At 69.5% G+C, this 54,717-nt stretch carries 54 protein-coding genes (1 of these 54 only partly in view); 23 read left to right on the top strand and 31 right to left on the bottom strand.

Annotation, left to right across the window (positions count from 1 at the left end; all coding sequences use genetic code 11):
- Positions 1-490: 490 nt before the first annotated feature.
- Both V6S85_RS23095 and V6S85_RS23100 read right to left on the bottom strand, forming a co-directional pair.
- A complete protein-coding gene (locus tag V6S85_RS23095; RefSeq protein WP_442885732.1) occupies positions 491-1,180 on the bottom strand; it encodes a DUF998 domain-containing protein in 690 nt (229 codons plus the stop codon).
- A gap of 7 nt (positions 1,181-1,187) precedes the next feature.
- A complete protein-coding gene (locus V6S85_RS23100) occupies positions 1,188-2,846 on the bottom strand; it encodes a M28 family peptidase (protein WP_334350402.1) in 1,659 nt (552 codons plus the stop codon).
- 242 nt (positions 2,847-3,088) lie between these two features.
- Here V6S85_RS23100 and V6S85_RS23105 point away from each other — a divergent pair, with 242 nt between their 5' ends.
- Positions 3,089-3,310 carry a flagellar hook protein FlgE gene (locus V6S85_RS23105; protein ID WP_334350403.1) on the top strand — a complete coding sequence of 74 codons (222 nt, stop codon included), beginning with the start codon at positions 3,089-3,091 and terminating at the stop codon, positions 3,308-3,310.
- Between the two features lie 121 nt (positions 3,311-3,431).
- Here V6S85_RS23105 and V6S85_RS23110 read toward each other — a convergent pair whose 3' ends face one another.
- Positions 3,432-4,202, bottom strand: a complete 771-nt coding sequence (locus tag V6S85_RS23110) for an anti-sigma factor (protein ID WP_334350404.1) — start codon at positions 4,200-4,202, stop codon at positions 3,432-3,434.
- Positions 4,199-4,699 (bottom strand): sigma-70 family RNA polymerase sigma factor, encoded by a 501-nt coding sequence (locus tag V6S85_RS23115; protein WP_334350405.1) that lies wholly within the window; start codon positions 4,697-4,699, stop codon positions 4,199-4,201. Before V6S85_RS23115 ends, V6S85_RS23110 begins: the two co-directional genes overlap by 4 nt.
- A gap of 126 nt (positions 4,700-4,825) precedes the next feature.
- On the opposite strand from V6S85_RS23115, the gene V6S85_RS23120 reads away from it, so the two are divergent.
- Positions 4,826-6,094 carry a S8 family serine peptidase gene (locus V6S85_RS23120; protein ID WP_334350406.1) on the top strand — a complete coding sequence of 423 codons (1,269 nt, stop codon included), beginning with the start codon at positions 4,826-4,828 and terminating at the stop codon, positions 6,092-6,094.
- A gap of 102 nt (positions 6,095-6,196) precedes the next feature.
- Complete coding sequence (locus tag V6S85_RS23125) at positions 6,197-7,048, top strand: hypothetical protein (protein ID WP_334350407.1); 852 nt, start codon at positions 6,197-6,199, stop codon at positions 7,046-7,048.
- Between the two features lie 76 nt (positions 7,049-7,124).
- On the opposite strand, the gene rpoD is transcribed toward V6S85_RS23125, so the two are convergent.
- The 4 genes from rpoD to V6S85_RS23145 form a co-directional block, all read right to left on the bottom strand.
- On the bottom strand, positions 7,125-9,080 hold the full coding sequence (rpoD, locus tag V6S85_RS23130; protein WP_116566456.1) for an RNA polymerase sigma factor RpoD: 1,956 nt from the start codon (positions 9,078-9,080) through the stop codon (positions 7,125-7,127).
- A gap of 700 nt (positions 9,081-9,780) precedes the next feature.
- Positions 9,781-13,074, bottom strand: a complete 3,294-nt coding sequence (gene carB / locus V6S85_RS23135; RefSeq protein WP_334350408.1) for a carbamoyl-phosphate synthase large subunit — start codon at positions 13,072-13,074, stop codon at positions 9,781-9,783.
- A 146-nt stretch (positions 13,075-13,220) separates the two neighbouring features.
- Positions 13,221-14,405: a patatin-like phospholipase family protein gene (locus V6S85_RS23140; RefSeq protein WP_334350409.1), complete on the bottom strand. Its 1,185-nt coding sequence runs from the start codon at positions 14,403-14,405 to the stop codon at positions 13,221-13,223.
- Positions 14,406-14,556: 151 nt separating this feature from the next.
- The gene (locus V6S85_RS23145) at positions 14,557-14,766 is read right to left on the bottom strand and encodes a cold-shock protein (RefSeq protein ID WP_116566450.1); all 210 of its coding nucleotides are present in this window, start codon (positions 14,764-14,766) and stop codon (positions 14,557-14,559) included.
- Positions 14,767-15,047: 281 nt separating this feature from the next.
- Here V6S85_RS23145 and V6S85_RS23150 point away from each other — a divergent pair, with 281 nt between their 5' ends.
- Together V6S85_RS23150 and V6S85_RS23155 are read left to right on the top strand one after the other, a co-directional pair.
- Positions 15,048-15,248: a hypothetical protein gene (locus V6S85_RS23150; RefSeq protein WP_208866798.1), complete on the top strand. Its 201-nt coding sequence runs from the start codon at positions 15,048-15,050 to the stop codon at positions 15,246-15,248.
- Positions 15,249-15,335: 87 nt separating this feature from the next.
- Positions 15,336-15,485, top strand: a complete 150-nt coding sequence (locus tag V6S85_RS23155) for a hypothetical protein (RefSeq protein ID WP_165828783.1) — start codon at positions 15,336-15,338, stop codon at positions 15,483-15,485.
- Between the two features lie 152 nt (positions 15,486-15,637).
- Here V6S85_RS23155 and V6S85_RS23160 read toward each other — a convergent pair whose 3' ends face one another.
- The 5 genes from V6S85_RS23160 to V6S85_RS23180 all read right to left on the bottom strand — a co-directional run bounded on the left by V6S85_RS23160 (position 15,638) and on the right by V6S85_RS23180 (position 18,872).
- Positions 15,638-16,684: an alpha/beta hydrolase-fold protein gene (locus V6S85_RS23160; protein ID WP_334350410.1), complete on the bottom strand. Its 1,047-nt coding sequence runs from the start codon at positions 16,682-16,684 to the stop codon at positions 15,638-15,640.
- Between the two features lie 71 nt (positions 16,685-16,755).
- Positions 16,756-17,190, bottom strand: a complete 435-nt coding sequence (locus V6S85_RS23165) for a type II toxin-antitoxin system VapC family toxin (protein WP_334350411.1) — start codon at positions 17,188-17,190, stop codon at positions 16,756-16,758.
- On the bottom strand, positions 17,190-17,444 hold the full coding sequence (locus V6S85_RS23170; protein WP_116566444.1) for a type II toxin-antitoxin system Phd/YefM family antitoxin: 255 nt from the start codon (positions 17,442-17,444) through the stop codon (positions 17,190-17,192). The genes V6S85_RS23165 and V6S85_RS23170 overlap by 1 nt, the downstream gene beginning before the upstream one ends.
- A gap of 71 nt (positions 17,445-17,515) precedes the next feature.
- Positions 17,516-18,133 (bottom strand): CDP-diacylglycerol--glycerol-3-phosphate 3-phosphatidyltransferase, encoded by a 618-nt coding sequence (gene pgsA / locus V6S85_RS23175; protein ID WP_116566442.1) that lies wholly within the window; start codon positions 18,131-18,133, stop codon positions 17,516-17,518.
- A gap of 70 nt (positions 18,134-18,203) precedes the next feature.
- Positions 18,204-18,872 carry a phytanoyl-CoA dioxygenase family protein gene (locus V6S85_RS23180; protein WP_334350412.1) on the bottom strand — a complete coding sequence of 223 codons (669 nt, stop codon included), beginning with the start codon at positions 18,870-18,872 and terminating at the stop codon, positions 18,204-18,206.
- A 157-nt stretch (positions 18,873-19,029) separates the two neighbouring features.
- Here V6S85_RS23180 and V6S85_RS23185 point away from each other — a divergent pair, with 157 nt between their 5' ends.
- From V6S85_RS23185 to V6S85_RS23195, 3 genes are all read left to right on the top strand, one after another.
- Positions 19,030-19,773 (top strand): SDR family NAD(P)-dependent oxidoreductase, encoded by a 744-nt coding sequence (locus tag V6S85_RS23185; protein ID WP_334350413.1) that lies wholly within the window; start codon positions 19,030-19,032, stop codon positions 19,771-19,773.
- Positions 19,774-19,950: 177 nt separating this feature from the next.
- Positions 19,951-21,228 (top strand): MFS transporter, encoded by a 1,278-nt coding sequence (locus tag V6S85_RS23190; RefSeq protein ID WP_334350414.1) that lies wholly within the window; start codon positions 19,951-19,953, stop codon positions 21,226-21,228.
- 156 nt (positions 21,229-21,384) lie between these two features.
- On the top strand, positions 21,385-23,061 hold the full coding sequence (locus V6S85_RS23195; protein ID WP_334350415.1) for a sensor histidine kinase: 1,677 nt from the start codon (positions 21,385-21,387) through the stop codon (positions 23,059-23,061).
- Here V6S85_RS23195 and V6S85_RS23200 read toward each other — a convergent pair.
- The 5 genes from V6S85_RS23200 to V6S85_RS23220 form a co-directional block, all read right to left on the bottom strand.
- Positions 23,058-24,161 carry a hypothetical protein gene (locus tag V6S85_RS23200; protein ID WP_334350416.1) on the bottom strand — a complete coding sequence of 368 codons (1,104 nt, stop codon included), beginning with the start codon at positions 24,159-24,161 and terminating at the stop codon, positions 23,058-23,060. The two genes, V6S85_RS23195 and V6S85_RS23200, sit on opposite strands and share 4 nt — an antisense overlap.
- 46 nt (positions 24,162-24,207) lie before the next feature.
- Positions 24,208-25,560, bottom strand: coding sequence for a lipocalin-like domain-containing protein (locus V6S85_RS23205; RefSeq protein ID WP_334350417.1), 1,353 nt, complete (start codon positions 25,558-25,560; stop codon positions 24,208-24,210).
- A 138-nt stretch (positions 25,561-25,698) separates the two neighbouring features.
- On the bottom strand, positions 25,699-27,618 hold the full coding sequence (gene uvrC / locus V6S85_RS23210) for an excinuclease ABC subunit UvrC (RefSeq protein WP_431830633.1): 1,920 nt from the start codon (positions 27,616-27,618) through the stop codon (positions 25,699-25,701).
- A 19-nt stretch (positions 27,619-27,637) separates the two neighbouring features.
- Positions 27,638-27,916 (bottom strand): type II toxin-antitoxin system RelE/ParE family toxin, encoded by a 279-nt coding sequence (locus V6S85_RS23215; RefSeq protein WP_116566426.1) that lies wholly within the window; start codon positions 27,914-27,916, stop codon positions 27,638-27,640.
- On the bottom strand, positions 27,913-28,209 hold the full coding sequence (locus V6S85_RS23220; protein ID WP_243410514.1) for an antitoxin: 297 nt from the start codon (positions 28,207-28,209) through the stop codon (positions 27,913-27,915). Before V6S85_RS23220 ends, V6S85_RS23215 begins: the two co-directional genes overlap by 4 nt.
- A 61-nt stretch (positions 28,210-28,270) precedes the next feature.
- On the opposite strand from V6S85_RS23220, the gene V6S85_RS23225 reads away from it, so the two are divergent.
- The 7 genes from V6S85_RS23225 (at position 28,271) to V6S85_RS23255 (ending at position 35,695) form a co-directional block, all read left to right on the top strand.
- Entirely contained in the window at positions 28,271-28,891 is a 621-nt protein-coding gene (locus V6S85_RS23225; protein ID WP_116566424.1) for a TIGR02466 family protein, read from the top strand.
- Between the two features lie 139 nt (positions 28,892-29,030).
- Positions 29,031-31,091, top strand: a complete 2,061-nt coding sequence (locus tag V6S85_RS23230; RefSeq protein WP_334350461.1) for a multicopper oxidase family protein — start codon at positions 29,031-29,033, stop codon at positions 31,089-31,091.
- Between the two features lie 103 nt (positions 31,092-31,194).
- Positions 31,195-32,907: a tyrosinase family protein gene (locus tag V6S85_RS23235; protein ID WP_334350418.1), complete on the top strand. Its 1,713-nt coding sequence runs from the start codon at positions 31,195-31,197 to the stop codon at positions 32,905-32,907.
- A 46-nt stretch (positions 32,908-32,953) separates the two neighbouring features.
- Entirely contained in the window at positions 32,954-33,367 is a 414-nt protein-coding gene (locus V6S85_RS23240; RefSeq protein ID WP_101719046.1) for a hypothetical protein, read from the top strand.
- A complete protein-coding gene (locus tag V6S85_RS23245) occupies positions 33,364-34,155 on the top strand; it encodes a DJ-1/PfpI family protein (RefSeq protein WP_334350419.1) in 792 nt (263 codons plus the stop codon). Before V6S85_RS23240 ends, V6S85_RS23245 begins: the two co-directional genes overlap by 4 nt.
- A gap of 187 nt (positions 34,156-34,342) precedes the next feature.
- Complete coding sequence (locus tag V6S85_RS23250; RefSeq protein ID WP_334350420.1) at positions 34,343-35,101, top strand: phosphocholine cytidylyltransferase family protein; 759 nt, start codon at positions 34,343-34,345, stop codon at positions 35,099-35,101.
- A 147-nt stretch (positions 35,102-35,248) separates the two neighbouring features.
- Complete coding sequence (locus V6S85_RS23255; protein ID WP_116566413.1) at positions 35,249-35,695, top strand: hypothetical protein; 447 nt, start codon at positions 35,249-35,251, stop codon at positions 35,693-35,695.
- A 192-nt stretch (positions 35,696-35,887) separates the two neighbouring features.
- Here the strand turns inward: V6S85_RS23255 and V6S85_RS23260 are convergent, their stop codons facing one another.
- Both V6S85_RS23260 and V6S85_RS23265 read right to left on the bottom strand, forming a co-directional pair.
- Positions 35,888-36,808 (bottom strand): phosphodiester glycosidase family protein, encoded by a 921-nt coding sequence (locus tag V6S85_RS23260; RefSeq protein ID WP_334350421.1) that lies wholly within the window; start codon positions 36,806-36,808, stop codon positions 35,888-35,890.
- Positions 36,809-36,942: 134 nt separating this feature from the next.
- Positions 36,943-37,365 carry an RrF2 family transcriptional regulator gene (locus V6S85_RS23265; protein ID WP_334350422.1) on the bottom strand — a complete coding sequence of 141 codons (423 nt, stop codon included), beginning with the start codon at positions 37,363-37,365 and terminating at the stop codon, positions 36,943-36,945.
- A gap of 104 nt (positions 37,366-37,469) precedes the next feature.
- Here V6S85_RS23265 and V6S85_RS23270 point away from each other — a divergent pair, with 104 nt between their 5' ends.
- From V6S85_RS23270 to V6S85_RS23285, 4 genes are all read left to right on the top strand, one after another.
- A complete protein-coding gene (locus V6S85_RS23270) occupies positions 37,470-38,129 on the top strand; it encodes a DUF1971 domain-containing protein (protein ID WP_334350423.1) in 660 nt (219 codons plus the stop codon).
- A gap of 42 nt (positions 38,130-38,171) precedes the next feature.
- A complete protein-coding gene (gene hmpA, locus V6S85_RS23275; protein ID WP_334350424.1) occupies positions 38,172-39,383 on the top strand; it encodes an NO-inducible flavohemoprotein in 1,212 nt (403 codons plus the stop codon).
- Between the two features lie 55 nt (positions 39,384-39,438).
- Positions 39,439-39,921 carry a hypothetical protein gene (locus V6S85_RS23280; RefSeq protein ID WP_334350425.1) on the top strand — a complete coding sequence of 161 codons (483 nt, stop codon included), beginning with the start codon at positions 39,439-39,441 and terminating at the stop codon, positions 39,919-39,921.
- 100 nt (positions 39,922-40,021) lie between these two features.
- A complete protein-coding gene (locus tag V6S85_RS23285; protein WP_334350426.1) occupies positions 40,022-40,246 on the top strand; it encodes a hexameric tyrosine-coordinated heme protein in 225 nt (74 codons plus the stop codon).
- Here V6S85_RS23285 and V6S85_RS23290 read toward each other — a convergent pair.
- Genes V6S85_RS23290 through V6S85_RS23310 form a run of 5 tightly spaced genes read right to left on the bottom strand, consistent with a single transcriptional unit; the run spans position 40,243 to position 44,876 of the window.
- A complete protein-coding gene (locus tag V6S85_RS23290; protein WP_334350427.1) occupies positions 40,243-41,004 on the bottom strand; it encodes a nucleotidyltransferase family protein in 762 nt (253 codons plus the stop codon). The two genes, V6S85_RS23285 and V6S85_RS23290, sit on opposite strands and share 4 nt — an antisense overlap.
- Positions 41,001-42,155 (bottom strand): ceramide synthase, encoded by a 1,155-nt coding sequence (gene bcerS, locus V6S85_RS23295; RefSeq protein ID WP_334350428.1) that lies wholly within the window; start codon positions 42,153-42,155, stop codon positions 41,001-41,003. The genes V6S85_RS23290 and bcerS overlap by 4 nt, the downstream gene beginning before the upstream one ends.
- Complete coding sequence (locus V6S85_RS23300) at positions 42,155-43,216, bottom strand: LptF/LptG family permease (protein ID WP_334350429.1); 1,062 nt, start codon at positions 43,214-43,216, stop codon at positions 42,155-42,157. The genes bcerS and V6S85_RS23300 overlap by 1 nt, the downstream gene beginning before the upstream one ends.
- On the bottom strand, positions 43,213-44,397 hold the full coding sequence (locus tag V6S85_RS23305; RefSeq protein WP_334350462.1) for an LptF/LptG family permease: 1,185 nt from the start codon (positions 44,395-44,397) through the stop codon (positions 43,213-43,215). The genes V6S85_RS23300 and V6S85_RS23305 overlap by 4 nt, the downstream gene beginning before the upstream one ends.
- A gap of 41 nt (positions 44,398-44,438) precedes the next feature.
- Complete coding sequence (locus V6S85_RS23310; protein ID WP_334350430.1) at positions 44,439-44,876, bottom strand: HIT family protein; 438 nt, start codon at positions 44,874-44,876, stop codon at positions 44,439-44,441.
- A 74-nt stretch (positions 44,877-44,950) separates the two neighbouring features.
- Between V6S85_RS23310 and V6S85_RS23315 the strand changes: the two genes are divergently transcribed.
- Complete coding sequence (locus tag V6S85_RS23315) at positions 44,951-45,436, top strand: DUF2141 domain-containing protein (protein ID WP_334350431.1); 486 nt, start codon at positions 44,951-44,953, stop codon at positions 45,434-45,436.
- 140 nt (positions 45,437-45,576) lie between these two features.
- On the opposite strand, the gene V6S85_RS23320 is transcribed toward V6S85_RS23315, so the two are convergent.
- Complete coding sequence (locus V6S85_RS23320) at positions 45,577-46,464, bottom strand: metallophosphoesterase family protein (RefSeq protein WP_334350432.1); 888 nt, start codon at positions 46,462-46,464, stop codon at positions 45,577-45,579.
- Positions 46,465-46,614: 150 nt separating this feature from the next.
- On the opposite strand from V6S85_RS23320, the gene V6S85_RS23325 reads away from it, so the two are divergent.
- Genes V6S85_RS23325 through V6S85_RS23335 form a run of 3 tightly spaced genes read left to right on the top strand, consistent with a single transcriptional unit; the run spans position 46,615 to position 49,498 of the window.
- Positions 46,615-47,667: a CDP-alcohol phosphatidyltransferase family protein gene (locus V6S85_RS23325; protein WP_334350463.1), complete on the top strand. Its 1,053-nt coding sequence runs from the start codon at positions 46,615-46,617 to the stop codon at positions 47,665-47,667.
- On the top strand, positions 47,667-48,578 hold the full coding sequence (locus V6S85_RS23330) for a diacylglycerol/lipid kinase family protein (RefSeq protein WP_116566390.1): 912 nt from the start codon (positions 47,667-47,669) through the stop codon (positions 48,576-48,578). Before V6S85_RS23325 ends, V6S85_RS23330 begins: the two co-directional genes overlap by 1 nt.
- Positions 48,575-49,498, top strand: coding sequence for a hypothetical protein (locus V6S85_RS23335; RefSeq protein ID WP_334350433.1), 924 nt, complete (start codon positions 48,575-48,577; stop codon positions 49,496-49,498). The genes V6S85_RS23330 and V6S85_RS23335 overlap by 4 nt, the downstream gene beginning before the upstream one ends.
- A 61-nt stretch (positions 49,499-49,559) precedes the next feature.
- Here V6S85_RS23335 and spt read toward each other — a convergent pair whose 3' ends face one another.
- From spt to V6S85_RS23360, 5 genes are all read right to left on the bottom strand, one after another.
- Positions 49,560-50,774: a serine palmitoyltransferase gene (gene spt / locus V6S85_RS23340; protein WP_116566388.1), complete on the bottom strand. Its 1,215-nt coding sequence runs from the start codon at positions 50,772-50,774 to the stop codon at positions 49,560-49,562.
- A gap of 3 nt (positions 50,775-50,777) precedes the next feature.
- Positions 50,778-51,029 (bottom strand): acyl carrier protein, encoded by a 252-nt coding sequence (locus tag V6S85_RS23345; RefSeq protein ID WP_101711242.1) that lies wholly within the window; start codon positions 51,027-51,029, stop codon positions 50,778-50,780.
- Positions 51,030-51,108: 79 nt separating this feature from the next.
- Positions 51,109-52,080 carry an NAD-dependent epimerase/dehydratase family protein gene (locus tag V6S85_RS23350; protein WP_334350434.1) on the bottom strand — a complete coding sequence of 324 codons (972 nt, stop codon included), beginning with the start codon at positions 52,078-52,080 and terminating at the stop codon, positions 51,109-51,111.
- A gap of 1 nt (position 52,081) precedes the next feature.
- Complete coding sequence (locus V6S85_RS23355; protein WP_334350435.1) at positions 52,082-53,794, bottom strand: fatty acyl-AMP ligase; 1,713 nt, start codon at positions 53,792-53,794, stop codon at positions 52,082-52,084.
- A protein-coding gene (locus tag V6S85_RS23360) for a lipopolysaccharide biosynthesis protein (protein ID WP_334350436.1) crosses the window boundary here: on the bottom strand, positions 53,791-54,717 show its 3' portion. The gene runs 486 nt beyond the window's last position; only the last 927 of its 1,413 coding nucleotides appear in the window; its start codon lies beyond the right edge, outside the window; it ends in the stop codon at positions 53,791-53,793. The genes V6S85_RS23355 and V6S85_RS23360 overlap by 4 nt, the downstream gene beginning before the upstream one ends.

Below are 54,717 nucleotides of genomic sequence, written 5' to 3' on the forward strand. Positions count from 1 at the left end.
AAAGCGAAGGCCCCGGAGGGAAACCTCCGGGGCCTTTTCTTTTGGCTCCTCCCCCTCTGGGGGAGGCGGCCCGAAGGGCCGGAGGGGGGACGTTTTCAGCTTCCGGGGCGCTGGCCGGCCATCCCCCAGACCCTCTCCCTGAAGGGAGAGGGAGGGGCCCAGGCGACAGCCTGGGAGGGTGAGGGGTTACGCCGCTGGCCGGCGTGCCGGCACGCCGTCTCCGGTCCCTGACTCAAGCCCACCAACACACCCGCCTCCCTCGCCCTCGTGGCGCCGGCCGCCGCTCAAACTTCGACCGTGCTCGAAAGGTCTGAGCAGGCTGAACCCTGGATCCTGGGCACAGGGCCCAGGAAGGCGCCCATGAGGAACCTCCCCCCTCTGGGGGAGGTGGCCCGAAGGGCCGGAGGGGGGCCGTTTTCAGCTTGCGATGAGCCGGAAGTCACCCCCACCGATCGCTGCGCGATCGCCTCCCCCACAGGGGGAGGTTCACCTAAGCCGCCGCCGGCTCCAGTTCCACGGACCTGGCCCGCCAGCCGCGTTCCAGGCTCCAGGCGGCGATGCCCAGCCACAGGAGGCCCAGGAACGCATGGCCCCGCTGCCAGAAGCCGACGTCATTGCCCGTGCGCACGTTCCACACGCCCGTCAGCAGGGCCAGCACCAGCAGCAGGCCGAAGAACCAGCCCAGCGAGAAGTGCGCCAGCCGCCGGTAGCCCGGCTTGCCCCACAAGGCCCAGGCGGTGAACAGCGGCGCGAACTGGATGGCCAGGCCCACGCCGCAGGCCCGGTGCATAGGGTCAGGCCAATGGAAGACGCCGGCGAAGAAGGCGCCCAGGCCGGTCATCGCCACCCAGAGGCCCGCGAAGGCCGAGACCTGGCGGCGGCCGCCGGCCTTTTCCAGGGCATGGGCGAAGCCCGCGCCGGCGAAGAGGCCCGCAACACCGGCCAGCATCATGCCCAGGTTGAAGATTTCCGGAGTCGGGGCCGCCGGGCCGCCCAGCTCGCTGATGAACTGGGCGCCGGGGTCGAAGCCGGGGAACAGCCTCTGGGCCAGCCACACGTCGGCCACCATCACCAGCGGCGTGATCACGCCGAGCCTCAGGAGCGAGCCCACGCTGGCCACCAGATTCCCTCTCGATAAAGACGAAGAGGGAAAATCGACCTCTCCGTCCCTCCGGTCAATGGGTCGCTCAGCGCGCGGCCGAGGACGGATGCCCCTTGGGCGCGAAGGTCGAGCCGAAGAAGTCGCCGGGGTTCCAGGTCGGGCGCTCGGCGGCGTCGGCCAGGTCGTGGGCGATCTCGTAGTTGACCAGGGCGAACTTGGCGGCCGCCTGGTAGTCGATCGCCTGCTTCAGGTCGTCGCCCGGCTTGTGATAGTGCGTGGCCAGGAAGTCCTTGAAGGCCTTCTCGCCGCCGTTCTTGAAGCCGGTCATCAGGAACACCGACGGCACGCCCTGCTCGACGAAGCGATAGTGGTCGCTGCGGGTGAACAGGCCTTCTTCCGGCATCGGGTCGGGCGACAGGGCGATGTCGACGCGGCCGGCGGCCTTGGCGACGATCGGGCCGACGCTCGAGCGATTGGCCCCGAAGGCTACCACGTCGGTGAACGGGTACAGCAGCACCGGCATGTCGAGATTGACGTCCGCGGCCAGCTCGGCTTTCGGCACGGTCGGATTGTGCGCGAAGTATTCCGAGCCGATCAGGCCCTTTTCCTCGGCGGTGACGGCCAGCAGCAGGATCGAGCGCTTGGGCCGGGCCTTGCCTTGCGTGAAGCCGCGGCCGACCTCCAGCAGGGTGGCGACGCCGCTCGCGTTGTCGAGGGCGCCGTTATAGACCGCGTCCTCGCCGGGCTTGGGATTTTCCTTGATCCCTTCGTGGTCGAGGTGGGCGCTGAGCACGATGGTCTGGGCCTTCAGGGTCGGGTCCGAGCCCTCGATCAGGCCGGCGACATTGCTGCTGCGGCGCTGCTGGATCTCGCTCTTCAGGGCGACGCTGGCGGTCGTCGGCAGGGCGAAGCCTTCGACCTTGCCTTCCTGGGTGTCGGCGGCGGTGTAGGCGGCTTCCAGGCGCGCGGTGGCCGAGCCGAACAGCTTGTACGCGCCCTTGACGCTGATCGAGGCCAGGCTGGGGGCCGAGCCGCCGCGGACGAAGGGCGCGCCCTGCGGCGTGCTCCAGGTCATGCGCCAGTCGCGGGCGCCGGCGACGCCGCGGGCGAACGGACGGCGCTTCTCGCTGGCGGGCGTGCCCAGGGTCAGCACGCCGATCGCGCCGCGACGGGCGGCCTCGGCTCGCTTGACGCCGACCGAGCCGTAGTGGGCCCGTTCCTCGGTCTGGAAGCCCTTGGGGGCGCCGGACAGCACGACGACGATCTTGCCCGCGACGTCCAGGCCCGCGAAGTCGTCGCGACCGCGCTCGGGAGCGCTGACGCCGAAGCCGACGAACACCAGCGGGGCGGTCAGGGCCAGTTCGGCCTTGTCGGCCTGGGGGCTGGGCAGGAAGTCCTCGCCGAAGACCAGCGAGACGGGCGCGTTGCTTGCTTCGGCGACCTTGATCTCGCCGTCGCCCGCCGGACGGTAGGCCACCAGCGGCACCGTCTGCAGGTAGGAGCCCGCGTCGCCGGCCGGCTTCAGGCCCAGCAGGGCGAACTGGGCGGCCACATAGTTGGCGGCCAGGTCGTAGCCGCGCGTGCCGGCCTCGCGGCCCTCCATCAGGTCGTCCGCCAGGAAGGTCATGTGGGCGCGGATGGCGTCGGCCGAGGGGACGAAGGCGTCCTTGGGCGCGGCGAGGGCGGGATGGGCGACCAGCAGGAGGGCGGCGCTGAGAAAGGCGGCGCGGCGCGAGAAGGGCATTCGGGCAGGTTCCAGGCGCGGCGGATCCGCGGAGCCGGCGACCTTGCAGAGGGGAGGACAGCTTGTCGAGCAAGCTCTGCCTGAACGTTTTGTAATGTCGGCGATCAGTGCGTTCGCGCGGGTAACCTTAACGAGAAAAATTCTCTACATAATTGGGTAAGGTCGATGGAAATTCACCCTATTTATGAAGATCCGCTTAACCGAACCCCGTCAGCTTCGCGATACGACAGGGAAAACGGTTCATGCAGGCCATCTTGATCTCCGCCGCGGGCATGGGCGCCGCAGCCGGCCGTCTGGCCGCCAGCGCTCAGCGCGTGGGGAGCGATGCGGGCCTTGCCGCCAAGACGGATCTCGCCGCCGAGCGCGTCGAGCAGATCTCGGCTGAAACCGACTTCTCCGCCAATGCCGCGGTGCTTCGCACCGCCGACGCCATGACCGGCGTCCTGCTCGACCTTCTGGCCTAGCAGTCCTCCGGTCATTATCCGCGCCCGCCTCGCGTCCCCCCCTGCGAAGGGCGCGGATACGCCGCCTCCTGGATTTTCCCCTAGTCTTTCCAGGAGGCGGCGACCCTATCCGCCTTTGAATTCAGCGCCAGTTGGTCTTGAGGGCCTGGGCCTCGCCGGCCGCGTCCAGCGGCGCGCCGGAGATCATGCCGTCGACCACGGCCATCACGGCGGTCGGCGTTTCCGAGGCGGCCTGGCGGTACTCGCCGCCGGCTGCGGCCGCCGTCGCGGGCGAGGAGGCCAGCACCCGCCAGGCGCCGTCGGCGCGGCAGGCCACGCCCGCCTGGTCCTGGCCCTGGAAGGTGCGGCACCAGCGGCCGGCCTGGCTCTTGAAGGTCACGCCGATCCGCACCGGGCCCTGGCCTTGCGCGGCCGCGCCGTCCTCCAGCGCCCGGGCCAGCGGCCCGACGGCCATCGGCGGTTCGGCGGCGCGGCCGTCGGCGGTCGGCGGCGAGGGCAGGGCCAGGCGGCCGATCGCCAGGCCGGCCACCAGGCAGGCGGCCATGGCGGCCCAGGCCGGCGGCTTGCGGAAGGCCGGACGGCCGGCGACCGGCGTCGCGGGCTTCTGGACCTTGGCCTTGTCCTTGAGCTTTTCCTTGGGCTTGGGCTGCGGGAAGGCGATCACCTCGGCGGGCTTGCTTCCGGCGGTCACGGTCGCCTTCAGGTCGGGCGGGACCGGTTCGCGCAGGACGCCGGCATGGGCGCCCGACAGCAGCCGGCGCAGGTCGCGCTGGGCCTGGATTCGCGCGGCCAGCGCGGGATCCTTGGTCATGGCCGCGGTGATCTTGGCCATGGCCTCGGGCGGCAGTTCGCCGTCCACATAGGCGAAGACCTCTTCGTCGCTCACGGTCATGGCCTTGCTCCTTGGTCGATCAGCGCGGCTTGCAGGGCCGTGCGGCCGCGCGCCAGGCGGCTGGTGAGGGTTCCCATCGGGATGTCGAGACTATCGGCGGCCTCCTGGTAGGACAGCCCCTCGATCAGCACCAGGGCCACCGCGACCCGCTGGTCCTCGGGCAGGGCGTCCAGCGCCGCCTCGACGGCGGTCAGGACCAGGCGGCCGTCCAGCGACGGCGCGGCCGGATCGGCGGCGTGCACGCCGGCCTCGGGCGGGGCCAGGACACGGCCGTGGCGGGCCCTGCTTCTGCTCTCGTCGATCCAGGCGTTGCGCATGATCCGAAACATCCAGCTGTCTTGTCGCGTGCCTTCCCGCCACTGATCGCGACGCGCCAGGGCGCGCTCGACGGTCAGCTGCGTCAGGTCGTCGGCGTCGGCGGGATCCCGGGCCAGCACCCGCGCCATGCGGCGAAGCCGCGGCAGCAGGTCCAGCATGTCCTTCTGAAACGAATCCAAGGTCCGCCTACGTCGCCTAAGGGAAGAAACGCGCCGCTTCCGGCGTTTAATCCATGAACCGGATAATTATTCCACTCCGCGCGGGTTCCGGCCATCGTTCTCGCGCGGCAAGCTTCGGAGATCGCGTTGCGGAAGAAAGTCCACGTCCTTGCCATCGCGGCCTGCGTCCTGGCCCTCGCGCCGGCGGCGGACGCGCAGCTGCTGCCAGGCGGCCTGCCGTCGCTGCCCAGTCGACTGCCGGTGGTCTCCGACGTGGTCGACGGCGCCGAGGACCTGACCACGCGCACGGCGCGGGACGTGCGGGACTTGGCGGGGCTGGACCGGCTGAAGGCCCTGCTGCGCGCCAATCCCCGTGTCCTCGAGCCCGACGACCAGGGCCGCCCCGTCGTGCGCGGCGAGGTGCTGGCCGTCTCGCCAAGGCCCGAGGCCCTGCAGCGGGCCTTGGACGCCGGGTTCGTCGAGGCGCGACGGGTGCGCTCGCCCGATCTGGGCATTGAGCTGGTGACCCTGACGCCGCCGCGCGGCATGGACGCCCGCCAGGCCGTTCGCCGCCTGAAGGCGCTGGATCCGTCCGGCGACTACGACTTCAATCACATCTATGCCGGGGCCGGCCTGGCGAGCACGAGCGGCCTGGCTGTCGTGGGCCCGACCGTCGCCGGGGCGAGCGGCGCGCGGGTCGGGCTGGTCGACGGCGGGGTGGATGCGGGCCATCCGGACTTTCGCGGCGTGGCCATCGAGCAGCGGGGCTTCACCAAGGGCGCGCCCAAGGCCGGAGCGCACGGTACGGCGACGGCTTCGCTGATCGTCGCGCGCGACTACGGCTCGGCCGGACCGGGCGCCAAGTTGCTGGCCGCCGACGTCTATGGCGTGGGGCCGACCGGCGGCTCGGCCTCGGCGATCGTCGGGGCGCTGTCTTGGATGAGCGCGGCCAAGGTCCCGGTGGTCAATGTCAGCCTGGTCGGGCCCGACAACGGAGCGCTGCGGGCGGCGGTGAAGGCGCTGGTCGGCCAGGGCGTGCTGGTCGTGGCGGCAGTCGGCAATGACGGTCCGGCCGCGCCGCCGCTGTATCCGGCCTCCTATCCGGGGGTGATCGCCGTCACGGGCGTCGACAAGCGGGGCAGGGCGCTGCCCGAGGCCAGCGCCAATGGCCAAGTAGCGTTCGCGGCCCTGGGCGCCGAGGTAAGGGCCGCCGCGCCGGGCGGACGCAGGGCCAGCCTGCGCGGCGCCTCGTTCGCCGCGCCCGTCGTGGCCGGACGGCTGGCCCGGCTGACGGCCAGTCCAGACCCGGCCAAGGCCCGGGCGGCGGTGGCTGCGTTGGCACGCTCGGCCAAGGACCTGGGCGCGCCGGGACCCGATCGGACGTTCGGCGCGGGCGAGGTCGACGCGGGTCGCTGAAATAATTTCCGGCGGCGATGGAAGAAAGCTGGAAGCGGCGTCGTTGGACGGGTCAGGAGGCGAAAAAGACGCCCCGCGAAATGACCCTCAAGGAGACGTCCCATGCGTAAGACCTCGTTCCTCGTCACCGCCGCTTCGGCCGCCGTCCTGCTGGCCGCCCCGATGGCCCAGGCCCAGTTGCTGGGCGGCTCGGGCGGCGGCGGGCTGACCGGCGGCCTCACCGGCGGCATGGGCGGCCTCGGCGGTCAGCTCGGTGGAACCGGGGGGCTCGGCGGCGGCCTGACCGCTCCCGACGCCAGCGGCCTGGGCTCGGGCGTCCGCGGGACCGCGAGCCGGATCCGCGACCGGGCCGGCGAGACGACCTCGACCGCGCGCGGCAAGGCCCGTGACGCCGCCGGCCGCACGCGCGGCGCCGCCGAAGGCGCGGCCTCGACCGCCCGCGGCGCGGCTTCGAGCGCCAAGGCCGACGGTTCGGCCGAAGGTTCCGGCTCGGGCTCGGCGACCGCCGGCCAGCTGACCGGCGCCCTGGCGGGCTCGGGCTCCGGCGCGGGTTCGGTCGCTGCGCCCGACACGAGCGGTCTGGCCTCGACCGCTTCGAGCGCCGCCTCGAACGCCGCGTCCCGCGCCCAGGGCGTCGCCGGCTCGGCCCGCGACCGGGCCGCCGGCGCCGCCGGCCGCGCCACGGGCGTCGCCCGCAACGCCGCTGGTTCGGCCCGTGACGCGGCCGCCTCGACCAACGCGACCGGCGACGGCGCCCTGACCGGCGGCGGCTCGATCAGCCGCGACGGCGCCTCGGGCTCGGCCAATGGCTCGGGCTCGTCCAGCGCCTCGACCAGCAAGGGCGGCGCCGGCCAGGCCGGCTCGCTGGGCCTGTCGGGCTCGGCCTCGCGCAGCGGCGTCTCGGGTTCGGCCAATGGCGCCGGCTCGGCCGACGTCAAGACCGGCAACAACTAGGCCGGCTTTCTTCGTCGAAAAGAAAAAGGCGGCGTCCTCGCGGGCGCCGCCTTCGTCTTGTTCAGCTCGCAGCCGATCAGCTGTCGAGGAAGCTGCGCAGCTTGCGCGAGCGGCTCGGGTGCTTGAGCTTGCGCAGGGCCTTGGCTTCGATCTGACGGATGCGTTCGCGGGTCACCGAGAACTGCTGGCCGACTTCTTCCAGCGTGTGGTCGGTGTTCATGCCGATGCCGAAGCGCATCCGCAGAACCCGTTCTTCCCGCGGGGTCAGCGACGCGAGCACTCGCGTCGTGGTCTCACGAAGATTGCTCTGGATGGCCGCGTCGATCGGCAGGACGGCGTTCTTGTCCTCGATGAAGTCGCCCAGGTGGCTGTCTTCCTCGTCGCCGATCGGCGTTTCGAGCGAGATCGGCTCCTTGGCGATCTTCAGGACCTTGCGCACCTTTTCCAGCGGCATGGCCAGCTTTTCGGCCAGCTCTTCCGGGGTCGGCTCGCGGCCGATCTCGTGCAGCATCTGGCGGCTGGTGCGGACGATCTTGTTGATCGTCTCGATCATGTGGACCGGGATGCGGATGGTCCGCGCCTGGTCGGCGATCGAGCGGGTGATGGCCTGGCGGATCCACCAGGTGGCGTAGGTCGAGAACTTGTAGCCGCGGCGGTACTCGAACTTGTCGACGGCCTTCATCAGGCCGATGTTGCCTTCCTGGATCAGGTCCAGGAACTGCAGACCGCGGTTGGTGTACTTCTTGGCGATCGAGATCACGAGGCGCAGGTTGGCCTCGACCATTTCCTTCTTGGCCTGACGGGCCTCGCGCTCGCCCTTCTGAACGGTCTGGACGATGCGGCGATAGTCGTCGATCGGCACGCCCGTTTCGGTGGCCAGGGCGGCGATTTCCTGGCGGATGTCGGAAACCGAGCTGGTGTCGTTCTCGACGAACTTGGTCCAGCGCACGCCCATGCCCTTCACCTGGTCGACCCAGGTGGGGTTCAGTTCCGAGCCGAAATAGGCCTTGAGGAACTCGGCGCGGCTGATGCCGTAGCTGTCGGCCAGGCGCAGCAGGCGGCCTTCCAGGCCGATCAGGCGCTTGTTGATCGCATAGAGCTGCTCGACCAGCGCCTCGATGCGGTTGTTGTTCAGCTTCAGCGTCTTGAGGTGCTGGATGATCGTCGCCGACAGGCCCTCGTAGGCCTTGCGGTCGGCGTCCGACAGGTCCTGGCCCTTCAGGCGGCTGCCGACCAGCTTGTCCTGCAGCTTGCGGAAGGTCTCGAACTCGCTGGCGATGGCGTCGAGGATGGCCATGACGCCTTCGCGCAGCTCGCCTTCCATGGCGCTGACGGTCGGGCCCGCGCCGTCGTCGAAGTCGTCGTCGTCCTCGCCTTCGCCCTCGGGCTTGGCTTCGCCGGCCTCGTCGTCGACGGGCTCGGCCGGACCTTCGTCGTCCTCGGCCGCGGGCTGGGCCGCGCCGCCGTTGATGGCCGCGTAGGTGCCTTCCAGGTCGATGACTTCACGCAGCAGGATGCGGCCGGTGGAGAGTTCCTCGCGCCACACCATGATGGCTTCGAAGGTCAGCGCGCTTTCGCACAGACCGCGGATCATCGTGTCGCGGCCGGCCTCGATGCGCTTGGCGATGGCGATTTCGCCTTCGCGCGACAGCAGCTCGACCGAGCCCATCTCGCGCAGGTACATGCGCACGGGGTCGTCGGTGCGGTCGTAGGCGGCCGGCTTGTCGCTGGTGATGACCGTGGTGTTCTCGTCGCGGGTGGCGACTTCGCCGCCCTCGGCGTTCTCGGCGTCTTCCTCGGCCTCGACGACGTTGACGCCCATCTCGCTGAGCATGGCGAGGGTGTCTTCGATGGCGTCGGGGCTGACTTCTTCCGACGGCAGCACCTTGTTCAGCTCGTCCATCGTGACGTAGCCGCGGGCTTTCGCCTGCTTGATGAACTTCTTTACGCCGGCGTCGGTCAGGTCGAGGAGCGGACCATCACCACCGGTGGCTTCGGGCGCTTCGGTCTCGGCCGTGGAATTGTTGCTCATCAAGCTCTCCGAAATCGGCGCCGCTCCCTTCGTGGCGGGGGCGGGCCGAAAATGCCTCAACATGTCTCCGGCCTTCCGCGGATCCTCGCGAGTTCGGGCCGGCTACTGCTTCCTCAAGGGTCAGGACCCCGCTGCGCAGGCGCTCCAAGCGTCCAGCAGGATCGGCGAAAAAATTTTCGACGTTCTGTGAACTAACGCACGAAAGACCACGGGGTAACGCTCCGCGCGAAAAGGGCGGAGGGCGGCGGCTTCGAGCGCGGCGTTCATGAACGTCGATCTTTCGATCGGCGACCGCTGGGACCTGGCGCGGCGAGGATGACATCCTGTTTCAAAGAGGGCGCGCGCTGTGCGTTGGCGGCCCGATCGATGTCAAATCAGCTGCGTGGCAAATCCTTGAGTCGGCAAATGGCCGTGGGTGACGCCTGTGTCAAGATGGCGACAGCCGGGAAGGGCGGTTTCTTTGGGTTTTGAGGCGGTGCGCGCGCTGTTCGGCCCTTCCTCAAGATGCTCCCCCTGAAGGGGGAGCTGTCGCGGAGCGACTGAGGGGGAAGGGATTGCTGACGTTGAGGGTGCGCTGAGCCCATCAGACACTTCCCCCTCCGGCCCTTCGGGCCACCTCCCCCTTCAGGGGGAGGATCACGAAAAAGCCGCCCGGATCGCTCCGGGCGGCTTCTTGCGTCTTAAGGACGAGGCCTTGGCCTTACGCGTAGCTTTGCAGCGGGCGCACGTCGAGGGACTCGGCCGGGGCGCCGGCGATGGCCTGGGCGGCGGCCAGCGCGCCGGCGCTGGTGGTGTAGTAGGGCACCTTCATCATCAGCGCCGTACGGCGGATGTCGAAGCTGTCCTCAAGGGCCTGCTTGCCTTCGGTGGTGTTGAAGACCAGTTGCACGCCGCCGTTCTTCATCACGTCGACGATGTTGGGGCGGCCTTCCAGCACCTTCTTGACCAGCTCGACCTCGACGCCCTGCTCGGCGAGATAGCCGCGGGTGCCGACGGTGGAGATCACCTTGAAGCCGGCCGCTTGCAGCAGCTTCACCGGCTCGACGATCCACGGACGGTCGCTTTCCTTGACCGACACGAACGCCGTGCCCGAGGTCGGCAGCTTCACGCCGCCGCCCAGCTGGCTCTTGGCGAAGGCGCGGGCGAAGGCCGGGCCCAGGCTCGTTTCGCCTTCACGGATCCAGTCGAGGCCCATGACCTCGCCGGTCGAGCGCATTTCCGGGCCGAGCACCGTGTCGACGCCGGCGAAGCGGGCGAACGGGAAGACGGCTTCCTTGACCGCGATGTGGTCGTAGGGCTCGTCCTTCAGGCCGAACTCGGAAAGCTTGGCGCCGGCCATCAGCTTGGCGGCGATGGCGGCCACGGGCTGGCCAATGGTCTTGGCGACGAACGGCACGGTGCGCGAGGCGCGCGGGTTCACTTCCAGCACGTAGATGCGCGGGGCGTCGGAGTGCGGTTCCTCGATGGCGAACTGCACGTTCATCAGGCCGCGAACGTTGAGGGCCAGGGCCATCTGCACGGTCTGGCGCTTCAGTTCCGCGATGGTCTCGGCCTTCAGCGAGAAGGGCGGCATCGAACACGCCGAGTCGCCCGAGTGGACGCCGGCTTCCTCGATGTGCTCCAGCACGCCGGCCACGAAGACGTTCTCGCCGTCGCACAGGGCGTCGACGTCAACCTCGGTGGCGCGGCTCAGATAGTGGTCGAGCAGGATCGGGTGTTCGAACGAGATCTCGCCGGCGCCGGCGATGTAGCGCTCCATGGCCTCATGGTCGCGGATGATCTCCATCCCCCGCCCGCCCAGCACGTAGGACGGACGCATCACGAACGGGAAGCCGATCTTGTCGCCTTCGGCGCGGGCCTCGTCCCAGCTGCGGGCGATGGCGTTTTCCGGCTGGGCGATGTCGAGGCCGTTCAGCAGTTGCTGGAAGCGCTCGCGGTCCTCGGCCAGGTCGATGGCGTCGGGGCTGGTGCCCAGGATCGGCACGCCGGCCTCTTCCAGAGCATGGGCCAGCTTCAGCGGGGTCTGGCCGCCGAACTGGACGATGACGCCGGCCAGCTCGCCCTTGCCCATCTCGACGTGCAGCAGCTCCAGCACGTCCTCGGCCGTCAGCGGCTCGAAGTACAGGCGGTCGGAGGTGTCGTAGTCGGTCGAGACGGTCTCGGGGTTGCAGTTGACCATGATCGACTCCACGCCGATCTGGTCGAGCGCGAATGCGGCGTGGCAGCAGCAGTAGTCGAACTCGATGCCCTGGCCGATGCGGTTGGGACCGCCGCCGAGGATGACGGCCTTCTTGGCGCCGGTCGGCTCGCTCTCGCACTCGGGAACCTGGCCCAGGGCCCCGAACTCGTAGGTCGAGTACATGTAGGGCGTGGTGGCCAGGAACTCGCCGGCGCAGCTGTCGATGCGCTTGAAGACCGGGCGGACGTTCAGGCCCTGGCGGGCGGCGCGGACGGCCTTTTCGTTGGAGGCGGTCAGCTTGGCCAGGCGGGCATCGGAGAAGCCCTGGGCCTTGAGGGCGCGGAAGCCCTGGGCGGTCTTGGGCAGGCCGCCGGCGCGGACCAGGCCTTCCTGGCGGACGATCTCGGCGATCTGGCGCAGGAACCAGGGTTCATACGAGCACGCGGCGTTGACCTCTTCCACGGTCAGGCCGTGGCGGAAGGCCTGGGCGATGACGCGCAGGCGGTCCGGGGTGGGCACGCCCAGGGCGCGGACGACGGCGGCCTTGCCGGTGTCGGGGTCATCGGCGCCGTGGATTTCCACCTCGTCGAAGCCGGCGAGGCCCGTCTCCAGGCCGCGCAGGGCCTTTTGGACGCTTTCCTTGAAGGTGCGGCCGATGGCCATCACTTCGCCGACCGACTTCATGGCCGTGGTGAGCAGGGGCTCCGAGCCCGGATACTTCTCGAAGGCGAAGCGCGGGATCTTGGTGACGACGTAGTCGATCGACGGCTCGAACGAGGCCGGGGTCGCGCCGCCGGTGATGTCGTTCTGAAGTTCGTCCAGCGTGTAGCCGACGGCCAGGCGCGCGGCGACCTTGGCGATCGGGAAGCCGGTGGCCTTGGACGCCAGGGCCGACGAGCGCGACACGCGCGGGTTCATCTCGATGACGACCATGCGGCCGTCGGCCGGGTTCAGCGCGAACTGGACGTTCGAACCGCCGGTCTCGACGCCGATCTCGCGCAGCACGGCGATCGAGGCCGCGCGCATCCACTGGTATTCCTTGTCCGTCAGGGTCAGGGCCGGGGCGACGGTGATGCTGTCGCCGGTGTGGACGCCCATCGGATCGATGTTCTCGATCGAGCAGACGATGATGCAGTTGTCCGCGGTGTCGCGGACCACTTCCATCTCGTATTCCTTCCAGCCCAGCACACTCTCTTCAATGAGCACCTCGGTGGTCGGCGACAGGTCGAGGCCGCGCTCGACGATCTCCTTGAACTCTTCGAGGTTGTAGGCGATGCCGCCGCCGGTGCCGGCCAGGGTGAAGGACGGACGGATGATCGCCGGCAGGCCGACGAAATCCAGGCCTTCCATGGCTTCGTCCATGGTGTGGGCGGCCTTGGAGCGCGGGCTCTCGAGGCCCAGCTTGTCCATGGCGTCGCGGAACTTCTGGCGGTCCTCGGCCTTGTCGATGACCTCGGCCTTGGCGCCGATCATCTCGACGCCGAACTTCTTCAGGACGCCGGCTTCCTCGAGGGCGAGGGCGGTGTTCAGGGCCGTCTGGCCGCCCATGGTCGGGAGCAGCGCGTCGGGGCGCTCCTTCTCGATGATCTTGGCGACCATGTCGGGGGTGATCGGCTCGATGTAGGTCGCGTCGGCCACGTCCGGATCGGTCATGATCGTGGCCGGGTTCGAGTTGACCAGGATGATGCGGTAGCCTTCGGCGCGGAGCGCCTTGCAGGCCTGGACGCCCGAATAGTCGAACTCGCAGGCCTGACCGATGACGATGGGCCCAGCGCCGATGATCAGGATCGAGGAGAGGTCGGTACGTTTGGGCATGGCTAACTCGCGCAAAGACACGGTCGCGCACATCCGCGCGCCCGCTGTCGACCATCTTGCAGGTTAAGCCGCCCCTTTAGAGACGGAGTCAGGCGGGCGCAACCCCAGAGTCGGGGAGTCTGGAAAAGCGCTGTTAACGGTGTGGCTTAGCGGCCGGCCTTGGCTGGCGGCGCGGCTACGATTGGAGGCTCGGCGGGGGCGGCGGCCAGGCTCCAGGCCCAGCCGGCGACGGCGCGGTCGTAGCCCATGCGGAAGAGGGCTTTGCGGTTGCCGGCGGCGAAGTCCAGGCCCGAGGTGTCGGCCTCGGCGGCGTCGGGGATGGCGCTGTAGAACAGCTGCCCGCCGTTGCGCTGGGCGAAGCCGGCGCTGGCGGCCAGGTGGGTGCGGATCAGGGCCTTGCTCATGGTCTGCCACGAGCGGCCGACGATCGACAGGGCGCCGCCCTTGGTGAAGCCGAAGACGCCGCCGACCTGGCCGTTGACGACGACGAAGATCCGGCCGGGCTTGGCCGTGCCGCGGTCGGCGGTCCACAGCAGCAGGGATTCCGGCGCGACGAAGAACGGGATGGTGACCCCGCCGTCGACGTGCATTTCCGACAGCCGGCGGCCGTGGCCCTCGACCTGGATCAGGGCGGGCGGGAAGACGCCGGGAATGCTGGCCGAGGCCACCAGCACGTCGCGGAACAGCTCGCGTGAGGCCTCGTCGCCCTTGGAGGCGATGGCGCCCATGTCCCAGATCACCGTCTCCTCGGTGTCGAGGTTGGTGGTGGCGATCAGCAGGCGACGGCCGCGGGCGTGCTCGGCGGCGATGGCCTGCATCATGTTGGCGTCAGCGTACTTGTCGACGAGGCCGCTCAGCGCCCGGCTGTCGTAGAAGCTGGGGTGGAAGAGGACGCCCAGGCCGCGCGGCTGAAGGATCCGGTCGACGGCGTCGCCGGTGTAGACCTCGGCCAGGCGCGCATCCCAGGTGGGGCCGAGGAAGGCGAAGGGGGCGGTCAGGGCGCCGGTCGAGACGCCGGTGACGATGTCGAACTCGGGCCGCTCGCCGGTCTTGGTCCAGCCGGTGATGACGCCCGCGCCGTACGCGCCGTTGGAGCCGCCGCCGGAGAGGGCCAGGACGTCGAAGGTCTGCTGGTGGCGGGCGCGGTTGCGGGCGGCGTCGGCGAAGCGGATGCCGGCCGCGCCGTCGCTGGCGTTGAAGCGGATGTCCGACAGGCCCGAAGGCGGCGGGCCGGCCATGTCGCTGGCCTTGAACGCGTCGCGCGACACCGAGCCGCAGGCGGCCAGGGTCATCAGGGCGAGGGCGGCGAGGGCGAGGCGGATCGGACGCATGAGGGGCCGGGAGGGTTCGAACGGCGCGAACCTAGGCGTGGCGCGGGCCTGCGTCCACTCAATGGCGCGTTTGTTCAAAACCGATCGCCGAAACGCAAAACGGGCCGGCGCTGGGCCGGCCCGTTCGCGGGTCGCTTAGGCGGTGAGGCCTTTAGGCGGTCTGCAGCTGGCCGGCCGAGACCTTGCCGCTGCGGCGGTCTTGCTCGAGCTCGTAGCTGACCTTCTGGCCTTCGTTCAGCGAGGTCATGCCGGCGCGTTCGACGGCCGAGATGTGAACGAAGACGTCGTTGCCGCCGTCTTCAGGCTGAATGAAGCCGAAGCCCTTGGTGCCGTTGAACCATTTCACGGTGCCGATAGCCATTGGGGTAGTCCTTTAGATCATAGTGCAGGGCGCCTCGCGACAGCGTGCCGAAAGGCGATCAATTTCGTTGGAGGTCGGAGGGCTGGCCCGAGGCTTCTTTCTGAAAGAAGCATGGAATAGCGGATCGAGCGGCAGCGAATTCGATGATCGTCTTCTAGAAGGTCGAGGCGCGAATAGCAAGCGGAACATCGATATTTTATTTTTTGCGGGCGAAGCGTCACCTTCGAAGCACTTTGAGCGTTGTGGTTATCGACGTCGCTGAATTTGGATGGAGCGAGACCATGACGCTGATCGATCGCATTCCGAGCCTCAAGGACTCGGAGCTGGCGCAATTGCTGAGCAACGTGCGCCGCCTCGACGTCAGCGGGACGCCGGAGGAACGCCGGCGGGCGGCCGAGGTTGCGCCGCACCTGGAACGTGAGGCCTCGCGCCGTCGTGAGCGGGTGCTGCTGGCCCGTCGCGCGGCGACCGCGCGCTTCTAAGAGGGGAACCTTACGCGTCGAAATCGCCTTGATTGGTTCGATATTGCGAGTCACTCTCAATAACGACCTTGAGTCCTGGAGGCGATCATGGTGTTGCGGATGACGGGGACACGCTGGCTGGCCCTGATGATGCAGGCCGAACGCGCCGGTGGCGGCGACGAGCGCCCCGACAGCGAGTGGCTGATGTACGGGCCGTCCGACGAGGACGACGACGGCGAGATCATCGCGGGCGAATAGGGCGCGGACCCCCTCCGGCCCTCCGTGCTGCCTCCTTCGAGGGGGAGGATCCAGAAGCGCCGCGCCAGGAAAATGCTCCCCCCTCTGGGGAACTGTCGTCCCCGGGTCGGGCCGAAGGCCGGCCCGAGGATGAACTCCGCGACTGAGGGGGCTCAATCGAACGCCATTGTGCGCCCGAAGAACGGCAGGGCGCGGGCTTCGACGCGGCCGGCCCGCGTCCAGTGGCGCTCGCCCCACCAGCCGCGATACTCCTCGGCCTCGTTGGGTATGCCAAACTCTTCCAGGAGGCCCGCGAAGGCGCGGTTGGCGACCACGTGGTCGGCGTTGCCGTCGAAGCGGCCCCAGTCGAACATCAGGCCGCGCAGGCTTTTCAGGTCGGCGGCGTGGGCCGGCAGCAGCCGGTCGAGCAGGAAGGCGTTCTGCAGTTTGGCCGTCAGGACCGGGTCGGTGGCGAGGTTCTCGCCTCGACCGCTGGCGGGCAGGTCGGCATAGAGCGGGGCCTTGTCCGGATTGGGCAGGAAGGCCTGGTACATCCCCAGGAACACGCGAGAGAAGCCGTCATCGCCGAGGTCGTCGAGCGACCTGGCCGCGGCCAGCCGCTCGAAGTTCGGGCGTGAGTTCATGGTCTGGAGCCCGACGCCCGTGCCGACTGGATGCAGGGCGTAGACCGAGCCGAACACCCCCGGCGCCACCATGGCCGTGCGGATCGCGCCATAGCCGCCCATGCGGTCGCCCAGCAGGCCCCGCGAGGCGGGGGCGGGCAGGGTGCGGAAGCGGCCGTCGACGGCGGTCACGAGGTCCTTCGAGAGAAAGCCCGTCCAGTCGCCAGTCACCGGCGAGCTCGCATAGAACGAACTGCCGGCCGGGGTGGAGAAGTCGGCGCTGACCAGGATCAACGGCGGGACCGTTCCGCCCGCGATCGCCCGGTCGAGCACGGCCTTGGCGCCGTCGCGGTCGAAGAGGGCCCGATGGCCGTCGAACAGGTTGGGCAGGAAGTAGACGACCGGATAGCGCCGCGATCCCGCCTCGTAGCCCTCCGGCAGGTAGGCTGTGACCTTGCGGATCGGCGAGATCTCGACCTTGGCGCCGTCGAAGCGCCTTGAGGCGACCTCGAAATCCACCAGCCGCCCCTCGGCCCGCGCCGCCAGGGGCGCGAGCGCCAGCAGGAACACAACGCACGACCACAGCACGCCACGCATCGCACCGCCCCCGTCGCAGGTGTTGGGAGCGCAATGATCGCCCTATGCGTGTGTCGGATTTGGGGCGGTGATCAGGGACAGGACTGAACCTGGCCCCAAGGGTTCAGCAGAGCGACGCCGGTGGAGGCGAAGTCCGCCGTATTGCGCGTGACCACCGTCATCCCGTGGACGAGGGCCGTCGCGGCGATCAGCGCGTCCCGCTCGGCGCGGGGATCGGGTACGTGCAGGCTCGCGCAGCGCTTGGCGATGGCGGTGTCGATCGGCAGGACGCGATCCTTGAACTCGGCCAGCACCTGCTGGTCGAGCCAGGTGCGAAGCGCCGCGCCTTGCTGAGGGTCGCGACGCTCCATCCGCAGGACGCCAGCTTCAAGTTCGAGGACGGTGATCGCCGAGATGTAGAGCGCGGCGGCGTCGACCCGCTCGGCCCATGCCACGACATTGGGATCGGCCCGACCGTGCCGCGCCTTGCGCAGTTCTGAGACGACGTTCGTGTCGAGAATGAACATCAATCGAAATCGGCCGGGCGGCTGCCGATGGTCGCGCGCGGCGGTTCGAATTCAATGGCCTCGGCATCGGGCATGGCCAGGGCGTCGACGATGTTGCGTCGATCGCCAGCCAGCCGACGATACTCCTCGATGCTAAGCAGCACGTGGCGAGGCTGGCCACGATCGGTGATGAACACCGGGCCGTTGGCGGCGGCTTTCTTGGCGCCGCTGGCGTCCTGATTGAACTCGCGGCTCGAGAGGGTGGTGATGGGCATGTCGGTCCGCCTCACAGAATGTAGTTACGTTACTACATTCTGTGAGGCGGAACAATGACGCCGACTGGCGATCAGGTCAGCGCCTTGCGGGCGGCTTCCCAGTATTGGGCGCCGGTGATCAGGGTGACGATGGCGGCGACGCCGAGCAGGCCGTGGACGGCCCATGAAACGGGCTCGATGATCGCCGGGTCCTGCGGCAGGTTGAACGCGCCCCACGAGACCACCACCAGCTCGCCGCCGATGGCCACCAGCTGCAGGGTGGTCTTCCACTTGGCCAGCAGGGTGACGGGCAGCTTGATCCCCTTGCCGGCGCCGACCTCGCGCAGGGCGCTGACGGCGAATTCGCGGAACAGGATCAGGCCGGCGGGCAGGATGACCAGCGGGTTGGGGCCCAGCGCCATCAGGCCCAAGAGGGCGCCGCAGACCAGGATCTTGTCGCCGATGGGATCGAGAATCGCGCCCCAGATGCTGACCGCGTCGAGCTTGCGGGCCAGCCAGCCGTCGAAGAAGTCGGTAATCGCGGCGATGGCGAAGGCCCAGAACGCCCAGCGTTGCAGCGAGAACTGCTGGTCGCCCGTCAGGCGCTCGCTGAGCCACGGCACGCCGCCGGCGGCGGCCGCCAAGGCTACGAACATGAAGAGAGCGATGACCAGACGGGCGGAGGTCAGGATGTTGGGCAGGGCTTTCATGGCGCCGTTCTAACGCATGAGCGCGCCAGAGGGCTATGGCGCATGCGCGGTTGCGGCCAAGCCTGTTTCCTTACGGGGCGAACACCTCTCCGTTGTCCATGCGCACGTTGCGTACCGCGCGATAGGCGTCTTCGGCCGCCCGGTCGCGTTCGGGCAGGAAGTTCAGCAGCAGCGAGCGCCGCCGCGCGCCGGAAACGTTGCGGGTGGCGCCGTGCAGCAGGTCGGCGTCGAACACCAGGATGTCGCCGGCTTCGCCCGCCAGGGTCTGGGACAGCGTCTCGTCAGGATCGCCCTGGTCGAGCGGACGGGGAACCACGCGGGTTGCGCCGTTGGCCGGACCGTAGTCGTCGAGAAAGACCATGGCCGAAACGGCGCGCAGGCCCGCGCCGTCTCGATGCAGGGGCTGGTGGCCGCCGTCCGGCAGGGGTTCGCGGCCCTCGACCTGGGCGAGGAAGAAGGGGCCTTCGAGCATGTGCCCCGCCACCGAAAGCAGGGGCGGCAGGCGGCAGGCCTCGCGGACGGTCGGATTCAGGTCGACGAGCGCGTGGCGCCAGCCGGGCGCCTTGGGTGCGGCCCACTGCTCGTCGTCGACGACGCCTGCCTCGAAGGCCGCGTGCAGAAGACCGCGCCAGGCCTCGGGCACGGCGCCGCGCAGCAGGAGATAGCCGTCGTGGTCGAGAAGGGCGGCCAGATCCGCGGCCAGCGAGCCGACCTTGGTCGGCGTCAAAGCGGTGCACATCAAGGTTGGGTAGAGGTCAGCCCCGGGGCCTGCAAGGGCGACGCGTACGCAAGGCGTCGCGGGGAAAAATGGGCGGTGGCTGTGGTGGCGCTGGGGACCGGGCGGTCCCAGATAGGATGCGGGGCGTATAGTGTAACACCAAGTGGAGTAGAGCCTCATGAGCACGGAATTCGCGAACAAGGTCGCCCTGGTCACCGGCGGCGCCTCGGGCATCGGCGAGGCGGTGGTGCGCGAACTGGCGGCAGGCGGCGCCAGGGTGGTGATCGCCGACTTCAACCTCGACGCGGCACAAGCGCTGGCGAAGGAAGTCGGCTCGGCCAGCGCGTTCAAGGTGGACGTCGCCGACCCGACCCAGGTTGAAGCCATGGTCAAGTTCGCGGTCGACACCTACGGCGCGCTGCACCTGGCGGTGAACAACGCCGGCATCGGCGGCCCCAACATGCCCACGGCCGACTATCCGCTCGACCAGTGGAAGCGCGTGGTCGATGTCGACATGAACAGCGTGCTCTATTCGATGAAGTATGAGATCCCGGCCATGCTGACGACGGGCGGCGGCTCGATCGTCAACATGGCCTCGATCCTGGGCACGCACGGCTGGGCCGGTTCGGGCGCCTATGTCGCGTCCAAGCACGCGGTGGTCGGCATGACCAAGACGGCGGCCATCGAGTACGCCCCGCAGGGCGTGCGCATCAACGCCGTCGGCCCCGGCTTCATCGAGACGCCGCTGATCCATTCGGAGATGACCGACGAGGCCCGCGCGGGGCTGATCGGCCTGCATCCGGCCGGGCGCCTGGGCCGCCCCGAAGAGGTTTCGGCCCTGACCTGCTTCCTGCTGTCGGACCGCGCCTCGTTCATCACCGGCAGCTACCACCTTGTGGACGGCGGGTTCTCGGCCCGCTGACGGATCAGCCCCGCCGTTCGCTCGGCGGGGCAATCCTCTTCCTTGAAACGAGGGTCGCGCGAAGAAAACTCATTGGTTTGTGCGAATTTCCTGTTTGGGCTGGGTGATTTTCTTCTCTCGGACGGTTGACGTGGCGGACGGGCGCAGCCAAGCCGTGGTCAAGTTTCCGAGGACGCCATGACCGCCAGCGCCGCATCGAACAGCAACTCCTCCCGCCGCGTGCTGATGGCCAGCCTGGTGGGCACGGCGGTGGAGTTCTACGACTTCTACATCTACGCCACGGCCGCCTCGCTGGTGTTCGGGCCGCTGTTCTTCCCGTCGCACTCGGCCTCGATGCAGCTCCTGGCCTCCTACGCCAGCCTGGCGGTGGCGTTCTTCGCCCGGCCGGTGGGCGCGATCGCCTTCGGCCACTTCGGCGACCGCATCGGCCGCAAGTCGACCCTGGTGGCGTCGCTGATGCTGATGGGCGGCTCGACCCTGCTGATCGCCTTCCTGCCGACCTACCAGATGGCTGGATGGCTGGCGCCGGCGCTGCTGTGCGTCCTGCGTTTCGGCCAGGGCTTCGGCCTGGGGGGCGAGTGGGGCGGGGCGGCGTTGCTGGCCGTCGAGAACGCGCCTCCCGGCTGGAAGGCCCGGTTCGGCATGTTCCCGCAGCTGGGCGCGCCTGTGGGCTTCATCGCCGCAAACGGCCTTTTCCTGATCCTGGGCCTGCTGCTGAGCCCCGAGCAGTTCATGGCCTGGGGCTGGCGCCTGCCGTTCCTGGCCAGCGCCGTGCTGGTGGGCCTTGGCCTGTGGGTGCGCCTGAAGCTGACCGAGACCCCGGCCTTCGCCGCCGCCCTGGCCCACGAGCCGCCGCCGGCCGTGCCGCTGGCCGAGCTGCTGCGCCTGCACTGGAGGGAGACCCTGGGCGGGACCTTCGCGGTGGTCTGCTGTTTTGCGCTGTTCTACCTGAGCACGGCCTTCGCGCTGGGCTACGGCGCCAAGACCCTGGGCTATGACCGCCAGCTGTTCCTGGGCGTGCAGCTGTTCGCCATCCTGTTCATGGCCGGCGGCATCGTCGCCTCAGGCTACTGGTCGGACGCCACGACGCCGCGTCGGGTGCTGATGGCCGGCTGCGCCATGACCGTGGGGGCGGGCGTGCTGCTGCCGGTGATGATGGGCGCGGGCTCGCTGGCCCTGATCTGCGCCTTCCTGTCGCTGGCCCTGTTCGCCATGGGCTTCGTCTACGGTCCGCTGGGCTCGTGGCTGCCCGAGCTGTTTCCGGCCCGGGTGCGCTACACCGGCGCCTCGATGGCCTTCAACATCGGCGGCATCATCGGCGGCGGCCTGACGCCCATGGCGGCCACCTTCCTGGCGGCGCAGGGCGGGCTGGTTCCGGTGGGGATCTATCTGGCGGTCGCCGCGGCGATCAGCTTCGTGGCGCTGGTCCTGCTGAAGACGCGCTCTGAGGCGTAAGGCGGATAACGCTGGTTTCTTACCGGGTGACAGGGCCGACGCATCGCGTAAGGTCGCGTCATCCGGGCAGGGGGAGCAAGGCATGGCGGGGCTGACGAACGGCGCGATCCAAGGGGCTGTCCGCAACCTCCTGGCCGCCGCCGCGTAAATCCGCCCATGGCGTCCAACCCTTCCGAGACCCCGGCCGGATCGCACCGGGGCCTGCGCAGCTCGGTCCGCGGCCTGTTGGTTCTGCTGACCGTCAGCTTGCTGGTGCCGGCCCTGGCCGCCACGGCCCTGCTGCTCGAGCGCTCCAACCGCCAGAACCGCGACCAGCTGGAAGAGCAGTTGCTGGCCACCGCGCGGGCGCTGTCGGGAGCGGTCGACCGGCAGGTGGCCGAGGGCGTGGCCGTGGCTGAGACCCTGGCCACCGACCAGGCGCTGCTGAACGGCGACTGGAAGAACTTCTACGTCCGGGCCAAGCGGGCCACCGGCAACCGGCCCGGCTGGGTGGCCGTGACCGCGGCCGACGGCCAGCAGGTGGTCAACACCCTGGTTCCGTGGGGCGAGGCCCTGCCCAAGACCCCGCCGCCGGCCTACATGGTCGCCGCCCGCGCGGCCGGCCGCACCCAGGTGTCGGACCTGCGCATGGGCGCCCTGGCCCAGCGCCACGTGATCACCGTCGGCGCGCCGGTCGACATCAAGGGGCAGGCCTACGTGGTGTCGTACGTGGTCGAGGCGGCCAGCTTCACCTCGGTGTTCCGCCAGCAGCGCGCGCCCGAGAGCTGGGTCGCCACCATCCTCGACAACCAGCGCAAGGTGATCGCCCGCTCGGTGCGCAACGAGCGCTTCACCGGGGCCAGCGCCTCGCTGGACATGACCCGCAACCTGGCCCGCTCCAACGAGGGGATCAGCAAGAGCGTGTCGCTCGACAACGTGAAGACCCGCGTGGCCTACAGCCGCTCGCCGCGTACGGGCTGGACGCTGGTGGTGGCCATCCCCCGCGCCGACGTCGCCAAGGTGGGCGTGGCGGCGGCCTGGGGCACGGCGGCGATCTTCCCGCTCCTGCTGCTGCTGGGCGTGGGCATGGCGCTGTTCCTGGCCAACCGCATCAACCGCGAGGTCGTGGGCCTGATCGAGGACGCCGGGGCGATCGGGGAGGGGCGGCCGCTGGATCCGAACAAGCGCGGCGGCCTGGCCGAGATCGCCGTGGTGCGTGAGGCCCTGGTCGCCGCCTCGCACGAGCTGGAGGCCCGCGAGGCGCGCCAGGCGGTGATGATCAACGAGCTGAACCACCGGGTGAAGAACAACCTGGCCACGGTGCAGTCGCTGGCCCGCCAGACCTTCGCCAAGCTCGACGCCGACCAGGTGCGGATCTTCACCGAGCGGCTGGTGGCCTTCTCGGCGGCCCACGACCTCCTGACCCGCACCGGCTGGAACGAGGCCGACCTGACCGACGTGGCGGCGATCTGCGTCAAGGCGCACGGCGAGGGCATCGACGCCTCGGGCCCGAAGGTGGCGCTGAGCCCGCACGTGGCGGTGTCGCTGTCGATGGTGTTGCACGAACTGGCCACCAACAGCGCCAAGTACGGCGCGCTGTCGGCGGCCGAGGGGCGGGTGAGCCTCCGCTGGAGCCTCGACCAGGACGCCCGGCAGCTGCGCCTGACCTGGAGCGAGAGCGGCGGCCCGGCGGTCAGCGAGCCCGAGCGGTTCGGCTTCGGCGCGCGGTTGATCGAGAACCTGACTCAGCGCGAGCTGAAGGGCCGCTCGCGCTTCGACTTCCGCCCCGACGGCCTGGTGTTCGAGGCGTGGCTGCCTCTGGCCTCGGTGCAGCGCTGGAGCAACGACTTCTAGGGTTTGCCGCCCTGGCCCGGGCGGCAGGCCCAGGTGCGCACGGTCCTGACATAGCGCAGGTCGCGCAGGCCGGTGGCCACCACGCCGGCGACGCAAAGCCGCCCCTCGGCCGCCAGTCGGCCCTCCTGGGGCGACAGCTCCCATTCCGTCGGGCGATCCTCGACCACGACCACGGCCTCGTACCCGTCGCGATGCAGGCCGTCGGTGTCCTGGCGCAGGTCGGTCAGCTGGGCCGGCACGATGGTTTCGGCGCGGGTCAGCCACTTGTTGGCGCGCAATTGCAGCAGCTCCTTGCTGAACGGCAGCAGGCACAGGGCGACCAGGCCGACGACCAGCAGCGTGCGGTGCGACGAGGCCCGTCGGGCGCCGAGCAGGACGTAGGGGCCCAGCGCGACGGCCAGCCAGATGGCCATGCCCAGCCAGTCGACCTGGACATAGGTCTCGATCTGCCGGGCCCACAGCTGCTCGCTGTCGTGATGGGCCGCGAAGATCGCGCCGCCGGCCAGCAGGGCCCAGGCCAGGCCGAAGATCCGCCGGTCGAACCAGGATGGCGTCGGCGCGGTGCCGTCGCCCGGGCCGGGCCAGAGCTTGACGAAGGCGCAGAGCGCCTCGCCGGCGGTCGCCATGTCGTGCTGGCCGTCATCGCGGTCGGGTCGCAGGGAGCCGGCCATGGTCATGGTGACGCGGCTGAAGTTGATCTCGACCTGGGCGGCGCCGGCGTCGAACAGGTCCAGCACCGCGCGGCGCAGGCCGGGCCGCTCGCGCAGCGCGGCGATCAGGTGCTGGTCGGCGGTGGTCAGATAGATCCGGCCGTCGAACTCGGCGTCGCCGGTCTGCGGCTCGACGGCGTAGCCGACGTCCTTGGCCAGGCGGTCATAGGCGCTCTCGGCGGTCAGCCGGGCGGGGCGCAGGCCCTGCACGGTCAGGGACATCACGTTGCTGCCGCGCCCGCTGTTGCGCCGGCCGTCGAACAGGCCCGACCGGGCGCCGGCGAAGGCCAGGTCCTCGCCGCCTGGGCCGCGGCCGGTCCAGTCATGGTGGCCGTGGTGGGTCCAGGCGACGGGCGGGAAGGGGGACGCGGCGAAGGCGGGCGAGGACATGCCCAAGCTTAACCTTGGCGCGCGTCCCGCGCCATGCCCGACGGCCTCAGAGCGCCTGTTCGATCCACCCCGTGCCCGATGCAGGCTTGCCCTGGAAGCTGCCCTCGGCCGAGGCGATGCCCTCGTAGATCGAGCCGGTGGGCAGCGGGAACTCCTGGTCGGCCAGCAGGGCCTTGAAGTTCAGCACCGCGTCGAAGCCGGCGATGTCGAGCTGGTAGTCGAGATAGTAGACCACGCCGGAGGCCGGGCTGGTCCACGGGCGCTCTGCGGTCATGACGCCGGGCACGACGTACATCTGGCCTTCGGGGTCCTGCAGGGTGACCTCGCAGGGGACCGGTTCGCCGGGATTTGGCCGCTTGTTGCCGCCGGCCAGGACGTAGTGGTTCGACAGCGACCAGCCGTTGTCGAGCTGGGCGTTCTGCAGGATCCACTTCACCGGGTTCTGGGCGGTGCCGAAGAAGCCGTACTCGTGGTCCATCCAGGTCTTGCCCTCGACCTCGAAGATCTCGCCGTCGATGGTGATCGTGCCGGCGGCGGCGACGTTGGTCAGCGAGTAGTAGTAGTTGCCGGTTTGCAGGTGCGAGCCGCTGGCCGGCGGCAGGATCTGGGTGACGCCGGTGCCCCAGACCACGAACGGCGCGCCCTTCTGCGACAGGGTCAGGTCGAAGACGACCTCGGTGTCGGTAGCGTCGTCGGTCAGCTTGGAGACCACGGCCATGTTCTGGGTGGGGTCGCCCCAGGCCGCGTCCATGGTGATGAAGGTGTGCACCGCCTCGGCGGTGGCGCCCGAGCCCTTGCCGTTGATGACGATGTGCGGCGGCGAGGTGTAGCCGCGGCCCGGATTGGTCAGCTGGATGGACAGGATGGCGCCGCTGGTCGGATCGACTAGTGGATAGGCGATGGCCTGCGAGCCGCCGCCGCCGGTCACGGTGACGGTGGTCGCCACCGGATCGTAGCCCGAGCCTGGATTGGTCACCTTGATCGCGGTCAGCCGGCTGTTCGGGTCGCCCAGCCGCACGCGCCAGTCGCGGTTGACGTCGTGCTCGGCCCAGGTGGCCGGGTCATAGCCGGCCGGCGGGGTGAAGGTGGTGGTGCGCTGGTAGTGCTTCTTGGCTGCGACGTCGGTCAGCATGATCTGCGAAAAGCCGAAGCCTCGGCCCTGGAACGAGGCGGCGTTGATCTCGAAGCCGAACACCCGGTCGCCGGCCTTCAACGTGCCGATGTGCCACCACCACTCGGTGGGGGCGTCGCGGTGCAGGTAGTGGTCGGCCGGCAGGCGGATCACCGACAGCTCGCGCGGGATCGGCTGGGGCGCGTCGGTGTGGGTGTCGGCGCCAGGGCAAGCCTGGGCGAGCGGGCGCGCGAAGCCGCGGCCCCGCAGGAACGGCAGAATGGTCATGGCGATGTTTCCCCCAAACGGCTCCGGCGCGGCGCGTCGGTCGCGCCACGTGGCAGGTTGAATGCTTTTCCAGAGCGGCCTGAGGTTGCGTTCGGCGACCGGCGTTGTCAATCGCGCCGGCCCGTTTTGGGTAGGGGATCAGCCCTTGCGGAAGAAGGCGTGGATGCGCTCGGCCAGGGCCTGGCTGACGCCGTCGACCTTGATCAGGTCCTCGACGCTGGCCCGCCCGACGCCCTTGGCCGAGCCGAAGGCGTGCAGCAGGGCCTTCTTGCGGCCCGGACCCACGCCCTCGATCTCGTCGAGCGGGTTCTTCTTCAGGTCCATGCTGCGACGGGTGCGGTGGGCGCCGATGGCGAAGCGGTGGGCCTCGTCGCGCAGGCGCTGCAGATAGTAGAGGACCGGCGACTTGGGCTCGAGCATGAACGGCGTCTGGCCGGGGATGAAGAAGCGCTCCAGCCCGGCGTCGCGGTCCGGGCCCTTGGCGACGCCGACCACGGCGATGTCGTCGACGCCCAGGTCGGCCATGATCTCCAGCGCCGCGTCGAGTTGGCCCTTGCCGCCGTCGACCAGGACGAGGTCGGGGCGGTTGGCGTCGTCGCCTTCCTCCTCTTCCTTGACCAGGCGCGAGAAGCGGCGCTTCAGCACCTCCTTCATCATGCCGTAGTCGTCGCCGGGCGTGAGCTCGGTGCTCTTGATGTTGAACTTGCGGTACTGGCCCTTCATGAAGCCTTCCGGCCCGGCCACGATCATGCCGCCCACGGCGTTGGTGCCCTGGATGTGGCTGTTGTCGTAGACCTCGATCCGCTCGGGCGGGGCGTCCAGCTTGAAGGCCTCGGCGACGCCGGCCAGCAGCTTGGTCTGGGCGCTGCCCTCGGCCATCCGGCGGCCCAGGGCCTCGCGGGCGTTGGTCAGGGCGTGACCGACCAGGTCGGCCTTCTCGCCGCGCTTGGGCACGGCGATCTCGACCTTGCGGCCGCTCTTCAGCGCGAAGGCCTCGCTCAAGAGGTCGGCGTCGGCCGGCTGGACGTTGGCCAGGATCAAGCGCGGGATCGGCTTGTCGTCGTAGAACTGGCCCAGGAACGCGGTGATGATCCGCTGCTCTTCGGTGACGCCTTCCTCTTCATCTTCCGCCGCGCCGGTGATGCGGGGGAAGTAGGCGTGGTTGCCCCAGTTCTGGCCGGCGCGGAAGAAGAACACCTGCACGCAGGCCTGGCCGCCCTCGACGTGCAGGGCCACGACGTCGGCCTCCTCGACGGTGTCGGGGTTGATCTGACTTTCCTGGGCGACGGCGGCCAGGGCGCGGATGCGGTCGCGCAGGCGGGCGGCGCGCTCGAACTCCAGGTCCTCGGCCGCGGCTTCCATCTCCTTGGCCATCTGGCCCATGACCGCGCGGGACTTGCCCCTCAGGAAGGCCTCGGCCTGGTCGACCAGGGCGCCGTAGTCCTCCAGGCTGATCAGGCCGGTGCAGGGCGCGGCGCAGCGCTTGATCTGGTGCAGCATGCAGGGCCGGTCGCGCGTCTCGTAGACGCTGTCGCTGCACGAGCGGAGAAGAAACGCCTTCTGCAGGGTGTTGAGCGTGCGGTTCACCGCCCAGGCGCTGGCGAACGGACCGAAATAGTCGCCCTTGATCGCGTGGGCGCCGCGATGCTTGCGCAGCTGGGCGGCGTCATGGTCGCGGCGGATGAGGATTTCGGGGAAGCTCTTGTCGTCGCGCAGCAGCACGTTGAAGCGCGGCTTCAACTGCTTGATCAGGTTGATCTCGAGCAGCAGGGCGTCGGCTTCGGTGCGGGTGGTGACGAACTCCATCGACCGCGTGGCGTCGACCATGTGGGCGATGCGGTTGGTGTGGAAGCGGCCCTGCGCGTACTGCACCACGCGCTTCTTCAGGCTTTTCGCCTTGCCGACGTAAAGCACCTCGCCGGCGTCGCCGATCATCCGGTAGACGCCCGGCCCGTCGGGCAGGCGCGTGACCTCGTCCTTGATCAGGGCGGCGCCGGACAACTTCGGCGGTTCGGCGGGGGAGGGGATGTCGGCGGTGGTGTCGGTCACGAGGCAGATATAGGCGAGTCCGGCGAAGTCAGCGATCTTCTAGGCCGTGATAGATGCGAGCGATGAGAACGCGCCGGGGTCTGACTTCGTAATGCAAGACGTAGCCGCTCGAACCAAACGGTACGATCAGTTCACGAAGGTTGGCTCGGATGCGAGCTCCTCTTTCGGGAAACTCCGCGAGTGATCTAGCTGCGGTGACAAGGATCTGAACGGCACGTTCGGCCGCTGCAGGGGTCATGGGCGCAAGCCATGCTCGCAAACGCGTGAGGTCGCGTCGCGCCATAGGCGAAAACTCAACTTCTCTCATTCTCGAATGCGAGGACGAGGCTCTGGAGGGGGCAGTTCGCTATCGGCGCCCCAAGACCTCATCCAACGCTCGATATCTTCCAACGGAATGCCGCCATCGCGTTCAGTCTCATCGCAGATGCGCTGAACTTCATCCCAATAGGCGTCGTCGTGCTTGCGCGGATCGAGGCCGGTGAAGGCGTCGAGGAGCTGAGTGGCGTATTCGTCCAGGCTCTTGCCCAGGTCCTCGGATACAGCCTTCAGCCGCTCGGCGAGCGCGGCATTGATCTTCAAGATGTGATCGCCATCAGCCATGTTCTAATTATGTTCCAATCGCTGTTTGTCGTCAATCACCCGGGGCTGTATGACCCGCGCCATGACCACGCGCTCGCTCTTCGTCACCCCGCTCTATGAAGCCACCCTGTCCGGCGAGAAGGACTTCGAGACCTTCATCGACGACCTGCACGACGCCTGCATCGCCGTGGCCGAGGACGACGAGGCCGGCCAGGCCTGGGCCGAGCGCAAGGGCTATCTGGGCTACACCTCCTACGCCTCGCTGGACGACCTGCCGCAACGCGACAGCCTGTTCGCCGAGTTGAAGAAGAAGCTCGACAAGCACGCGGCCGCCTTCGCCAAGGCGCTGCGCTTCGACCTAGCCGGCGGCAAGCTGGTGATGGACAGTTTCTGGATCAACATCCTGGATCCGGGCGGCCAGCACACCGGCCACATCCACCCCCACAGCGTGATCTCCGGCACGGTCTACGTCACCATTCCGGAAGGCGCCTCGGCGTTGAAGTTCGAGGATCCGCGCCTGCCGATGATGATGGCCGCGCCGACGCGCCAGGACGACGCGCCCGAGACCTTGCAGCCTTTCGTCTACGTCCAGCCCGCCCCCGGCACGATCCTGATGTGGGAGAGCTGGCTGCGCCACGAGGTGACGCCCAACCAGGCCGAGGAGCAGCGGATCAGCGTCAGCTTCAACTACGCCTGGCGCTGACCTTCGCGCGGTGTGCGAAAGATCACAAAAATTTAGCCTTCACCTGTAGTATCGCTTAGGTAGTATGCAGCCTCGGGGAACGTTGTTCGGGGAGGCTGCGATGAGCGGTGCTGGTTGGCGCGCGCGTGATAGGCGCGTGATGTTGGCGGTAGGGGCGGCCCTGGCCGCGATCGCCGTGCAGGCGGGGCCTGCCCTGGCGCAGGATCGGATCGTCGACAATCCGCGCGTCCTGGGCGCGCCGCTCGAGGAGACGGCCCAGAAGGCGACGACCAGCCTGCTGGCCATCACCGGCACGGCCTCGGGCGACAAGAGCTATGTCATCCCGCCGTCGACCGCGGCGATCACCGCCGACAAGCGACTGGCCCTGAACATCGTCTATACCGATGGGCGGCTCTACAATCCCGCCAACGGTCGCTACGACAAGGTCCACCTGCGCAGCTACAACGGCACCGACGTCTCGCCGACCACGCCTTACGTGGCGCCGACGATCTCGACGCGGCCGGGCGAGACGGTGCGTGTCGCGCTGGACAACAGGCTGCCGGCCGATCCCAGCTGCACCGACCCCAACTGGCTGATCAACGTGCCGCACTGCTACAACGGCACCAACCTGCACAGCCACGGCCTGTGGGTCAGCCCCACCGGCAACAGCGACAACGTGCTGCTGTCGATCAATCCCGGGGTGAAGTTCGAGTACGAATACAACATCCCGCGCGACCATCCGGCCGGCACCTTCTGGTACCACACCCACCGCCACGGCTCGACGGCGCTGCAGGTCTCCAGCGGCATGGCCGGGGCCCTGGTCATCAAGGGCGACCGCAAGCCGACCCTGGCTGCCAACGGCGACCTCGACACCCTGCTCTACAAGAACGGGGCCCCGATCCCGGAAAAGCTGCTGGTGTTCCAGCAGATCCAGTACGCGTGCCTGGGCAAGGACGGGAACATCAAGGTCAAGACCGACGCCAAGGGCAATGTGGTCGAGTGGGTCTGCGATCCCGGCGACACCGGCGTGATCGAGTTCTACAGCGACGCCAACGGCAACGGCTTCGGGCCGGGCAGCTGGGGGCAGTCGGGCCGCTACACCAGCATCAACGGCCAGGTTCTGGCCACCCTGCCGGCCAAGCAGGGCGAGCTGGCCCGCTGGCGGATGATCCACGCCGGCGTGCGCGACACCATCTCGCTGCAGTTCGTGAAGATGGCCGAGGGCGGCCCGGCGGCGATGGAGCGCCTGGCGGCGGCTGACGGCCCGGCCTTCCAGAAGACCTACTGCATCGGCGAGCCGGTTCCGTTCTACGTGGTCGCCGACGACGGCCTGACCGACGCCCAGGCCCGCAAGGCCACGGTGGTGACCCTGCAGCCGGGCTATCGCAACGACCTGCTGGTGGTTTTCCCCAAGGCGGGCAACTACTGCATGCTCGACGCCGACACCGCGCCCAGCGCCACCGTCAACAGCATCGCCGTCGGCACGCGCCTCTTGGGCAAGGTCAGCGTCGCGCCGGGCCAGGAGGTCAAGGACATCCCGGCCTTCGTCACCAACGAGCTGGTGGCCGCCGCCAACGTGCAGATGCCGCCGGACGTGCGCGCCAGCGTCGTCGCCGACCTGCGCAACGGCCTGAAGCTAAGCCGCTTCGTGCCGCACCCGACCATCACCGAGGCCGAGATCAAGGGCTCGGAGACCGAGAAGGTGCTCTTCAACATCGCCATTCCCGGCCAGAACACCAACATGCCGGTGCAATTCGAGGTGGGCTCGCAGGACTACGCGCCGCGCCCCTACGCCCCCGACCGCGTCGACCGCACCCTGGTGCTGGGCACGGCCCAGGAGTGGGAGCTGCGCTCGGAGTTCGTCAGCCACCCGTTCCACATCCACGTGAACCCGTTCCAGATCGTCAAGATCCTGGATCCGACCGGCAAGGACGTCAGCGCGCCCGGCGCGGTCGACGACTTCGGCCCCGGTCCGCCCGACCCGCAGTATCCGGGCCTGAAGGGCGCCTGGAAGGACACCCTGTGGGTCAAGAGCGTGCAGAAGACCGACAACGGTCCGTACCTGCCCTACACCCTGATCGTCCGTACCCGCTACCAGCGCTACATCGGCGAGTACGTCCTGCACTGCCACATCCTCGACCACGAGGACCAGGGCATGATGCAGAACGTCCAGATCGTGCTGCCCGACGGCGCCGGCGGCGTATCCCACGGCCACCACTGACGACCTGCCGGCGCGGCCCCTCGGGGTCGCGCCGCTCGGCTTTCCGCGCTTCGCCGGGTTCGCGCCGGCGCTTCCCCACGATCCGAAAAAGAGAGTCCTCGCCATGACCCAGGATCCCGCCGCCTCTCGCCCGCTCTCCGGCCCGTTCTCCGCTCCGTCGCGTCGTGACCTGATGGCGGGCGGCGCGGCCGTCGTCGGCGTCATGGCCGCCGGCCAGGCCCTGGCCCAGCCCGCCGCCCCGAAGAAGGCCCGTTGGCGGCGCTGGAACGTCGCCAGCCCGCAGGGGCAGAAGGCGCTGGCCAGCTACGCCAAGGCCGTCGAGATCATGCTCGGCTTGCCGCCCGAGCATCCCAACAACTGGTACAACCACGCCCTGACCCACACGGTGGATTGCCCGCACGGCAACTGGTGGTTCGTGGTCTGGCATCGCGGCTATGTCGGCTGGTTCGAGCAGACGGTGCGCCAGCTCAGCGGCGACCCGGACTTCGCCTTCCCCTACTGGGACTGGACCGCCAGCCCCAGGGTGCCGGCGGCGATGTTCGAGGGCGTGCTCAATCCCAACAACCGCGCCTACATCCAGAGCCTGGACGCCTTCAACAAGGCCTTCGGGCCGGTGCTGGAGAAGTTCTGGGCCGGTCTCAGCCAGGCTCAGAACCAGCAGCTGCTGATCCGCGGCCTGCGCTTCCCGGCCGACCTGCTGTTCGACATCGGGCCCAAGGGCGGGCCGATGTTCTTCGCGCCGCCGAACGCGCGAGGCTCGACGCCCCAGAACCCGGGCTTCGACACGATCACCAACAACGCCGTGTCGTCGTGGATGCTGAACGACGCCCTGTCGCCGCGCGACTTCATCGGCTTCGCCAGCCCCAAGTCGAACTATCACAGCAGCATCACGGGCTTCGGCGTGATGGAAGGCCAGCCGCACAACAAGGTGCACAACTGCGTCGGCGGCATCTGGACCGACGACCAGGGCAACACGACCTACGGCGACGGCTTCATGCAGTCGAACCTGTCGCCGGTGGATCCGCTGTTCTTCCTGCACCACGCCAACATCGACCGTATCTGGGACGTCTGGACCCGCAAGCAGCAGGGCTTCGGCTATCCGACCCTGCCGGCCGACAATCCCAGCTATATCGACCCCAAGGGCGACCTGGTGCGCTGGCAGTCCGAGCCGTTCCTGTTCTTCACCGACGCGGGCGGCGCGCCGCTGCCGCCCGAGAAGCAGAAGGCCGAGGCCTACCAGACGATCGGCGAGTTCGATTACGACTACGAGCCCGGTTCGGGCGAGAACGTCGTGCCCAAGCTGGGCGCGCCCAAGCTGAAGGCCGCCGCCGCGCCGACGCGCTACACCGCCAAGCTGAAGACGCCGACCGGAACGAGCCTCGGGGCCGGCGACGTCGCCGTGCCGTCCGCCGTCCTGGCCCAGGCCGCCAAGCCCGAGGGAACCAGCCTTCTGGCGACGATCACCGTCGACCTGCCGCCGTTCGAGCACGGCGGCGACCTGGCGGTGGTGCTCAATACGCCCGAAGGCCAGCCGGTGACGCCGAACTCGCCGGGCTTCGTGACCACGCTGTCGATGTTCGGCCGCCACCTGGTCACCCGGCCGGTGACCTTCACCGTGCCGCTGTCGCCGCCGCTGGCCAAGCTGGCCAAGGCCAGGGGCACGCTGGAGGCCGCCGCGCCGTCCGGGCTGAACATCCGGCTCGTGCGCCTGTCGGGCAAGCCGCTGCTGACCGAGACCCCGCACGCCCACCACGCCGACGCCGGCGCGACGACCGCCACGCCGCAGGTGCTGGACATCGTCATCAACGCCAACTGAGACGCGCCCGAGCACCTGACGCGAAACCTGGACGGGGAGGATCCCGATGAGCCTGGCCGGCAAGTGGACCTATCGCAGCTACCTGAACAACCCCGAGCTGGTGGGCGACAACGCCCAGACGGCGCTCAGCCTGATCTTCGGCGAGGGGGTGTTCACCTTCGAGACCCCGACGCCGCGCACCGTGGTCGGCACGCTCGACATGGGCGGCGGCTATGTGCTGGACCTGAAGGGAACGGTCGATCCCGAATGCGAGGGGCCGACCACCATCGTCATCCGGGGTTTTGGCCGTGACGGCACGCCGACGGCCGGCTGGGAGTACGACTACTACGGCTGGCCGGGCTACATGTGGCCCGACGGCGTGGACCAGGTTCCGTCGATCGTCGGCACGATCGTGCGGGCCAAGCCGCATAACGGCGAGCCCGCCGGCGTGACGGCCTCGTTCATCGCGGTGGCCCAATGACCGCCCCGACGCCGCCGCCGTTCACGGTGGGCATCGTGCTTTATCCGGGCGTCGACATTCTCGACGTCGCCGGCCCGCACGAGGTGTTCGCCTTCTTCGACGGCGAGGACATCGACCGCACGATCCAGGTGGCGACCGTGGCGGCGAGCACCGACCCGATCCAGACCTCCGGCGTGCTGAAGGTGGTGGCGCAGTACGACTATGACGCCGCACCGCACATCGACATGCTGTTCGTGCCGGGGGGCGGCAACGGCCTGCAGGACGCCATCGGCGACCAGGCGCTGCTGGATTTCCTCACCGACCGGGCAGGCAAGGCGCGCTACGTGGTCTCGGTCTGCACGGGCGGCCTGCTGCTGGCCTCGGCCGGGCTTCTGGACGGCTACAAGGCCACCACCCACTGGGGCTTCATCGAGTGCCTGAAGCTGTTCCCCAAGGTGACGGTGGTCAACGGCTGCCCGCGGTGGGTCAAGGACGGCAACCGCATCACCGGGGCGGGGATTTCGTCGTCGATCGACGAGTCGCTGTTCATGGTCCAGACGATCGTCACCGACCTGGCCGGCGGCCCCGACGCGGCGGAAAAGGCGCAGCTGGCCGCCCAGCAGGCGCAGCTGTCGATCCAGTACAATCCCGAGCCCCCGTTCCCGGGCGGCGATCCCTGCTCGGTCAGCTATGAGGTCTTCGAGCCGGTGAACGCCAGCATGGTCGACTTCCGGGCGGCTCTAGACAAGGCGATCGAAGCGCGGCTGCATCCAGCCACCAAGACCTACAAGGCGACGGTCGAGGCCTGACGACGGGGAGGGAGCGCGAGCCCCGAGGGCGCGCGGATTGTCGCAAGCGGCGATTTGCGGGACGCCGGACCTTGCCACGGCTATGGTCGCGCACAATTTGCGCTGATATGGCTCGTTTCGAGTCGTGCTCTCGCCCTTTTCACCCCCGTCTTCGCCGCCCTCTTCGCGGCGCGCCCGAGTTTTCGCCATGCAGTCGCCGGTCAAAGCCATCATCCTCAGCGCCGGACAGGGCAAGCGCCTGTCGCCGCTGACCGACACCCGTCCCAAGTGCCTGGTGGACCTGTCGGGCCGCTCGGTCCTGGAATGGCAGATCCGCCACCTGCACAGCGCCGGCGTCACCGAGGTGGTGGTGGTCACCGGCTTCAACGCCGACCTGGTCGAGGCTGAGCTGGCCAAGCTGCGCCTGCCGGGCCTGACCCTGCGCACGATCTTCAACCCGTTCTACAGCGTCAGCGACAACCTGGCCTCGGTGTGGATGGCGCGCGGCGAGATGCAGGGCTCGTTCCTGCTGCTGAACGGCGACACCCTGTTCGAGCCGGCCATCGCCGAACGCCTGCTGTCGGCGCCGTCGGCTCCGATCACGGTGACCATCGACCGCAAGGACGGCTACGATTCCGACGACATGAAGGTGCGCACCGAGGGCGACGCCCTGCGCGAGATCGGCAAGACCATCACCACCTACGACGCCGAGTCGATCGGCTTCCTGCGCTTCGAGCCGGAAGGCGCGGCGCTGTTCACCGACATCGTCGAGCGCTCGCTGCGCACGCCCGAGGGCCTGCGTCGCTGGTACCTGTCGGCCATCGACCAGATCGCCCGCGCCCATGACGCCGTGGCCGTGCGTTCGATCCAGGGCCTGGACTGGGCCGAGATGGACTTCCCCGAAGACCTGCCCAAGAACCGCGAGCTGGCCGCCAGCTGGGCCGCGGCCGAGGCGACCCCGGCCTGAAACGGCGAAGCGGCGCCTGCTCTTTCGGCAGGCGCGCCAGCTTGGTCCGAGGCGCGGCGTTCGTCGTTCCTCCAAAGAATGTGTCATGCGCAAATGCGATCTTAGGTTGCGCGAGCTTGTCGCGCCGCCATGGATCGAGGATGCGCCATGCCCGACGCCAACACCCTCAAGTTGACGGTCTACAAGCCTGACATCATCGCTGACGGCCAGGTGGGCTTCGACTACGAGCTGACCCTGGTCGTCGCCGACGAAGAGAAGGCCGACCTGCTGTCCGCCGCCTGCGCCGCGCCCGAGACGACGTCGACCGCGCGGTGCGAGGTGGTTCCGGTGACGGGGACGCTTTCGTTCCCCAACCCGGCCGCACCGGTGATCTCGCCGTTCACCGGCGTGATGTTCATCTACGACAACGCCCCGGCCATCGGCTTTCCGCTGTCGATCATGGCCAGCAGCACCAGCGACGAGCTGCTGAAGTTCAGGCTCAACCTGTGCTTCCCGTCGATGTCGAGCGACCCGCTCTCCGGCTCGATCGTGTTCGGCGACTGGCCCGGTCCGCTCAGCAACGTCGCGGCCAGCTTCCTGTCGCCTCGGGTATAGAGGCGGTCGATATCTGCCCGACCGCCGCCCCCAAATCCGTCTTTCCCCGCGAAGGCGGGGAGCCAAGCTGAGTCTTTAGGTTGTTCGCGGCCGCGCCTTGCCTTGAAGCGCGGCTTTGATCCCCGCCTTCGCGAAGCTCGTTGGAAAACGGCCTGGATTGCTGAATGTCGAACTTGCTGGAGGGGGCAGGCCCTACGGTGCGCCAAGCACCCGCACGCCGATCTGGTTGGCCACCGGCCGCTCGCGGCCCGGCACGCCGGTGTGGATCGGCGAGTTCAGCACGCGCGGGCGGCCAAAGCCGTCGTCGACCGCCAGGGTGGTCGAGCCGCCGCCGTCGAGATTGATGGCGTCGGCCGCGCCCAGGTCACGGAAGAAGGCGGTCAGCTCGGCCAGGGTCGCGCCCTCGCTGAGCACGGACTGGCGGCCGTCGACCACCACCAGCCAGCCGGTGCGGCCGTCGGCCGACACGCCGAAGGCGGTGCGCGGATGGCGGTCGCGGGCGTACTTCGGGCCGGCGTTCTGGAACGACTGCTCGGCGCCGTCGACCAGCAGGACGGGGCCGGCGGCCACCGCGTCGACCACGTCCCAGCGGCAGGTGGCGCCCGAGCGGATCTCGACGAACGACGGGTGGATGCAAAGGATGGCGTTGACCCGCGGATCGACCTCGGGATCGTCCGGCGGGGCCACCTCGCGGCCGCCGACGATCACCTTGCCGACCGGATCGACGTGCTGGCCCGCGTGCGGGACGAAGTCGTCGCCGCCCGGCGAGCCGGCCTTGAACGGCACGAAGTAGCTGGCGTTGACGGCCAGCAGGGCGCCCGAGGCGGTGACGAATTCCGAGGTCGTGCGGGCGTGGTACTGCCCCGCGCCGTCGTTGGGCGGCGAGACGAAGAGTTCGACCTTGGGGTCGGCCAGGTCCAGCTGCACCACGTGATAGACCTGCCGCAGCGGATTTTCGCGCGTCTCGCTCCAGTAGGTCACGCCCTGGGACAGGACGCCGGAAGCGCTGCGGCTGAACGCGGCCTTGGGCGAGGCGGGAAGATCGACGCTGGCGCAGGCCGACAGCAGGAGCAGGGCGCCCAGAACGGCGGCGCGACGAAGGAAAAGCGGCACGGGACAGACTTCGGCAAACGAAAATAGAGGTGGCCGCGGTCATGGGAGAGGGCGGCCTTGGCCGGCACATAGGTCCGGCCGCCGCCGCATGCAAAGCCGAACACCGTGTTTTATCGCGCTGTGGCGGGAAGGCCTCAGCCCGCCTGGGCGAACAGGTGGCGCAGCACGTCGGGCTGACGAGAGATGTCGGCGACGCTGTAGCCGTCGAGCACGGCCAGGAAAGCCCGGGTCGCCTCGGCCAGCATCCGCGGCAGGCCGCAGCCGGCGGCGGCGACGCAGGACGAGCAGTCGACGAGGTCGAAGCCGCCCTCGGTCTCGCGCACCAGGGCGCCGACATTGACCTGGTCGGCGGGGCGGGCCAGGCGCAGGCCGCCGCCGCGACCGCGCACCGTCTCGACGAAGCCGGCGGCCGCCAGCTGCTGCACCACCTTCATCAGGTGGTTCTGCGAGATGTCGTAGGCGCGGGCGATCTCGGCGATCGAGGCCAGGCGGCCGTCGTTGTTGGCCAGGTAGATGACCGTGCGCACCGCGTAGTCGGTGTAGCGGGTGAGCTTCATGGGCTCCCCTTAAGGGTTCGGCGCGGCGGATAAATCATGCATTCAGATTGCATGTTTTTGGTCGCGAGAATAGATGCATTCCAGATGAATGAATTGAGGGCGTCATGTCCGCCAACCCCGTCTTCGACTTCGACGACACCGTCCTGCCGACGCTGCTGACCAGCTTCTACGCCGCCGTGCGGGAAGATCCGCAGCTGGGCCCCGTCTTCGCCGATGCGGTGGAAGACTGGGACGAGCATCTCGACCGGCTGGCCGACTTCTGGTCGTCGGTGATGCGCGCCTCGGCCCGCTACAAGGGCAATCCGCTGGCCGCGCACATGAAGCATGTCGAGCGCATCGAGCCTGAGATGTTCGATCGCTGGCTGGCGCTGTGGCGCGAGGCGACGAACACCTTCGTTCCGCCCCGCCACGCGGCCGAGCTTCAGGAAAAGGCCGAGCGCATGGCCCGGAACCTGAACGGCGCGCTGGAAAGCCGACGGCCGGCGCCGGACGCGCCCTACCGCTCGACCCCGGTGTTCGACGAGGCGACCCTGCCCGAGGGCCTGCGTCGCGACCACAGCACCCGGGCCGGCGTCTGGGGCGTGATCCGCCTGATCGAGGGGCGGCTGGTGCTGCACTACGACGACGCCGACATTCCGTCGGTCGAACTGAGCCCCGGCCTGTCGGGCCTGGTTCGACCGCAACAGATCCATCGGGTCGAGCCGCTGGGGCCGATCCGCATGCAGGTGGATTTCTACGACCGCGAACCCGCGCTCGCCGCCTGATCCCCCGACACTCCCGACATCAGAATTCCAAGGAGCAAGACCATGCCCAAGCCGCTGAGCGCGGAGACGATCGCGCACGTCAAGGCCACCGCCCCGGCCGTCGCCGCGCGCGCCACCGAAGTGACCAAGGCGATGTACGCCCGGCTTTTCCAGGACGACCACATCAAGGCCCTGTTCAATCACGCCAACCAGGCCAGCGGTCAGCAGCATCACGCCCTGGCCGGGGCGATCGTCGGCTACGCGCTGAACATCGAGAACCTGGAAGCGCTGATCCCGGCGATCGAGCGCATGGCCCAGAAGCATGTCGGCTATCACGTGCTGCCCGAGCACTATCCCTACGTGGCCAAGGCCCTGCTGGGCGCCATCGCAGAGGTGATGGGCGAGGCGGTCAACGACGAGGTGCTGGCCGCCTGGGGCGAGGCCTACTGGTTTCTGGCCGGCCTGCTGCAGGAGCGAGAGCACGGCATCCGCGAGGCCATCGAGGCCGTCGACGGCGGCTGGAACGGCTGGCGCGCCTTCGAGATCGCCGAGCGCACGGTCGAGAGCGCGGTGATCACCTCGTTCGTGCTGCGGCCCAAGGACGGCGGCAAGGTTTTGCCGCACAAGCCCGGCCAGTACCTGACCCTGCGCCTGACGACGCCCGACCAGGGCGAGATCCGTCGTAACTACACGATCTCGAACGCGCCCAACGAGGCGGCCTATCGCATCTCGGTCAAGCGCGAGGAGGGCGGGCAGGGCGGTTCGCGCTTCCTGCACGACGTGGCGCAGGTCGGCACGACGATCCTGCTGACTCCGCCGTCGGGCGACTTCTTCCTGCCGCAGGCGCCGGAGCGGCCGGTGGTGTTGCTGTCGGGCGGGGTGGGGCTGACGCCGATGGTCAGCATGCTGGAGACCATCGCCGACAAGCATCCGCAGCTGGAGACCGCCTTCGTGCACGGCGCGCTGGACGGCGCCAGCCACGCCATGGACAGCCACGTCCGAGCCCTGGCCAAGGCGCATGGCAAGACCTCTGTGGCCACCTTCTACGCCAATCCGGCGGCCAATGACGAAGCCGGGCGCACCCACGACCACGACGGCCTGATCACTGTCGACTGGCTGAAGGCCAATACGCCCTTCGAGACCGCCGACTTCTTCCTGTGCGGCCCGCGGCCCTTCCTGAAGGCCTTCGTCGGCGGGCTGTCGCGGGCCGGGGTGGCGTCCGAGCGGATCCACTTCGAGTTCTTCGGCCCGGCCGACGAGGCCCTGGCCGTCTGAGTGCGCGTGTTCCTCCATCCCTGAACCGGCCGCCGAGCGGCCGAAGGAGTCTGTCATGGACTATGTCTCCACCACGACGCCGCTGACCTACGCCTTCTACGAAGGCCCGTCCTGGGAGCCGCCCGCGCCGCGCGCGCGGACGGTCCCGGCGGCGGTCGAACCCGAGCTTCGCGCGCGCCAGGCGCCGGAACCCTCGACGCCGGACCTGCCCAAGGCGGTGGGCTGGATGATCGTCGGGGCCTATGGCGCGATCCTCGGGGCGTTCGCCCTGGCCTTCCTCGGCGACGCCGAGGTCGGGCTGGTGCTGGGCGTCTGCGCGGTCTACCTGGCGGTCTATCTCGGCGTGCCGGCGGTGATCCTGCGCATGGAGCCGAAGGTCGAAACCCGGCCCGACCTCGCCGACTTCCTGCGCGATGGCCTCTCCACCTGGACCGGCCGGGTGAGCGCCGGCTCGGCCCTGGCCCAGATCCTGACCGTGCCGATCGCCCTGGCGGTCGCGGCCGTGGGCCTCGGGGTGATCGTCAGGCTCAGCGCCTGAGGACTTGGCGACGATTGGACGGAACGGCGGAGCTTTTCGTCCAATCGTGGTCGTGTCGGGCCGCCTAGGCTGCGCGGATCCTGAACGTGAGTGACGTCCAATGGCCGCCTGGCTGCCCCGCCTGATCACCGCCACGCCCGAGGAGGGCTACGATCTCGCCATCAAGCTCTCGCGGATGGCGGTCAAGAAGACCCAACCCTCAGACGAGGTTCGCGCCACGCTGCGGGCGATCTACGAGAACGACGCGCAGGCCCTGGTGGCCGTCTCGCACGTGGTGGCGGTGAACTTCGCCACCGTGGCGGCGGCGAACGGCTACTGGCGCTAGGCTGTCTCGCCGACGATCCGGCGCACCAGGTCGAGGTCGGCAGGCTTGTCGACGTCGACCGCCGCGAGACCGTCCTGGGCGCGCACCGCCGCAGCCCTGACGCCCGCCAGCAGGCCCAGGCGAGCGATGGCTTCGTCCAGGGTGAGCAGGCCCAGCAGGTAGCGGACCAGCAGGCCCGGGCCGAGCATGGCGGCGATCTTCCAGGGCTGCTTGCGGTTCTGCTCGACCCGTCGCCACAGGGCGATGACGGGCAGGGCGGCCTGGCTGCGGAACAGGAAGAGGTTGCAGCCCGAGAAGCGGCCGTCGCGGAACGCAAGGTAGGTGCGTTTGGTGTCGGGGGCGGCGGCGCGCACGCGCGCCTCCGGCGCCAGCATCAGGCAGACGTCGGCGTCGGCCGGGGCGTCGGCCAGGAACTGCGCGATCCACTCGGGCTTGAGCAGCGCGTGGTCGACGGTGGTGATCAGCAGCGGGAAGCCGAGCGTCTCGGCGCCTTCGCGCACGCTCTGGCTGGGGCCCTCGGTCGAGGCGGCGATGGCCGCGACGCCTTGCGGCAGGGCCGAGACGATGGCGGCGTCCGACGTCGAGACCCCGATCCCTTCCGCGCCGGCGGCCTGGACGGCGCCGAGCACACGGTCGAGCAGCGTGCGGCCTTCCAGCGTGATCAGGCCCTTGTGCGAGACGCCGGCATAGGCCGCGGCGCTGTCGATCTCGCCCGGCCGCGAGCCGGCCAGGACCAGGGCCTTGAACGGGAGGGTCAAAGGGCCTTCTCGTAGATCCGGTAGGTCTTGTAGATCGTCGAACCGATGGACTCGGCGATGCGGCGCATGGGCATGTTCTCTTCCAGCACCCACGAGATCTCGAAGCGCTCGTAGCCCAGCGCGATCGCCGAGGTGCGGCCGGCGTGCATCATCTGGAACGGCAGCATGCGGCCGCGGATGCTCTCGGCGAACTTGCGCTTGACGCCCATCAGCGGGATGCGGGCCGACTTCACGCGCTTGACCTTCAATCGCCACAGGAGCTTGGCCCAGCCGAACGGCAGCAGCTTGCCGCCAAGGTCGCGGATGGCCTCGTTGACGTTGGGCAGGAACACCAGGAAGCCGGCGGCCTCGCCGTCGATCTCGGCGAACCAGGTCAGGCGCTTGTCGATCACGGCCTTGAGGGCCTTGGCCAGCTGGGCGGTCTCGGCCTCGGTGGTGGGGGTGAAGCCCCAGTTGTCCTTCCAGGCGTCGTTGAGGATCTCGGTCAGGGTGACCACCTCCTCGTCGTAGCGGCTCATGTCGAGCTGGCGCAGCACCACGCCCTCGGCCGGCGGACGCTCGGCCCGGCGGCGCACGGCGGGCGGCAGGTCCGCCTGCATCGGGGCGTAGTAGGCGTAGATGTCCTTGGCCTTGGCGTAGCCCTGCTGCTCGACGCGGCCGCCCGCATAGGCCGGGTCATGGCCCATCATCACCATCGGCGGGGTGTCGAAGCCGTCGACAAGCAGGCCGACCTCCTCGTTGATCGACAGGTTGAAGGGCCCCATCACGTGGGTGCGGCCGCGCTCGCGCAGCCAGACCTCGGCCGCGCGCAGCAGGGCGGCGAAGACCTCGGCGTCGTCCTCGGCGGCGATCAGGCCGAAGTGACCGTCCAGGCGGCCGGGAACCTTCTGGGGCGTCAGCTGGTCGATCTGGGCGCTGATCCGACCGACGTCGCGGCCGCCGCGCACGGCCAGGAACAGCTGCACCTCGGCGTGCTGGAAGAACGGATTGGTCTTGGGCGACAGGGCCTCGCTCCGCTCCAGGAAGAGCGGCGTGATCCAGCTTCGATCCTTGGCGTTGAGGCGCACGGGCAGAGCGATGAAGCGCTTGAGCTCTTCAGGCGTGCGGACGGGCAGGACCGAGATCGCCTCGGCCGCGGAATCGAAAGGCATCATCCCTCCAGGGACACGAAGGCGCGCACGGCGAGGGCGGCGAAGACAACGGGGGCGGCCCAGGCGGCCAGGATCGGCGACAGGGCCCCGGACTCGCCCAGGGCCGACAGCAGGCCGTCGGCGACCAGGAAGACGAGGCCGGCGGCCAGGCCCGAGGTCAGCAGCACCGCGCCCTGGCCGCTGCGGAAGTTGGCCCAGGCCACGGGGGCGCTGAGCAGCAGCATGATCAGCGCCGCGATCGGGCCGGAGAAGGCCGTCTGCAGGCGGGTGGCGTAGAAGCTCTGCGGGCGGTCCGAGCCGCCGTTCTCCAGCGCCCGGCGGGCCGAGGCGGCGGAGGGGGCGGGGGCGTCGGCGAACAGCGCCTGCACGTCGGCCGGGCGAAGCGCCGTCGGCCAGGTGGCCGAGGCGGCGGTCATCGGCTCGACGCGGTCGCCGAGATAGCGGGTGGTGACCGGCGATTGCAGCCGCCAGGCGCCGGCCTGGAACTGGGCCGAGGGGGCGACGACGCGCTCGGTCAGGGCGCCGGAGTTGTCGCGGCGGTAGATGGTCAGTTCGGTCAGGCGCGCGCCGTTGGCCGTGGCTTCCTTGGCGGTGACCAGGTCCTCGCCGGCGCGGAAGGTGCGCGAGGCGGGGGCCTTGCGGTCGGCGACCGGCGTGGTGGCGGCCCACCAGGCGCTGAGCGTCGGGTCGGTGCGCGGCGAGACCACCTGGGCGCACAGGGCGTCCAGCGCCAGCACGGCGAGCGCGACCGGCACGGCCATGGCGACGATCCGGTAGCCGGAGATGCCGGCGGCGCGCATGGCCACCACGGCGTTCTCGCGGGCCAACTGCGAGAAGGCGAACAGGCCGCCGGCCAGCACGGCCAACGGGGCGACCTGCTGGAACAGGGCCGGGGCGCGCAGGGCGGCGTAGTAGAACACCCCGCCGACGCCGAGGCCCCGGTCGAGGATGTCGGTGGTGACTTCCAGCAGGTCGAGGATCTGCAGGATGGCCATCAGGATCAGGACGGCGCCCAGCACGCGCGTGGCGACCGTGCGCAGGACGTAGAGCTGCAGCTTCATGCGGCGCGCTCCTTGCGCTGGAACGGCTTGAGGGCGCGGCGGATCCAGGCGCTCATGGCCAGCACGAGGCGCGAGATCGGGGTATCGCCGGGCCGCGTGCGGCTGCCGACGAACAGCCAGACGGCCAGGCCCGTGAAGATCAGGAACGGCAGGCCGACGGCGGGCAGAGAGGCGATGCGGCCGGACTCCGCCAGGCTCTGGCCCAGCAGCAGGCTGTGCTGGAAGGCCAGCAATAGCACGCCGGCCAGCAGCAGGCCGGGCGCGCGGTTGCCGCGCTTGGCGGCCAGGCCCAGCGGGAAGGCCAGCAGCGGCAGGAACGGCAGGAAGGCCGCGCGGGCGATACGGCCGTAGAACTCGGCCATCAGCGTGGTCTTGGGCACGACCGGGTTGGGCGACCGGGCCTGATGCAGCAGTTCGCCCAGGGTCAGCTCGCGCTCGTCGCCGCCGCGGGCGCGCAGCAGGCTGGCGGCGGCCTTCAGCGGCGCCTCGGTGGTCAGGTCGTCGAAGGCCAGGCTGCGGTAGTTTCCGCGCGCGTCGCTGCCGATGCGGCGGCCCGACTTCAGGCGCATGGTCACCGTCTTGCCGTCGGCCGAGACCTGCAAGGTGGCGGTGGCGGCGGTGATCAGTTCCTCGTGGCCGGCGGCGTCGGGGCGGCGGATGAAGACGCGGGTCAGGCTCTGGCCGGCGAGGTCGGCGGCGTCGGCGGTCATCAGAGAGCCGTCGTCGTCGATGAAGGCCCCGCCCGACAGGCGGCCGTTCCAGCCGGCGTTGACGGCCGCGTGCATCACGGCGCGATAGGCGTAGCGGCTGTAGGGCTGGACATAGCCGAACACCGCGATGCTGAAGATGCTGAGCGCCAGGCCCACGCAGACGAACGGCGCGGCGACTCTTTCGAGGGATTGGCCGCCGGCCAGCAGGGCGTCGATCTCCGAGCCGTCCGACAGCTTGCTGATGACGATGAACAGCGCCACGAAGAACGCCACCGGCAGGGCTAGGCCCAGGTAATGCGGCAAGAGGTTGAGCGCCAGCTGGGTGACGTAGTCGAAGCGGGCGCTGCTCTGCGACAGGAGGTCGAGCAGGCGCAGCACGCGCTCGAGCAGCAGGGCGATCACGGTCAGGCCAAGGCACCCGGCCAGCGGCCAGCCAAGCAGGCGCAGCAGGTAGCGGTCGATCAGGCCCATGGCCGTGATCCGTCGCACGTCGAACTTCTTCTTCAGCTTGCTCACGCGGCGGTCCACGCGGCTGCGAAATCCTGGGCCAGACGCTCGACGGCGGCGTCGTCCAGCGCGACGGCCGAGCCGAGGGCCGGAGCAGCGGGCCAACCGGTGTCAGGGAAGCTTGTTCCCTCGTGTTCGCGCGCGCCTTCGTAGCGGGGCAGGACGTGGAAATGCACGTCGCGGTCGACCATCATCAGCATCAGATAGTTGATCTTATCGTAGGCGACCCTGGCCTTCAGAACGCGTTCGATCCCGGCCACGGCGACCCGCATGTCGGCGAAGGCTTCGGGGCTGAGGTCCGAGAACGCCTGAACGGGTTCCTTGCATACGAGGACGAGAGACCCGAAAGTCGGCTGCTTGGGACGTACAAGGACCAACCAGTGGTCGGTCTCGGCCACTTTCGAGCGTGGGAAGCCGAATGCGAGGGCTGTGGGATTGGGCATGCGGCAACCGATACTTCAGGCGAGTCTGCGGGCGCTGATCGCGTCGGGGCGACAATAGGGACACGGCCTTTTACATGGAAGCACGAACCGCTCTTACAGGCCTTGCGGCGCTAGGGACGCTGCTGGGCCTGCTGGGGATGGCGACGCCGGCGGCGGCCAGACAGGACTGCGTGGGTCGCGACACCGGCGTACGACTGACCGTCGAGGTCGGCCGCCTGAAATCGGAGACGGGCGAGGTGACGGTGACGATCTATCCGTCCGATCCCAGTCGTTTTCTCGCGCCGCGCGGCAAGCTGCTGCGCCTGCGGATCCCAGCCAGCGCGCCGACCACCGAGGCCTGCTTCAACCTGCCCAAGGCCGACATCTACGCCGTGGCGGTCTATCACGACGCCAACGGCAACCACGACTTCGACCGCAACGCCGTGGGCCTGCCGACCGAGGGCTACGGCTTTTCGAACGACGCGCCGTCGCGGTTCGGCGTGCCGTCTTTCGATTCGGCGCGTTTCGCCGTGAAGTCTGGGGAGAACACGATCCGGGTGCGGATGCGCTACGGGAAGTAGGGCGGGAGATCCTCCCCCCAGAGGGGGAGGTGGCCCGGAGGGCCGGAGGGGGAAGTTACTTCGGCTTTGGGAGCTGCTGCTTCAGCAGTCACGTCCCCCTCCGTCGACTTCGCCGACACCTCCCCCTTCAGAGGGAGGATCTAGATCAGCGAATAGCGGCCCAGCTCCCTGATCCCGCCCGTCTGCGGATCAAGTCCCCGCGCGATCACTCTTAGCGAATAGCCGCCCGCGCGCGGCTCTATCTCCAGCGCATGCCAGCGGGCCGGCGAGTGGCCGCCGATCCAGGCCGAGGCCGAGGGTACGCCCAGCACCGGGATGGACCGGCCGCCGGGGCCGGGCACGGTCGCCGTCAGCGACTCGTGAGCATGGCCGTGCAGCACGAGGTCGACGCCGCGGCGGGCGAGCACGTCGCGAAGCGGGCCCTGGTCGTCCAGCGACTTGCGACCCGAGACCGCGCCGGCGACCGGCGGATGATGCAGCAGCACCACCTTGAACCTGTCGGCGAAGGCGGGGTCGGCCAGCAGGGCGTCGAGCTTTTCGAGCTGATCGGCGCCCAGGCGGCCGGTGGCCAGGTGCAGGGCGGTGGGCAAGGCCGAGCACAGGTTGAACAGCGCCACGGGGCCGCGCAGCCGCACCTGCGGGAAGGCGGCCGCCTCGCCGTCGCCCAGCCAGGAGGTCCAGGGGGCGAAGCGGGCCTGAGCGGTCTCGCCAACCAGGGCGTCGTGGTTGCCGGGGCTGACGGTGATCGCCTCGGCCGGGCCCAGGCTTTGCAGCCAGCGCGTGGCGGCGGCGATCTCCACGGGCGAGGCGAAGTTGGTGAGATCGCCGGTAATCGCCACATGGTCGGGGGCGTGGGCCTTCAGGTCGGCGACCAGGGCTTCGAGGACTTCGAGGCGGTGGATCTTGTGCTTGCGACGCCAGGCGATGCGGCTGAGCAGCCGCTTGGAGGCCAGGTCGCGCCAGCCGAACGCGCCCGGCGGCGGCGGCAGGTGAGGGTCCGACAGATGGGCGAGGCGGAATATCGACAAGAGGGACCGGCGCGATTGTGGCGAATTTCGGCGAAGCTGCTTATCAATCGCCTCGGCTTTCAAGGGGTTTAAGTACCGGTGACCGGCGAAATCAATCCAGTCGCTTCGCGCGCCGTGACGGTGGGCGACAGCGAGGCGCGCATCTGGGGCATGTCCTCGGGCGAGCGGCTGTCGCGCATCTATCGCCGGATCGGCGTTTCGGAAGCCCCGGAGCAGGGCGGCGACACGATCGCCGTGCACGCCGGCTGGGTGTTCGACGAGTCGCTGATCAAGGCCCTGGCCGGTCGCCCGTGGGCGGTTTTGGTCGACGAGGCCGGCGCGCCGACCGCGGTGAACGCACCGATCGAGGTCGCCGAAGCAGCGGTCGCCGCCCTGGCGGCGGGACAGGATCCCTCGACCGTCGATCTGCGCTTTACGCGCCTGACAGCGCTGGAGCTCGGTTCGGCCTACAACAGCGCCCTGCGCAAGCGTGAGCCGCCGGTGTTGGAGCGCCTGACCAAGGACAGCGTGCGCGCGGTCGAGAAGCGCCTGTTCCAGGGCTCGTACAAGGGCGTCACGGATCTGGTCACCAAGTACGTCTGGCCGACGCCGGCGCGGATCGTCACCCGCTGGTGCGCGCTGGCGAAGATGACGCCCAACCAGGTGACCTTCATCGGCTTCCTGCTGACCATCGCCGCCTTCGTGCTGTTCTGGCGCGGCCAGTTCGGCTGGGGCCTGGTCTGCGCCTGGATCATGACCTTCCTCGACACGGTCGACGGCAAGCTGGCCCGGGTGACCCTGACCTCGTCCAAGTGGGGCAACGTCTTCGACCACGGCATCGACCTGGTGCACCCGCCGTTCTGGTGGTGGGCCTGGTACGTCGGCGTGTTCGCCGTCGGCCTGTCGATGCCCTATGCGCCGTGGCTGCTGGCCATCGTCGTCGGCGGCTATGTGGCCCAGCGGGTCGAGGAGGGCATCTTCCTGGCCCTGTTCAAGCTGGAGATGCACGCCTGGCGGCCGTTCGACAGCTTCTTCCGGCTGATCACCGCCCGCCGCAACCCGAACCTGATCCTGCTGACCGGCAGCGTGCTGGTCGGCAGGCCCGACATCGGCTTCGTGCTGGTGGCGGCATGGACGGCGATCTGCTTCCTCGTCCACGCCCTTCAGATCGTGCAGGGCGCCCTGGCCCCCAAGGGCTCGATCCAGTCCTGGCTGTCGCGGTGATGCGCGTCGGCGTCGTCCGTAACCCGCGTAGTCACGCCAACCAGGGCCGGGTGCATGCGCCGACCCCCGAGGGCGTGCGCGTGGTCGAGCCGGCGACGCGCGAGGCGCTGGGGCAAGAGCTGGCCCGCTTCGCCGAGGATCGGATCGACCTGCTGGTCATCGACGGCGGCGACGGCACGGTGCGCGATGTGCTGGGCCTGACGCCGTCGACCTTCGGCGACGACATGCCGATGCTGGCGATCCTGCCGTCGGGCAAGACCAACGTGCTGGCCATCGACCTGGGCGCGCCGCGCGACTGGCGGCTGGAAGAGGCCCTGGCGGCCGCCGCCCAGGCCGAGCCGCGCGTCAAGATCCGCGCCCCGCTTGAGGTGCGCTTCGCCGACGGCCGCCCGCCCCTGCGGGGCTTCTTCTTCGGCCTTGGGGCGCTGGTGCGGGCCACGGCGCTGTCAAAGCGCGTCAACCGCATGGGCGTGTTCCAGAGCCTGTCTGTGGCCGTGACCCTGGCCGGCGCCACCCTGGGCGCGCTGTTCGGCGGCGCCCGCGACCAGTGGCGCCAGGGCGTGGCCGTGAAGGTGGCCATGGACGGCGAGGTCCAGCCCGAAGGCGAGCGCTTCGTCCTGCTGGCCACCGCGCTCAAGCGCCTGCCGTTCGATCTCAAGCCGTTCGGTCCGCCGCGCGAGGGGCTGAAGGTCCTCGACGTCGACGCCCCGCCCAAGCGGCTGCTGCGCATGGTGCCCACGGTGCTGTCGGGCAAGCCCAAGCCGATCCTGGAGGCGCGCGGCTATCGCCGGCGTGATCCGGCGGCGCTCTACGCCTCGGGCCAGTTCGACTTCGTGCTCGACGGCGAGGTGTTCGAGGGCGGCAAGCTGGCGCTGGCCCTGGGCGCGCCGTTGCGGTTCGTGGTCGGATGAGCGCGGTCCGGCCGCTGGTCGAGGCCGAGCTGGCGCAGTCGATCCCGGCGTCGATCCGCGCCTTCGCCGAACACCTGACGGGCCTTTTTCCGACCGCCCGGGCGGTGCTGTTCTACGGCTCGATCCTGCGCACCGGCGACCTGTCGGGCGTGCTCGACTTCTACGTGCTCACCGAGCGGCCGCCGCGCGGCCTGCGCGGCGTGGCCACCCGCATCCTGTGGCCCGACGTCAGCTATCACGAACTGGAGCACGATCTAGGCCATGGGGGCGTCACCCTGCGGGCCAAGGTGGCCTCGATGACCCTGTCGCGGTTCTCGCAGGCGGTGAAGGGGCGGGGGATCGACACCACGCTGTGGACCCGCTTCGTGCAGCCCTCGGGCCTGGTCTGGGCCGCCGACGAGGCCGCGCGCGAGGCGGTGGTCGAGGCCGTGCGCCGCGCCGCCCGCACCGCGGCCCGTTTCGCCACGGCCCTGGGTCCCGAGGAGGGGCCGCCCGAGGCCTACTGGACGGCGCTGTTCCAGGAGACCTACGCCGCCGAGTTCCGGGTCGAGAAGGCCGGCCGCGAGGCCTCGATCCTGGCCTTCGATCCCGCGCACTACCAGCGCTTGCTGCCGGCCTGCTGGGCCGACGACGGCCGCTTCGACGGCGAGGGACGCCCGGCGCCCGAGATGTCGGCCATCGAGCGCAGGCGCCTGAAGGCCGCCTGGCGGCTGCGGCGCAACCTCGGCAAGTCGCTGAACGTGGCCCGCCTGGTCAAGGCCGCCTTCACCTTCCAGGGGGCGGCCCGCTACGCCGCCTGGAAGATCGAGCGCCATACCGGCTTCAAGGTCGAGCTGACCCCTTGGCGCGAGCGCCATCCGGTGCTGGCTGCGCCGGGCATCCTGCTGGGCCTGTGGAAGTGGCGCAGGGCGCGAGGCTGAACCGAAGAAAAAGCCCCGGCCTTGCGACCGGGGCTTCGTTCTTTCGGCGGTGCGCCGCGCCTTACGCGAAGGCGCGCTGCTGACCGTCGATGACGCCGAGCGCCGTGCCGACCTCGGCGAACACCTTCAGGACCTGGTCGATCTGCTCGTGAGTGTGGGCGGCGCTGATGCTGGCGCGCAGCAGCGGGCGGCTGTCGGGCGTGGCCGGCGGCAGGGCGAGGTTGAGGTAGACGCCCGATTGCAGCAGGCCGTTCCACATGGCGATGGCGCGCTCGACGTCGGGCATGGTGGCCGCGACGATCGGGCTTGCGGCCGGGCCGGTGACGAAGCCCAGCGCCGTCAGGCCGTCGTAAAGGCGGCAGGCGTTGCTGTTGAGCTGCTCGCGCAGATGCGGCTTGGCGATCATCTGCTCCAGCGCCACCAGGGTGGAGGCGACCACGGCCGGCGGCAGCGAGGCGGTGAACATGTACGGGCGGCAGATCACGCGCATGACGTCGAAGTCGTCGAGGTTCGACACGCAGAAGCCGCCGATGGCGCCCAGGCTCTTGGAGAAGGTGCCGACGATGAAGTCGACGTCGTCTTCCACGCCCGCGGCTTCGGCCAGGCCTCGGCCGGTGGCGCCGAGCACGCCCATCGAGTGGGCTTCGTCGACCAGCAGGTAGCCGCCCATCTCGCGCTTCACGGCGGCAATTTCCTTGAGCGGCGCGGTGTCGCCGATCATTGAATAGATGCCTTCGACGACGATCAGGCGCTCGCCGGGAACGTCCTTGAGGCGACGCAGGCGCTTGGCCAGGTCTTCGGGGTCGTTGTGGCGGAAGCGGATGACCTCGGCGTGGCCCAGGCGCGAGCCGTCGTAGATCGAGGCGTGGCTGTCGGCGTCGAGGATCAGGTGGTCGCCGCGGCCGACCAGGGTCGACAGCACGCCGAGATTGGCCTGGTAGCCGGTGGTGAACACCATGGCGTGCTTGCGGCCGTAGAACTCGGCCAGCGCTGTCTCCAGGGCCACGTGGGCCTCGAAACTGCCGTTGGCGATGCGGGAACCGGTGGTGCCGGTGCCACGTTCCTGGACGGCCTTGACCGAGGCGGCGATCGCCTTCTCGTCAAAGGTCAGGCCCAGATAGTTGTTGGTGCCCAGCAGGATGGTGGGCCGGCCCTCGACGACGCCCTCGGTCGGCGAGACCACGGCGTCGAAACGGACGGTGAACGGGTCGGCGCCCGCTTGCTGGATGGCCTTGTACGCGTCGCGATAGGCCAGGTGCTTGTCGAACAGACCCATCGGTCAAGCCTTGGTTCGGAGATCGTTGATCAGTTTGGAGAGGTCGCCGGCGGTTTCCACCGCGGCGAGGCGATCGAGCGGGATGGAGATGTCGAAGGCGTCTTCGAGCTCCATCACGATGTTCATCAGGGCGAGGGAATCCACGGCCAGGTCGCGGCCGATGTGGGTGTCGTTCGTCACCTCGACCGTGCGGCCGAGCACCTTGCTCGTCGCCAGCCCGATCTCACGCAAACTCAGATCTGTCACTGTATCCATGCCAAACGCCAGACGCCCCCGTCAAAGCACTGTGACCGCACCGTAACAGTGTCTCTGTCAGATATCTGCCACAATTGAACTAGTCGCTGTATTTTTTCGACAACCATCCGGCCGACCGGTACCAGTCGACGGTTTCGCCGAAGCCGCGGGCAACATCGTGACGACTCGGCGACGACGCAAGGGATGGATCGTCCGAAAACGCCCAATCTGCATGCGACAGTTCGCGCGCCTTGCCCGATCCGAACACCGAGGGTTGTCCTGACAGTCTACTCGCCGCATCGGCGACGCCTCCGGCCGCGCGGATCAAGCCTTCGGGCACGCGAAACAGGCGAGGGCGCCGCGCGCCGACGGCGGCCGCGGCGGCGGTCATGATCTCGCTCCAGGCGTAACCGTCGGGCCGGGCGTCGCAGATCGAGGCCAGGCCCGTGCGGCCGCTCGTGACCAGGTCGAGGATCTGGGCGGCGGCGTCGCGCACCTCGATCATCGCCACGCGCGAGGCGGGGGAGAGAACCGGCAGCACCCGGCTGCCCTGCGCGGCGGCGAACAGGCCGACGGTCTCGCGGTCGCCGGGGCCGTAGATGGCCGGCGGGCGAATGACCAGGGCCTCGGGCGCGATCGCCAGCACGGCCTCCTCGCCGGCGCGCTTGCTGGCGGCGTAGTCGGAGAGCCGGGGCTCGCGGGCGGCGAGGCTGGAGACGAGCACAAAGCGGGCGCCGGCGGCGGTCGCGGCTTCAGCCACGGCCCGCGCGCCATCCACATTGACCCTGTCGAAGGCGGCGCGGTCGGCGGCCTTGATCAGGCCGGCCAGGTGGATCACCACGTCGGCGCCGTCGCAAAGCCGTGCGAGCGCCTCGGGGCGGGCGAGATCACCCAGCACCACCTGCGGCTCGATCCCGCGCCAGAACGGCGAGACCGGGTCGCGGCGCGACAGGATGCGGGGCGCCAGGCCCCGTTCGGCGATGGCGCGGACGAGGTGCTGGCCCAGGAACCCGGTCGCGCCGGTGACGGCGACGACGCGAGGCCCCGAGTCCTTGACCTCAGGGCCCTGCACCTCAGGCGCGCTCGTAGGCGCCGGCCAGGTAGGCGGCCTTGGCTTTGGAGCGGCTGAGCTTGCCCGACGAGGTCTGGGGCAGGGCGTGGGCGCCGACCAGCTTGACCTGGGTCTCGACGCCGTGGCGCGAGCGCAGCACGCCGGCCACCGTGTCGACCAGGGCCGCGCGGCTGTCGGCGTCGCCGCCGCGGGCCTGGACCAGGATGGTGACGATCTCTTCTTCCGCCGCGTCGCCGGGCACGGAGAAGGCGGCCACGTCGCCGCTGCGCAGGCCGGGGACCTCGCGCTCGGCGGTCCATTCCAGGTCCTGCGGCCAGATGTTGCGGCCGTTGAGGATGATCAGGTCCTTGGCGCGGCCGGTGATGACGATCTCGCCCTCGACCAGGAAGCCGAGGTCGCCGGTGTCGAGCCAGCCGTCGGCGTCGAGCACGCGGGCGGTCTCCTCCGGCTGCTCGAAATAGCCGCCCATCAGGCTGGGGCCCTTGGCGAAAATGCGGCCGACCTGGCGTTCGGCGACCGGCTTGCCGTCGGCGTCGCGCACTTCCAGCTGGTGGTGGGGCAGCGCGGGGCCGCAGCGGGCGAAGGCGCGCGCGCGCGGGGCATCGGCGCCGACGCTCACGGCCAGGTCGTCGCGCTCCAGGCGCTCGATGTCGAGGATCTCGACGCGCAGGCCCTTGCCCAGCGGGGCCATGGAGAGGGCCAGGGTGGCCTCGGCCATGCCGTAGCTGGCCACATAGGCCTTTTCCGAGAAGCCGACGGCGGCGAAGCGCTCGGCGAAGGCCTCGACGGGGGCGGTGCGGATCATGTCGCCGCCCAGGCCGGCGCTGCGCCAGCGCGACAGGTCCAGATGGTCGATCGAGGCGGCCTCGGCGCGGCGGGCGCACAGCTCGTAGCCGAAGGTCGGGCTATAGGCGATCGTGCCGCCGTTGCGGCTGATCAGGTCGAGCCACAGCAGCGGCCGGCGCACGAAGGCCCCGGTGGGCAGCAGGTCGACGCTCATCTGGCTGGTCAGGGGGCTCAGCAGGAAGCCGATCAGGCCCATGTCGTGATAGAGCGGCAGCCACGAGACGGCGCGATCTTCCGGCTTCACCTGCAGGCCGTCGCGGGTGATGGCCACGGCGTTGGCCATCAGGGCCTTGTGCGTCACCAGCACGCCGGTGGGGAAGCGGGTGCTGCCCGACGAGAACTGAAGATAGCAGGGATCCTCGGGCGTGATCTGCGGCAGGGTCGCGCCGGCGTCTTCAGGCAGCTCCGACAGCGGGCCCGCGAAATCGAGGCCGGCGGCGTCGCCGATCTGCTTGAGCCATTCGGCCATGCCGGACGGGCCGATCAGGATCCTGGCGTGCGCCGAGGCGCACATGCGGCCGATCTGCTCGATATAGGCCTCGCGACCGCCCAGAGGCGCGGGCAGGGGCAGGGGCGCGGGAACCAGGCCCGCGTACTGGCAGGCGAAGAAGGCGCGCACGAAATCGCCGTCGGTTTCGGCGATCAGGGCGACGCTGTCGCCCACCTTGGAGCCGGCGGCCAGCAGGCGGCGGGCCAGGCCTTGGGCCTGCTCGCGCAGGGCGGCGTAGGTCAGGGCCTCGACCAGTTCGCCGCGTAGCGAATGCAGGTTGATCCCGGTCTCGCCGGTCGCGGCGAAATCCAGGGCGGCGGTCAGGGTCGGGAAGTCGGCGAGACGGACGGTCCTGCCAGAAGCGGTGGGCGTATTCATTGCGGATCGCCTTTGCGCTCGTTCAGGGGTTCCGCGCAAGTCTGTTCAAGCATGACGGCGCTTTTGTCCTCGCGCTCCGCGGCGGCTTCCGCGGCGAGACGCGACCGCAGGGTGATGAACATGCCGATCGCCATGCAGGTCGAGGCCAGGACCAGGGCCGCGCCGGCGCCGGTCAGGTCGAAGACCTGAAGCAGCGGCACCAGGGCGGCGAAGTAGATGGCGATGACGACGATGCGCACGCGCAGGGCCGCGCCGGCCGCGTGCATCGACACCAGCATCGGCTCGATCGGCAGGGCCATGATGCTGATCGCGGCGGCGGCCACCTGCCAGCTCATGATGCCGGCGGCCGAGGCGTATTCGGGGCCCATGATCACGGTCAGCAGCCAGGGACCGGCCAGCAGGCAGACCGCCAGCAGCACGCCGGCGACGCCGCCGCCGATCAGGGCGATCTGGCGGGCCAGGCGCAGCATGGCCGCGTCGTCCTTCTGCGCGCGCAGACGAGCGAACTCGGGATGCAGGGCCGGCAGCATCAGGCGGGCGGGCTTGGCCATGCCGTCGGCGACCTGGCGGCCCACCCGCCACATGGCGGCCTGGGCGGGGCCGACCAGCGCGCCGATGGCCAGGGTCAGGACGTGGGTGAAGCCGACCTCGATGGTGCTGCTGAAATTGGTCGCCCAGGCAAAGCGCCAGACGCCCGGCAGGCCGTCGCCGAGCGGGCCGAACAGGCTGAAGCCGCTCAGCAGTCCCCGTTGCAGCAGGCTCCAGACGGCGATGGCGGCGACATAGAGGAACGAGGCCACGGTGCCGGCCGCCCAGGCCAGCAGGAACATCTCGATGGGCGCGTCCATGGAGGCGGCGATCGCGCAGCCGATCAGGCGCACGACGGAGGACACGACCTGCTCGGCGGCCAGCATGCGGAAGCG

Origin of the sequence: Caulobacter sp. CCNWLW153 (genome assembly GCF_036889365.1) — a bacterium.
GTDB lineage: Bacteria > Pseudomonadota > Alphaproteobacteria > Caulobacterales > Caulobacteraceae > Caulobacter > Caulobacter radicis.

Excerpts from the sequence above, each read along its gene's own strand:
- V6S85_RS23100 (WP_334350402.1), bottom strand. The coding sequence starts at position 2,846 with ATGCCCTTCTCGCGCCGCGCCGCCTTTCTCAGCGCCGCCCTCCTGCTG.
- V6S85_RS23105 (WP_334350403.1), top strand. The coding sequence starts at position 3,089 with ATGCAGGCCATCTTGATCTCCGCCGCGGGCATGGGCGCCGCAGCCGGC.
- V6S85_RS23110 (WP_334350404.1), bottom strand. The coding sequence starts at position 4,202 with ATGACCGTGAGCGACGAAGAGGTCTTCGCCTATGTGGACGGCGAACTG.
- V6S85_RS23125 (WP_334350407.1), top strand. The coding sequence starts at position 6,197 with ATGCGTAAGACCTCGTTCCTCGTCACCGCCGCTTCGGCCGCCGTCCTG.
- rpoD (WP_116566456.1), bottom strand. The coding sequence starts at position 9,080 with ATGAGCAACAATTCCACGGCCGAGACCGAAGCGCCCGAAGCCACCGGT.
- carB (WP_334350408.1), bottom strand. The coding sequence starts at position 13,074 with ATGCCCAAACGTACCGACCTCTCCTCGATCCTGATCATCGGCGCTGGG.
- V6S85_RS23140 (WP_334350409.1), bottom strand. The coding sequence starts at position 14,405 with ATGCGTCCGATCCGCCTCGCCCTCGCCGCCCTCGCCCTGATGACCCTG.
- V6S85_RS23145 (WP_116566450.1), bottom strand. The coding sequence starts at position 14,766 with ATGGCTATCGGCACCGTGAAATGGTTCAACGGCACCAAGGGCTTCGGC.
- V6S85_RS23150 (WP_208866798.1), top strand. The coding sequence starts at position 15,048 with ATGACGCTGATCGATCGCATTCCGAGCCTCAAGGACTCGGAGCTGGCG.
- V6S85_RS23155 (WP_165828783.1), top strand. The coding sequence starts at position 15,336 with ATGGTGTTGCGGATGACGGGGACACGCTGGCTGGCCCTGATGATGCAG.
- V6S85_RS23160 (WP_334350410.1), bottom strand. The coding sequence starts at position 16,684 with ATGCGTGGCGTGCTGTGGTCGTGCGTTGTGTTCCTGCTGGCGCTCGCG.
- V6S85_RS23165 (WP_334350411.1), bottom strand. The coding sequence starts at position 17,190 with ATGTTCATTCTCGACACGAACGTCGTCTCAGAACTGCGCAAGGCGCGG.
- V6S85_RS23170 (WP_116566444.1), bottom strand. The coding sequence starts at position 17,444 with ATGCCCATCACCACCCTCTCGAGCCGCGAGTTCAATCAGGACGCCAGC.
- pgsA (WP_116566442.1), bottom strand. The coding sequence starts at position 18,133 with ATGAAAGCCCTGCCCAACATCCTGACCTCCGCCCGTCTGGTCATCGCT.
- V6S85_RS23180 (WP_334350412.1), bottom strand. The coding sequence starts at position 18,872 with ATGTGCACCGCTTTGACGCCGACCAAGGTCGGCTCGCTGGCCGCGGAT.
- V6S85_RS23185 (WP_334350413.1), top strand. The coding sequence starts at position 19,030 with ATGAGCACGGAATTCGCGAACAAGGTCGCCCTGGTCACCGGCGGCGCC.
- V6S85_RS23190 (WP_334350414.1), top strand. The coding sequence starts at position 19,951 with ATGACCGCCAGCGCCGCATCGAACAGCAACTCCTCCCGCCGCGTGCTG.
- V6S85_RS23195 (WP_334350415.1), top strand. The coding sequence starts at position 21,385 with ATGGCGTCCAACCCTTCCGAGACCCCGGCCGGATCGCACCGGGGCCTG.
- V6S85_RS23200 (WP_334350416.1), bottom strand. The coding sequence starts at position 24,161 with ATGTCCTCGCCCGCCTTCGCCGCGTCCCCCTTCCCGCCCGTCGCCTGG.
- V6S85_RS23205 (WP_334350417.1), bottom strand. The coding sequence starts at position 25,560 with ATGACCATTCTGCCGTTCCTGCGGGGCCGCGGCTTCGCGCGCCCGCTC.
- V6S85_RS23215 (WP_116566426.1), bottom strand. The coding sequence starts at position 27,916 with ATGAGAGAAGTTGAGTTTTCGCCTATGGCGCGACGCGACCTCACGCGT.
- V6S85_RS23220 (WP_243410514.1), bottom strand. The coding sequence starts at position 28,209 with ATGGCTGATGGCGATCACATCTTGAAGATCAATGCCGCGCTCGCCGAG.
- V6S85_RS23225 (WP_116566424.1), top strand. The coding sequence starts at position 28,271 with ATGACCACGCGCTCGCTCTTCGTCACCCCGCTCTATGAAGCCACCCTG.
- V6S85_RS23230 (WP_334350461.1), top strand. The coding sequence starts at position 29,031 with ATGTTGGCGGTAGGGGCGGCCCTGGCCGCGATCGCCGTGCAGGCGGGG.
- V6S85_RS23235 (WP_334350418.1), top strand. The coding sequence starts at position 31,195 with ATGACCCAGGATCCCGCCGCCTCTCGCCCGCTCTCCGGCCCGTTCTCC.
- V6S85_RS23240 (WP_101719046.1), top strand. The coding sequence starts at position 32,954 with ATGAGCCTGGCCGGCAAGTGGACCTATCGCAGCTACCTGAACAACCCC.
- V6S85_RS23245 (WP_334350419.1), top strand. The coding sequence starts at position 33,364 with ATGACCGCCCCGACGCCGCCGCCGTTCACGGTGGGCATCGTGCTTTAT.
- V6S85_RS23250 (WP_334350420.1), top strand. The coding sequence starts at position 34,343 with ATGCAGTCGCCGGTCAAAGCCATCATCCTCAGCGCCGGACAGGGCAAG.
- V6S85_RS23255 (WP_116566413.1), top strand. The coding sequence starts at position 35,249 with ATGCCCGACGCCAACACCCTCAAGTTGACGGTCTACAAGCCTGACATC.
- V6S85_RS23265 (WP_334350422.1), bottom strand. The coding sequence starts at position 37,365 with ATGAAGCTCACCCGCTACACCGACTACGCGGTGCGCACGGTCATCTAC.
- V6S85_RS23270 (WP_334350423.1), top strand. The coding sequence starts at position 37,470 with ATGTCCGCCAACCCCGTCTTCGACTTCGACGACACCGTCCTGCCGACG.
- hmpA (WP_334350424.1), top strand. The coding sequence starts at position 38,172 with ATGCCCAAGCCGCTGAGCGCGGAGACGATCGCGCACGTCAAGGCCACC.
- V6S85_RS23280 (WP_334350425.1), top strand. The coding sequence starts at position 39,439 with ATGGACTATGTCTCCACCACGACGCCGCTGACCTACGCCTTCTACGAA.
- V6S85_RS23285 (WP_334350426.1), top strand. The coding sequence starts at position 40,022 with ATGGCCGCCTGGCTGCCCCGCCTGATCACCGCCACGCCCGAGGAGGGC.
- bcerS (WP_334350428.1), bottom strand. The coding sequence starts at position 42,155 with ATGCCTTTCGATTCCGCGGCCGAGGCGATCTCGGTCCTGCCCGTCCGC.
- V6S85_RS23300 (WP_334350429.1), bottom strand. The coding sequence starts at position 43,216 with ATGAAGCTGCAGCTCTACGTCCTGCGCACGGTCGCCACGCGCGTGCTG.
- V6S85_RS23305 (WP_334350462.1), bottom strand. The coding sequence starts at position 44,397 with ATGGGCCTGATCGACCGCTACCTGCTGCGCCTGCTTGGCTGGCCGCTG.
- V6S85_RS23310 (WP_334350430.1), bottom strand. The coding sequence starts at position 44,876 with ATGCCCAATCCCACAGCCCTCGCATTCGGCTTCCCACGCTCGAAAGTG.
- V6S85_RS23315 (WP_334350431.1), top strand. The coding sequence starts at position 44,951 with ATGGAAGCACGAACCGCTCTTACAGGCCTTGCGGCGCTAGGGACGCTG.
- V6S85_RS23325 (WP_334350463.1), top strand. The coding sequence starts at position 46,615 with ATGTCCTCGGGCGAGCGGCTGTCGCGCATCTATCGCCGGATCGGCGTT.
- V6S85_RS23330 (WP_116566390.1), top strand. The coding sequence starts at position 47,667 with ATGCGCGTCGGCGTCGTCCGTAACCCGCGTAGTCACGCCAACCAGGGC.
- V6S85_RS23335 (WP_334350433.1), top strand. The coding sequence starts at position 48,575 with ATGAGCGCGGTCCGGCCGCTGGTCGAGGCCGAGCTGGCGCAGTCGATC.
- spt (WP_116566388.1), bottom strand. The coding sequence starts at position 50,774 with ATGGGTCTGTTCGACAAGCACCTGGCCTATCGCGACGCGTACAAGGCC.
- V6S85_RS23345 (WP_101711242.1), bottom strand. The coding sequence starts at position 51,029 with ATGGATACAGTGACAGATCTGAGTTTGCGTGAGATCGGGCTGGCGACG.
- V6S85_RS23355 (WP_334350435.1), bottom strand. The coding sequence starts at position 53,794 with ATGAATACGCCCACCGCTTCTGGCAGGACCGTCCGTCTCGCCGACTTC.